Here is a 57,671-nt window from a genome sequence, read left to right as displayed (position 1 = left end):
TGCTTCTGGAAGTGTGAGTTCACTTAATTCGTTTTTGCCAAAATAGGTTTGAGCAGCTTCTGCAACTCCATATGCTCCTTCACCATAATAAATTTTATTCAAATACATTTCTAAGATTTTTTCCTTGGAATATTCTTGATCTAATTTAATAGCTAAATACTGTTCTTGAACTTTTCGCTTTAATGTCTTATCACTGGATAAAAAGGATCGTTTAACAACTTGTTGGGTAATGGTACTTGCTCCTTCGGCACCAAAACCTTGTTTGATATTAGCAAGAACTGCTGCACCAATTCGTCTAAAATCAATTCCAATATGCTCAAAAAAACGAACATCTTCAGTAGCTAATACCGCATCAATAAGTACGGGAGGGAGGTCATTATAACTAATCTTCGTCCGTCTTTGTTCACCGGCTAAATCTGTTATGAAATCGCCGTTTTGATCATAAAGCTTTGATGATACAGGATCAGATAATTGCGCTTCATTTAAGTCTGGGGCGGTCACAATATAGTAAGTAAATAAACCACCGACTGCGATCATAAGGACGATACCAATGGTTAAAAGAATCATGACGATTCGTTTGAAAGTTGGTTTTCGCTTTCCTTTTTTACCTGATTTCATTTGTTTACGTCTAGCTGTTCTTGATTGGCTTTCGTTGGCCATGTTGCTCTTCCTCCATTTCAAAAATAGAGCTTATCTAAAGCAGTTGCATAATCAATTCTTGCTTGATAATGAAAGGGAAGTAGTTCAGCTTCAGCTTTCATATAGTCATAAGGAATAGATTTGCGCCCGCCTTTAAATTGATCGTTCCAAAACAAAAAAAGTTTGGATGCAGGTAGTAGATATACTTCATCAAAAACGGCAAATTTGACAATAATAAAACATATCCCACCATGTTGTTGACAAGCATACATATGATCAATTTGGTGCTGATGGATGTTACTGAGAGGGAAGGAAGTTTTATTTTTGGTTTCCTTCGCTTCAAAATCAATGTAACGCCCTCGATAAACTCCATTAAAATCTGTCGTAGAAGCTTGTTTAAAATAAGCTTCTTTTATTACTGCAGCACTTCTTTTTGGATAGTCCACATTTACAATTTGGACAGGTGTTGGCTTCTTATGAACAATGGCAATGTTGGCATTTCGATAATAGTCATTGGATAATTCAATATCTTCTTCTAATGTCATTCCTCTATTACTAAAGGTTGTTTCTGCCTTATTTTGGCTTCTTAACTTCTGGGTACCGTTTTTCCTCCCATTGGGGTAATTCACAATACTTCCCTCCCTAATGCCATGAGGGTATCATACCAAAAAAAGACCACCAAGTGTAACAGAAATTCATCTAACCATTCCATATACTATTAAACGTTTAGCGAGGTGATAAAGTTTCACTTAATTATACGTTTTCCCGCAAATAACAACAAATAATCCGAAATTCTTACACGCCTGTTCCTGCACCAAATATAAATTCGAAAGGGAGAAGAGTTTTATGGGGAGGAGGAAGGATACATTCTATGAATGTATCCTTCCTATGTTTATTCAAGTGGAGGGACGATCTTCACCTGATAATTTTGGATTATCAGTTTTAGCGGGTGTAGGCTTTTTCTCTTTTGGTTTCTTTTTCTTTGGCATGGGGTAGCTCCCCCTTTCTTCATTGTCGAATGGATCACATAAGATAGGTTGTTTTGTAGCATTACTTCTAGTCTTGTCATGTATGAAGGACTTATGCAAAGGAAGAAGAAATGTAAACGTAGCAGATCAAGATGAGGAGGAACTAATTATGCATAAACAGCAACCAGCAGTTTCAATGGCTATGTATGAAGAGCAGCTGCAACTTTTAAAGGAAAAATTTACATTGATGGAAAAACGAATTTCACTTAAGGCTGATGAGGTCGTTTTTACAATGTCTGTTTCTCACCGTAAGGAAATTGATCAATTAAAAGATGAAGTGATTCTTTTGCGCGAACAGCTTAAGAAAGTGAATAAGGAACAACAAGAAATATATGTGAAGAAGTATGCAGGTGCAGCTAGACGTAGGTCTGTAGGTTAAGGTTTTGCTTCTAATGGCATCAGAATGGTATGGTTTTAAAAAAAGGTGTGTTGAATAGAAGATGGCACTTAGGCAGACGACATTGAAAATAAAACAAATGATTGATGATCTCCATGAACAGTTTCTTACCATGGAAGGCCCTGTAAATAAAAAAGATTTTGATTTTTTTTATAAAGTAAAGGAAGAAACAAGTCCTATGTTCAACCTGAATTATCAATGGTTAGAGGAAGCCGAAGAGTTTGTTAAGAATCGGGGCGTATCTGTGCATCCTAACCAAGTTAAATCAACTCATGAAAATATGGAGATGCTAATTTTGCACAGTTACTATATAGATGTAGAGAAGAAACGTTTTAAAGAACTGCACCAATCTTCTCATTACGTACTTGATATGATCTTAAATGACTTGAACAATGATGTATAAAACACCTCACTTTTTTTCCTTTGTACTTCATTGGAGGTACATCTCCTGGATGAAATCGCTTTACAAAAAGGATGCTTTCTTTTATAATAACCTTCCCAATATGAGGGAGGGAAGCCGAGTGGATAAAGGAAATTTAATTCAAGAAGCTAAAACAATTAGAGAACGAGCCTATGTACCCTATTCCAAATTTAAAGTAGGGGCGGCCTTATTAACGAACGATGGAACATTGTACACGGGATGCAATATTGAGAACGCAGCTTATCCTGTAACCTGTTGTGCGGAGCGTGTGGCGATTTTTAAAGCTATTACTGATGGTCATTATGAATTTAAAGAAATGGCTGTTGTTGCTGATACAGATCGACCTGTCCCCCCATGTGGTTCCTGCCGCCAGGTTATGAGTGAATTTTTCGCTCCGGACCTACTCGTGCATACAACTAATCTTCATGGGGTAACGAAGACGTTAACGACAGCTGAGCTGTTACCCTTCTCCTTTTCCTCAAATGATTTACCTGAAGAAACAAAGTAAAAAGTTGACGACAATCTCCTATCAAGAAAAGACTGTCTTAGGCAGTCTTTTTTTGATGGGAAATAATCAATATTGGGGTTCGCCTAGTACAATCTTTGTATTTGTGACATAGGCTGATAAGGAAAAGAAAAAGAGGGAGTGAGTTATAATGTACGATCAGCGTCATTGTCCACCGATGAGACATCGTCCGATCGTTTACCCTGTTCAACATTGCGTTCAGGATAATTATTTTGTTGAAAATATGGATCATATACACCCATCACATTTAACTATTCAAAACCATCATTTGCTAAATAACTATCACTATTTCCCACACACAGTTTCTTATACAAATGATTATAATGTTGAAAACCATTATATGCCGCAAGGAGTTGAACCTCAAGGGTACAATTGGATGGATCAACAAATGAATCAAATGCCTATGGAAATGCCTCAGGGGCAAATGAATCAAATGCAGCAATTCCCGATGCCATTTAATTGGCAAGATGAATAAATAAACAGCCACTAACCATTTAGTGGCTGTTCTTGTCGAGATAGGAAGGGTGTAATGTGTGGTCAAATATCATACAATGTAGAGGGGAGTGATGACATGAAAACAATTGTCGTAACGGGATATAAACCTATGGAGATGGGAATATTTAAGCATGATGATCCTAAAGTAGAATTTGTTAAAAAAACGATAAGAAAACGATTGGTCTCTCTCATTGAAGAAGGGCTTGAATGGATTATAATTTCTGGGCAGATGGGTGTTGAACTTTGGACAGCAGAAGTGGTATTAGATCTTAAGAATGACTATCCGATCCAGCTTGGTGTCATTCCTCCCTTTCAAAATCAGCAGACGAAGTGGCCAGATCAGCTTAAGCTTGTATATGAAGAAATAACTGAGTTTGCTGACTTCTATAAACCCATCTATGACAAAGAATATGAAGGCCCCTACCAATTTCGAGCAAAGGATCAATTTCTTATCGAACATTCGGATGGCTGTCTGTTGCTATTTGATGAAGATACTCCGGGAACTCCACAATATTTTTTAAAGCTTGTTAAAACCTTTCAGGAGCATCACACTTATGATATTTTATACATAACACCTAGTGATTTGGATGAAACCGTTGAAGAAATTCGAATGTCGCACCACGATTTTTGGGAAGAATAATCGGTTTATGGGGAACAGATTAAATTGACAATTAAGCCAGCTTTTGAAAAAATATAACTAATGTGCTGAACAGAGGTGAGAGTAATGAGCGAAGAGAAATTTCATTTAGATGGTAAGACAATTTTAGAAAAAGATTTTAAAACGTCCATGAGAGGGTATAATCAAGAAGAAGTGGACGAGTTCTTGGATTTAGTCATCCAGGATTATGAAGCGTTTAATAAAGAGATCGAAAGACTGGGACATGAAAATGATCGTTTAAGAAAAACTCCTTCCCGGGAAGCAGCTCCTGTCCAGCGGTCCAGGCAAACTCAGACGAACAATCATAATCATCAGGTGAATTACGATATTTTAAAAAGAGTTTCTAATTTAGAAAAAGCTGTATTTGGTAAAAAATATGCAGAAGAGTAAATGTTCCTGTATTTACCTGATGACATAACACGTTCTTTTTGCTATGATAATGGAACGTGACTATTAAGCGAGTTACGCTAAAATGAAACATTTGAATACTCGGGTAATCGCTGTATTGCATCTGTGATACAGAGGAAAGTCCATGCTCGCACAAGCTGAGATGCTTGTAGTGTTCGTGCCTGACGAAACCATAAGTCAGGGTAACTTTTTAAGTTAACGGCAGGGAAGATACCTACGTCCCTTAGTGGGATAGGGTATTGCTACCTTGAAAGTGCCACAGTGACGGAGCCAGAATAGAAATATTCTGGGTGGAACGAGGTAAACCCCGCGAGCGAGCAACCCAAATTAAGGTAGGGGCATTTTTTGAAGGGAATTCAACCTGATAAGAGGTCGCGTTATGCGGCAGATAGATGGTTACCACCGGAGTACGAGGTTGACCGCCGTTTGCAGTACAATGGAACAGAACATGGCTTACAGAGTATTCAAAGGTCATTGATTCAACAAGTTATAACACCCTTCTACTTAAGCCTGATCGCTTTGATGGAAGGGTGTTTTATTTTTATCGGTAATAGGAGGGTCATCATGCCACAAAATGTAACCTTGATTGCTACAGCTGCTATGGGATTAGAATCGATTGTTGCAAGGGAAGTCCGTGGACTAGGCTATGAAGATGTACAAGTTGAAAACGGAAGAGTCGTATTTACAGCTCCAGTGTCAGCCATTGCTCGCACTAACTTATGGCTGCGGACTGCTGATCGAGTGAAATTACTAGTCGGTAAGTTTAAAGCCTATAGCTTTGATGAACTATTTGAAAAAACAAAAGCATTGCCGTGGGAGACGTTTATCACTGAAGAAGGTGAGTTTCCTGTCACAGGAAAATCAGTAAAATCGAAGCTCTATAGTGTGCCTGATTGTCAATCCATCGTGAAGAAGGCGATTGTAGAACGACTGAAACAAAAATATGGAGTGGCGTCTATTTTGAAAGAAAGCGGTGATGATTTTTATCGAGTCGAAGTCGCTATACATAAAGATGAGGCATTGCTCACACTCGATACTTCAGGGAGCGGTTTGCACAAAAGAGGCTATCGCGTGGGACAAGGGGAGGCCCCATTAAAAGAAACCCTTGCTGCAGCCCTTATTCAAATTACCAATTGGCACCCAGATCAGCCGTTTGTTGATCCATTTTGCGGTTCAGGTACAATTGCCATTGAAGCAGCCTTGATAGGACAAAATATCGCTCCGGGTTTCAACCGTGAATTTGCTTCAGAAAATTGGGGTTTTATAGAGCAAAATCACTGGGACCAAGCTTTCGAAGAGGCTGAAGATTTTGCCAAGTATGATCAACCTTTAACGATTACGGGGTCTGACATCAGCCATGACATGATCAAAATTGCTGAAAACAATGCCATTGAAGCAGGGCTAGGTGATCTCGTTCAGTGGAAACAGATGCAAGTGAAGGATTTTCGTCCAAGGCAGGAGAATGGCTATCTCGTGTCAAATCCTCCTTATGGAGAGCGAATGGGGGAGCGTCCAGAAGTAGAGGAGATGTATCGTGACTTAGGTGTTATTATGAGGGATTATCCATCGTGGAGTACGTATATATTAACCTCTCATGAAAAATTTGAATCGCTTTATGGGGAAAAAGCTACCAAAAAACGGAAGCTCTTCAATGGTTTCATTAAAACGGATTACTACCAGTATTTTGGAAAACACGTAAAATAGGGGGATGCGAATTTGAGCCAATCAACTGAGCAGAAGTTTATGAATTTATTAAAGGAGCAATCATCATACGAGGAAGCAATCGGCCTAATGGCATGGGACATGAGAACAAAGGCGCCAAAAAAAGCAGTCGAAACAAGATCTGAAGTGCTAGGGGTGCTTTCGCAGAAAGTACATGAAATTCAGACGTCTGATGAAATGAAAACCTGTTTAGACGACCTTGAAGGGAAGGCAACAAACAGAATTGTCCAAAAAGCTGTTGAGGAAGCGAAAGAAACATACGAGCGAACAGCTAAAATTCCAACTTCTGAGTACAAAGCTTATGTAACTCTGCAATCGAAGGCGGAATCGATGTGGGCGGAGGCAAAGGAAAACAATGATTTTAAGAGTTTCCAACCTTACTTAGAAGAGCTGGTTGCTTATAATCGCAGCTTCGCAGAATACTGGGGTTATGACAAACATAAATATGATGCCCTGCTTCATAATTACGAACCAGGTGTTACAGTTGAGGTACTCGAACAAGTGTTTCCAAAAGTCCGTAAATCACTAACGGAACTGTTAGAGCAAATTAAACAGGCACCCGTGCAACCTGATCCCTCTTTGTTAGAAGGGCACTTCCCTAAGGGTATGCAAGAAGGATTCAGCTATGAAATTTTACATCGAATGGGCTACGATTTCAATGCGGGACGGTTGGACGAAACGGTTCATCCTTTTGCTATCGGTTTAAACCAAAACGATGTACGCGTAACAACGAAATATGATGAAAAGGATTTTCGTACAGCTGTTTTTGGGACGATTCATGAAGGTGGTCATGCTCTTTATGAACAGAATATTGATCCCAAACTAGCTTTTACGCCTCTAGCTACAGGCACGTCAATGGGGATTCATGAATCGCAATCATTATTCTGGGAGAATTTTGTTTCCAGAAGCAGACCTTTTTGGGAAAACCATTATGAGCTGTTTCAAAACCACGCGCCTGAACGGTTTGAAGCTCTAGCTCTCGACGATTTTTATAAAGCTGTTAATGAAGTGAAACCATCGATGATCCGTATTGAAGCGGATGAGCTAACGTATTGTCTTCATATTATGGTTCGTTATGAGCTTGAAAAAGCTTTAATTGGCGGAGAAATAGAAGTGAAGGATTTACCAAAGCTATGGAATGAGAAAATGGAGGACTATCTTGGTGTAACACCGGCGAACGATGCTGAGGGAGTTCTTCAGGATATTCACTGGTCCGGCGGTGACTTTGGTTACTTTCCATCTTACGCATTAGGATATATGTATGCAGCACAATTCCAGTATACTATGAAGCAAGAACTCGATTTTAATGAAGTGATTCAAAAAGGAAATTTTAAGCAAATACAGGGTTGGCTTACGGAACACATTCATCAGTTTGGCAAGATGAAAAAGCCGCTTGAAATTCTGAACGATGTTACAGGGGAAGGGTTGAATCCTGATTACCTAGTAACCTATTTAACAAATAAATATAAAGGTATTTACAAGTTTTAGGTCCCTGACACACCGCTATTTTATTGCTTTAAAAAAACCCAGCTGGTTAAATAGCTGGGCTTTCATTCATTAAGAGAATTCTTTCATTAGGTCTGTTGTAAGAAGACCCGCGTCTTCATAAACAGTGTCCATTATTGACTGGAACTCTTTAAACTTTTCATTAGCAGTTGAAAAATCGGCATTTTCGAGGTCGGCTTCAAGTGCTTTTCCTACTTCTTTATAGTATGATTGCAGAGATGGCAATGCTTCCTCATACTTTGTTGTAATTTCTTCAGGAAGGTCCGCCTTTATTTCATAGTTTGTAGCTTGTTCAGATGCTTTTTTCGCTGCAGTTTTAGCCTCTTCACCGGCAGTTTTAATCGCTTCCATATCTGGCTCTTCTTCACCTACAGCCGTTTGGTACGCAGCGATTTTAGAGTGATTGGGTCTGAACGTATTTGCCATGTTCATTTGTGCGTTAAGTATTTCTTTTTTTACTGCTTTCTCATCAGAGCCTTTTTCCTGGCTGCTCTTCTCTTCCCCGTTTGCTTTGCTTTCCCCTTCAGTTGATGAGCTTCCACAACCAGCTAGTGCAAGAACCGTAGTTAAACCGATTGCTAGTAACCATTTTTTCATCTTACATCCCCCTTTTGTAAAACTTTACAAAATCTAGTGTAATGGGAACGGTTGCAAATGTAAAGATTTTGGAGAAATGTTACAATATAATGAAAATTCAGTCTTAGGAGGTTGCTATGTATTTACCTAATTTCAGATTAGATAATCAATTAGCCGTAGTCACAGGAGCAACGAAAGGGATAGGGAGGGCTATTGCGTTATCTTATGCTCAATCAGGAGCAGACGTCGTCCTCATTGCAAGGAATAAGAAAGATCTAGAAAGGACAAAAACCGAAATTGAGTCTTACGGTCAGCGTGCTTGGTATGTACAAGCTGACGTAAAGGAATATCACTTAATCACAGAGCAGGTGGACAAGCTGCGTGCCGGACGACCTATTGATATTTGGGTAAACAATGCAGGGATGAATATCCGCAGTCTGGCGGAAAATGTAACAGAAGAAGAATGGGAGACAATCGTTTCAACCAATATGAAGAGCGCCTTTTTCCTAGCTCAATATGCTGCTAAAACAATGAAGCAAGTAAAAAGGGGGAAAATTATCAATATCTCTTCTGTAGGTGGTCATACCGCATTACGAACCGGAGTAGTTTATGCGATGACAAAAAGTTCTCTCATTCAAATGACAAAAAATCTGGCATTGGAGTGGGGGCCTTATCAAATTAATGTGAATGGCATTGGACCCTGGTATTTTGAAACGGCGTTAACAGAACAGTTGTTAAAAGATGAAGACTATGTAGCAGATATTTTAAATCGCACACCATTGAATCGGATAGGAAAACTCAAAGAAATTACTGGAGCAGCGGTGTTCTTAGCCTCAGATGCAGGTAACTACATGACGGGTCAAACCTTATTTGTAGATGGAGGAATGACCATTTACGGATTTTAAAAGTAAGAGGTTATCATAGTCTATTATAATTACAAATTGTTATGGGCATCCTATTATAAAAAGAGGTGGGACTATGTCTTACATATTATCTACGAGTACTCAAACAGCCGAAAATTGTTATACTCAGACAGAAATTCAAAATTTGGTCGATAAAGTATTTCCTTTAAAAGCACATGAGAAAAAGAGACTTATGCCAATTTTTGAGCATGCTAACATTAAAGAACGGCAATTTTCCAGCTGTCTTTCCTGGTATGAGCAAACACACTCACTAAAGGAACGTAATGATTTATATCAAACGTCCGCTGTCGATTACTGTGAGCAGGCGATAGGGAAGTGTTTAGGTAATTCCGCATTTCTCTCAAATTCTATACCGGCTCAATCCATCGATCACATAATCTTTATTTCTTCCACAGGAATTGCAACTCCTACACTTGATACTTATCTTATCGATAAATTGGGTTGTAAAGATACGGTCAAACGGACGCCTATCTTCGGGCTCGGTTGTGCAGGAGGAACCAGTGGGATAGCTAAGGCACACGAATATCTTAAAGGTGCACCTGAAAGTAATGTTCTTATTGTATGTGTGGAGCTATGCAGCTTAACGTTTCAACTGGATGACTCGAGCGTCAGCAATTTTGTTGGGACGGCATTATTTGGTGATGGGGCCTCCGCTGTCTTGATGGCAGGCGAAACATCTTCTTTATTAAAGCATCGAACTTCTGCCGTCCCTAAAGTAGAACATATAAGTACAAAGACAAAGCCGCATAGTCAATCGGTGATGGGGTGGAGAGTCGTTGATACAGGATTTGAAGTAGTATTTAATAAGAGCATCCCCAATTTAGTGCGCCGTTTCTGGAGTAGTCATATACAAGATTTTCTGTCGTCAAATGGCTGGACCGTTGAAGAGCTGCCATTTCTTGTTGCCCATCCAGGAGGTAAAAAAGTACTTGAGGCCTATGAAGAAGTGTTAAATGTACCTGAATCAGCTTTAACTTTCTCAAGGAATATTCTTAGGGATCACGGTAACATGTCATCACCGACGGTTCATTTTGTACTTGATCAAGCAATGAGGAGTAAACCTAAGCGGAAAACTCGATCCATTATGGCTTCTTTAGGTCCGGGGTTTACTTCAGAGCTTGTCAGTTTGGAGTGGTCCTAATATGCTTGGTTTGTTATTTAGTCTGATCGTTATGCAAAGATTAGCTGAATTAATCTTAGCTCGTTCTAATAAAAAGTGGATGCTTGCGAACGGTGGGGTAGAATATGAAACGGGTCACTATCCTTTATTTATTGTTCTGCACACGTTGTTCTTTTTAGCAATCATCTATGAGTGGCAAGTGTCAACTATTCATATTGAATGGATTTTTCCGGTTGCGCTAATTCTCTTTCTTTGCCTGCAAGTTATCAGAGTGTGGTGCATTGTAAGTTTGGGAAGGCGTTGGAATACTCGTATTATTGTCATTCCAAATGATACACTCGTTTCTAAAGGACCATATAAGTATGTGAAACACCCAAACTATCTCACAGTCCTGCTTGAGTTATTCATCATCCCCCTTATGTTTCATGCTTATATCACAGCTATAATCTTTCCCTTACTCCATCTCCTCGTTCTGGCTGTTAGAATACCTGCTGAAGAGCGAGCGCTTCACGGAAGTTCTGAAAATTACAGCTGACCTATTGATTCCTTGTTAACTCTTTGCTATACTCTAATTATTAATGAAAATCATTATCAATTAGGAGACGATCATATGATGATTTTGTTCATTCTGCTTGTAGTCGCTATCTATACAGGTTTGATGGTATGGATATTAGCTAAACTTGGGTTAACACCAGCGAAATCGGTACTAGATGTGCTTAAGCTCCGGACAAAGAAAAACGTGCTTCAAAACCAAACATCATATAAACAATCCATTTCGGTCAGGTGACATGAACCTGGCTTTTTTTGTTATACTAATGATAATCAAAATTTGTCGATAGATGTCGTTGAATGTGGCAGGGGAGTAATATAGTGACAAGGAGCGAATCATGAAGCAAAATGAGTCATTAGCTTATTATTTAGAAGATTTATGGTCAAAAGGCTTCAAGCTTTCTGATGAGGATGTACACTTCATTTATGTTGGAAGGAATTCAACAAATGTTGACGAATAGAAGGTGATGCTTGCCTTAAAAGAGACACTGAAGTTTCAGCAGACTTTCGATCCTAGCTTTTACATCAGTGTGCTTGAGCATTTATCATCTCCTACCATTACAACAAAGAAATCAGCTTATCGAGCTTTAGAGAAACGCGGTTTGGATTCTTCCATTAAAAAAACTAATCCAGCTGGGAATCTGGATTAGTTATCTTTTGAGTGCAGAGCGCGCTAAGCGGTCTGCATTTTTATTTGCCTTATCTGGAATCCATTTATAGAAAACGAACGAAAAGGAATCATGAAGGGTAAGAATTTGATTAAGAAGTGGCACAAAGACAGGATTGTTTGTGTAACTCTTATCAACAGTCGTTACGACGACCTGTGAATCAGACCGTATCGATAGAATTTCACCAGGGAATGTTTGTTTACATATTTCCAGCGCTCGGATCACAGCTAAGAATTCGGCCTCATGATTGCTATGTTCCCCAAGAAAGTAACTATATTCGTACTGTTGGTTTTTTTGTTTAATATAAATGCCGGCAGCGCTTGGCCCTGGGTTCCCTATAGTAGATGCATCCGTATATACTTCGATCAACTCTCTGACCTCCTAAACAGATTCATTACCTTCAATTTTTTTAGCCGCATACAAAAACGGGGTATCAAGCACGGCTACAATAAATTTAATAAGGTACGTCGTTAAAAATATTTCAAACCAAACGTCTAGAGGATACAATCCATAAAAAGCGATTCCGCAAAAAATAGCACTGTCTAACAATTGACTTATCATCGTACTTCCGTTATTTCTGACCCAGAGTGATCGGTCACTTGGAAAGATTCGTTTTATTTTGGAGTAAAGCCAGACATCAACATATTGACTGCAAATAAAAGCGGTTAAACTTCCTAATGCGATTTGAGGAGCGATCCCGAACAACGTTTCTAACGCAGGCTGGGCGATGTCACTCTGTCCAGGTGTAAAGTGAATCGCTGCTTGCATCATAATTGTCATGATAATTAACGTAGAAAATCCCATCCATACAGCTTTTTTAGCCACATGTTTCCCGTATTTTTCATTGAGAATATCTGTAGCGAGAAAAACGGTACCATAGATAATGTTACCGAGTGTGGCAGTCAGCCCAAACAACTCTATTGTTTTAACAACTTGTATGTTAGCGATGACAGTGGACATCCCAATCCAAACAAATAAACCAGGCTTCCCAAATAACCTGTAGATTCCTAATAATAAACTAAAATTAACAAGGGCAAATAGGATCCATAAAGATTCATTACTCACCTTATTTCCTCCAATACATCTACATAAATATAATTGCAGGTACAATGCAACAGCCATAAATTATACGACGAGTCTGCATCAAATTCAAGAACTAAAGTGCAAGTCTCCAATAACCACATTCAGCTTTTTATATAGTACGCTGGACAATAAAAAAGCACCAACCTTCTTAAGATTGGCACTTTGTGTATGTTTATTCCTTTACAACATTTGCAGCTTGAGGTCCACGATCGCCTTCGACAATTTCAAAAGTGACGGTTTGGCCTTCCTCAAGAGATTTAAAGCCTTCTTCTTGAATCGCAGAGAAGTGAACGAATACATCGTCTCCACCCTCAACTTGAATAAAGCCGTAACCTTTTTCTGCATTAAACCATTTTACTGTACCCTTTTCCATAGATCATATCCTCCTAAAATCTTGCACGTAAAACGTGGGAATTACAAATAAGATAGACAAAAAAACCACAGACCAGATGGAATAATAAAATCCAATGTAGGTCTATGGGAGTGTCATGTTCTTTATCATTCCGTTTATCTTATTTGCTTATAAAGTAATATATCGTATCTATTTTTTATAGTCAATATAAAACAAGATAATTGAAAGAAAATTAAAACTTTTGCTATTTTTGAATGATTCGATCAGTATTCCCAGCTTTAAGTTATACTATAATTAGTTAAGAAATGGGAAGGGGAATTGAATATGAAGACCGACATTGAAATTGCTTTAGAAGCTGACATGCAACCTATTGGTGACATTGCAGCACAACTATCGTTAACAGCCGAAGATTTTGAACCGTATGGCCATTATAAAGCGAAACTCTCGGACAATTTACTTGATAAACTCTCATCAAGGCCTGAGGGAAAGGTAATTTTAACGACTTCTATCAATCCAACACCAGCCGGCGAAGGGAAATCAACCGTCACTGTTGGCTTAGGTCAAGCTTTGAATCGCTTGAATAAACATGCCATTATCGCTCTAAGAGAACCTTCTCTTGGTCCTACAATGGGGATAAAGGGTGGCGCAGCAGGTGGAGGTTATTCACAAGTTGTTCCTATGCAGGAAATCAACCTTCATTTCACTGGCGATATCCATGCGATCACAACGGCTAACAACGCCTTATCAGCGTTTATTGATAACCACATCCATCATGGAAATGAACTCCAGATCGATCCGAGAAGAGTGGAATGGAAGCGGGTGCTAGATATTAATGATAGAGCACTCAGGCAAGTGAATGTTGGCCTTGGAGGACCTGCAAAAGGGGTTCCGCGTGAAGATGGGTTTACTATTACAGTGGCATCCGAAATCATGGCAGTTCTTTGTTTGGCGAATGAAATTCAGGACTTAAAAGCGAGACTAGCACGGATTGTCATCGGTTATACATATGATAAGAAGCCTGTTACGGTACATCAACTCGGGTTCGAAGGTGCGCTAACCCTCCTATTAAAAGATGCGTTTAAGCCAAATCTCGTACAGACATTGGAAAATACACCTGCCATTATCCATGGTGGTCCGTTTGCTAATATCGCCCATGGGTGTAATAGTGTTATGGCCACAAAGATCGCTGCCAAACTAGGTGATTATGTAGTTACTGAAGCAGGATTTGGAGCGGATCTTGGCGCTGAAAAGTTTTTGGACATCAAGACAAGGGCCGGACATTTCGAGCCGGATACAGTTGTCATCGTTGCTACGATCAGAGCCTTAAAGATGCATGGGGGAGTTAATAAGAATCAGCTCACGACAGAAGACCTTGAAGCATTAAAACAAGGAATGACTAATTTAAAAAAGCATATCGAAACAATTGAGCAGTTTAACTTACCTTACGTTGTTGCGATTAACAAGTTTCCGACCGATACAGAGCAGGAAATTAATTCTCTTACGGAATGGTGTAAACAAAAGAGAGTAGAAGTGGCTTTGGTTGATGTTTTCTCACAAGGTGGTGAAGGCGGAATAGAGCTAGCCCAGAAAGTGATCGAGAGTTCTGAGAGGAAAACAGGTGCGGTATCTTACACCTATGATCTTGATGATTCGATTGAGGAGAAAATCTATAAAATTGTGACAAAGGTATATGGCGGGGATCGTGTGGAATTCTCATCTACAGCTAAGAAACAGTTACAACAGTTAGAAAGAGAGGGCCATGATAAACTGCCCATTTGTATGGCTAAAACACAATATTCGTTATCTGATGACCCTATGTTAATAGGGCGTCCTGAAGGATTTACGATTACTGTTCGGGAATTACGTGCTTCTGTTGGTGCTGGTTTTATTGTGGCTTTGACAGGCGATGTCATGACAATGCCCGGGCTGCCCAAAAAGCCGGCTGCCTTAAATATGGATGTAACGGAAGATGGAATAATCACCGGATTATTTTAACCATCTTAAACCCATACCCCCTCGGACACATTTTATCGTCAGAGGGGCTATTTTTTGATACAATTTGTATAGAAAAGCGAAATGGTGTGAAGTCTGCCTTTTGCAGCTAGACAACAGAAAAGAGAAAGGAGGAAAACAATTGGGCATTCAAATCGGTTTGACAGGTTGGGGAGACCACCCTTCCCTGTACTCAGATCAAACAAAACCAGAGGATAAGCTGGCAAGCTATGCTTCACATTTCCCGGTCGTTGAAGTCGATACAGCTTTTTACGCGATTCAACCGATAAAACATTATCAGAAATGGTTGAGCCAGACACCTGACCGTTTCTCTTTTGTTATTAAAGCATTTCAGCAGTTGACGGGTCATGATCGTGAAACAAGAACAGTTCAAGAGGCTAAGGACCTTGTCAAGCGGTACGAAGAATCTATTCAGCCTGTGGTTGAAGCCGGTCAAGTGAATGCCTTACTCTTTCAATTTCCTCCCTGGTTTGATGTTCGTAAAGAGCACATTAAAAAATTACGATTGCTTAAAGAGTGGCTCGAACCTTATCCCGTTGCACTGGAGTTTAGAAATCGGACGTGGTTTGATCCGCCATACAAAGAGCAGACCTTAACTTTTATGCGTGATCACCAGTGGATCCATACGATCTGTGATGAACCACAGGCTGGAGAGGGCTCGGTTCCTTTAATAGCTGAACCAACCCACCCATCTAAAACACTAATACGTTTCCACGGCAGGAATCTACATGGTTGGAATAAAAATGGCCGGAAAGACTGGAGAAAGGTACGTTTTCTTTATCGTTATAACGAGCAGGAATTATCTGAATGGAAAGATAGAATCCTTGTTCTTGAAAAGAAAACACCTCAAATAACGGCTTTATTTAATAACAATTCTGGAGGAGATGCCGCCGAAAACGCCAAGCAGTTTCAAGAGTTGTTAAATATAAACTATACTGATTTAAACCCCAGACAAATGGATTTATTCCAGTTTTAGAGGTGTTTTATAAAAATGGATAGGTTACTAGCCGCCATACAAGGTTACGTTCGCGAGTATTTTGACAATGATTCAACAGGACATGATTATTACCATATGAAAAGGGTAGCATCCTGGGCGCGGTTTATTGCTGAACAGGAAGGGGCTGACCCGTTTATATGTGAAGTGTCCGGATGGCTGCACGATATGGGGGATGCCAAGCTATTTGCTAATCCAGAGGAAGCTAAGAAAAACGTCATGTGTTTTCTTAGTGAGCAAGGAATAGATGAAGCGTCCAGCAATGAAATTAAAATGGCGATGGAGGATGTCTCCTTTTCTAAAGGCGCCGTACCTAAGACGTTGGAGGGGAAGATTGTACAAGATGCTGACAGACTTGATGCCATTGGAGCCATTGGTATTGCTAGAACATTTGCTTACGGGGGAGCTCATGGCCAGCTCATTCATAGTGAACAATCAGAATCAGCCACATCTATTCAACATTTTCACGATAAGCTTTTAAAAATATCTGCCTTGATACATACGTCTAGTGCCAGAAAAGAAGCTGAAAAACGCCATCAATTTATCGTTGATTATTTGAAACGTTTTTCAAATGAGTGGAGCTTATAGAACAAGATTTACCATTACAGGGGGAACGAAAATGAGTCAGAGCGAAACAAGTTATTTGAATTTATGTAGATATGTCTTACGTAATGGCACGAAGAAAGAAGATCGGACAGGAACGGGGACGTATTCCACCTTCGGCTATCAAATGAGATTTAATTTACAGGAGGGATTTCCTTTACTAACAACAAAAAAAATTCCCTTTCGTCTAATAGTCAGTGAGTTACTTTGGTTTATTAACGGGGATACAAACATTCGCTATTTATTGCAGCATAATAATAATATTTGGAATGAATGGGCTTTTGAATCTTATGTAACAAGTGAAGAATATCAAGGGCCAGATATGACGGATTTCGGAAGACGCAGTCAAGTTGATCCTGAGTTTAAATCATTGTATGACAAAGAGATGAATGGTTTTAAACAACGCATTCTAGAAGATGATGATTTCAGTGAACGCTTCGGAAACCTAGGAGCTGTATATGGTAAGCAATGGCGTGATTGGCAAACTTCGAGAGGAGATACGATTGATCAGTTGGCTTATGTCATTGAAAGTATTAAGAAAAATCCCGATTCGAGGCGGCATATGGTAACAGCATGGAATCCTGAAGATGTTCCCTCAAATATGGCGCTGCCTCCATGTCATACGATGTTCCAATTTTACGTAGCCGAGGGTCGTTTGTCTTGCCAGCTTTATCAAAGAAGTGCGGATATCTTCCTAGGTGTACCTTTTAATATTGCAAGCTATGCATTGCTGACTCACTTAATTGCTCATGAATGCGATCTTGAGGTTGGGGAATTCATTCATACCTTGGGGGACGCTCATATTTATAGCAATCATATCGAACAAATTAATAAGCAGCTCACGCGTGAGCTGCTGCCACTACCAAACGTTCGCCTTACTAATGAAAAGAACAGTGTTTTTGACTTTGATATGGAGGATATTCAACTTCAAGGATATGATCCCCACCCAGGTATAAAAGCCCCTGTAGCTGTGTAATTTTAAAGGATAGGATTCTATCCTATAATTTGAGGAGTGGATATATGATTTCCTTTGTATTTGCAATGGATAAAAATCAATTAATTGGTAAAAATAACGACTTACCCTGGCATATCCCAAATGATTTTAAATTTTTCAAAGAAACGACATGGGAACATACGATCATTATGGGGAGAAAGACATTTGAATCTTTTGGGAAGCCTCTTCCTGAGAGAAAACATATTATATTGACGTCGGATGAGGAGTATGAAGTAGAGGGCTGTGAGATTATTCACTCTGTTGATGAGATTATTAAGCTGAACCAAACATACCCCGAAAAGGAATGGTTTGTGATTGGCGGGGGTGTTTTGTTTGAATCTATGCTCCCCTATGCAGATCGGATGTATATGACGTATATTGATCATGCTTTTGAAGGGGATGCGTATTTCCCTGTTTTTGAGGAAGCGGATTGGCGTCTGGTTGAGGAAACAAAGGGGATTAAAAATAAAAAAAACCCTTACGATTATTATTTTAGAATTTATGATCGCGTAAGAGCATAATGCATCCTGACGAACCAATTTGTGGTGCGATTCTTGCAGGCGGCGGTTCAACAAGAATGGGGACAGATAAAGCTGTTCTTCCTCTAGGCGAGCAGACTGTCCTGGAGTGTATTATAAATGTAATGGAGCAAGTATGTGGTCATGTTGTCGTCAATCGAAATAAACCGCTCACCTCCATCACATCAAAAATCGAATATATTCATGATGAATATTCAGATGCAGGGCCACTTGCTGGGTTGCACGCTGTTTTGAAAAATACGAAAGAACCTGCTGTCTTGCTGTCAGCTTGTGATACTCCTTTTATTCAAGAGGATGTTCTACGCTATCTCCTGGAGCAACGATCAAACCAGACAACAGCTATTGTTCCGGTGCATGAAGGGAGAATTCAGCCACTGTCAGCAATCTACCAGGGAGATCTTCTTCCTATTATCGAGCAGCTGCTAAGTGATGGGAAACGAAGTATGCGTTGTTTGTTGGATCAAATCGACGTCCAATATGTATCAATTTTTCCTTCTATACCGATGGATCGATTAAATGATCACTTTTTTAATATGAATACACAGGGTGAGTATGAGCAGGCCAACACTCTTTTTAGAAAATATCAGTAACTGGAGACATTTCGCATAGATCATGATATGATAGGTGCAAGTTCGCTAGTTTATAATGACCATAGCAGTGCTATCCAAACTGTTGATTTGATAGCATCATGCCATAGAAAAGTTTTACTTATTAAAGAAGGACGGTGAAGCTCATGCTTTCAAGTATAGGGATTCCTGGGTTAATACTTATATTACTCGTTGCTCTTGTCGTCTTTGGTCCGAAGAAACTTCCTGAGATTGGTAAAGCAACAGGACAAACATTAAAAGAATTTAAAAATTCAGCCCGTGATTTAACTGGAGATGCGAAAGAGGAATTTTCTGAAGCTAAAAATATGATCAGTGATAAGGATTCTAAGAAAAATGATTAATTGTTATACTGGGAGTGATATCCATGCTATCTAACATTGGTGTTCCAGGCCTTATTTTGATTTTGATTATTGCTTTAGTTATTTTTGGACCATCAAAACTTCCTGAAATCGGGAAGGCTTTTGGCAGCTCACTTAAAGAGTTTAAGAAAGCAACCGGGGACATGATGAATGACGACCAAGAGTCAAAAAAAGATAATAAAAAGTAAGTGTTCAAAAAGTAAATAAAACAGCAAGATGTAAGGGAGTAACACCCTTACATCTTATTTGTGTCAGGCAATAGACAGCCTGGAGGTGAAGAGATGTCCGAAGAATTTAATAGTAAAGACATAGAGATGAATGTCACCGACCATTTAAGTGAATTGAGAAAGCGAATTATATGGACATTGGCGACGTTTATCCTCTTCTTTATTTTAGGGTTTATTTATGTTAGAGAAATTTATAGCTTTTTTGAAAAAGATATTCCATTTGAACTTAATATGACAAGTCCTGGCGAAATTATTTGGATTTTTTTTACGATGGCCAGCCTAGTTGCACTTGTAGCCACACTGCCTATGTTAAGTCTTCAGCTCTGGTTATTTGTAAAGCCTGCCCTTACTCCTAAGGAGCGAAAAGTTTCTTTAGCTTACATACCTGCTGTTTTTTTACTTTTCGTAGCCGGATTAAGCTTTGGCTATACAGTATTTGTACAGCTTATCCTGCCGTTTCTGTTATCGTTAAATGATGGGATGTTTAATGAGCTATTTACAGTCGAACGCTATTTTAAATTCGTTTTTCGTGTAACCATTCCATTTGCCCTTCTTTTTGAAATTCCTATTATTGTAATGTTTCTTACAAGCTTAGGGATAGTCAATCCGGAATGGCTCGTTAAAGTTAGAAAGTATGCTTATTTTGTTCTGATTATTATTGGAACGATGATTTCTCCGCCTGACTTTGTATTGCAACTTGTCGTTGCTATTCCGCTAATTATTTTGTATGAAGTGAGTATAATTTTATCTAGAGTTGTTTACCGTAGAAAGCTTAAGGCTCACCAGGAGTTTATGGATGAATAATACAAAGATGGGAACTCTCTGTTATAGAGAGTTCTTTTTTAACAGAGAGTGTTCAGTCACCAAATGATAAACAGCGAATTTCTTCGTTGCTCGGTTTTTCCGGTCCTCAAAACTTTCGCGCCTCGAACTTCTTTCGACGCACAAGGAACGTGCTCATGTCGACTTGTCACAGGATGTGACGATCTTTGTCGACGTTCTCATTCTTCAACTTTTTGAACACACACTAACAGGTAATGTTTTGCTTAAATAGGACGAACGTGATAAAACATAATCAAAGGAATAATTAAAGAGGAGAGAGGGATATGAGATCATTTTATCATTATATGATGCGTTATCGGGGTAATAAACAGGCTGATGATGAAAAACAGCTGGCCGACTGGATGTTTGAGGATCACAGCTTTCCTAAGCAAGCTACCGCTTATCATGAATTAAGCAGCTATCTGGAATGGAATATCCCCTTTACAAATGCGTTAGCGGTATTTGACCGCTTATATGATGCTTATCAGATAGAAGAAGGCGATTAATTTTCTAAAAGATATCTCACTCATGGGGTATCTTTTATTTTTTCAAGCTTTTCATCATCTAGTATAATAATAGTATATAATCTATCAACCTATTTTAGAAAGTAGGGGTTTCCCGTGAAAATCTTACATACAGCAGATTGGCATTTAGGTAAAATCGTCAATAATGTATATATGACTGAAGATCAGGAGTATATTCTTGAACAATTCCTAACTATCGTTGAACAACAACAGCCGGATGTCATCATTATTGCGGGCGATTTATATGATCGTGCTATTCCTCCTAAGCAGGCTGTCGAATTGTTGAATGATACGTTCACTACACTTATTAATGATTTTAATATTCCGGTGCTGGCCATTTCAGGTAATCATGATAGTCCAGATAGACTGGAATTTGGATCGCAGTTATTTAGAAAGCAAGAGCTTTATCTTGATACAAAACTCTCGAAAGATTATCAAGCTGTGACCATCCATGATTACTACGGACCGATTCATTTTCACTTGATCCCGTATGTTGAACCGGCAGAAGTTGCCTATATGTTTGATGATCATGAGGTACGTTCCCACCAACAGGCAGCAGCAAAGCTTATTGCTCACATTAAAGAAAAATATAATATGAAGGAGCGTCATGTTTGGATTGGCCATGCCTTTTTAGCAGGGGGGATGGAATCTGAATCTGAAGAGCGATTGTCGATGATTGGAGGCAGCCCCTATATAGATGCGAATCTTTTTGAAGCGTTCACGTATGTTGCCTTAGGCCACTTGCATCAGTCCCAAAAAGTAGGTAAAGAAAACATTCGTTATAGTGGGTCTATTCTGAAATACTCTTTTTCAGAAGTGAATCATAACAAATCTGTCACCATTGTTGATGTCGATGAAAAAGGGGATACGGAAATAGATAAAGTCCCTTTACACCCTACGCGTGATTTCGAGCGAATCGAAGGCTATTTTGATGAATTATTACAGGGAAAGGCAGCAGACAATCACGAAAGCTATCTCCATGTTCGTTTACTAGATGATGGGCAGCTGATAGACCCGATGGGAAAACTAAGAAAGGTGTACCCTAATATATTACATCTTGAACGTGTGACTTCAGCTAACCCATCGAAACTTGAAGATGTTAGTAAAATGAAAGAACGTCAGCAGTTATCCCCTGACACTCTATTTGCATCTTTTTATCAAGATATTAAGGATAACTCTATGTCTGAGCATCGGACAAAACTAGTCAGAGAAGCAATTGAAACGTTGAAACAGAAAGAAAGGGGACAGTAACGATGAAAGCATTAACGCTTACAATGAACGCGTTTGGTCCCTATAAGAAAAAACAAGTCATCGATTTCACCGAGCTTGGGGAAGAATCTATTTTTTTGATTACGGGACCTACTGGGGCAGGGAAGACGACGATCTTTGATGCCATCTGTTTTGCTCTCTATGGCAGGGCTAGTGGAACAGATCGGGATCAGGATACATTGCGGAGTCACTTTTCCGAACCAAATGAAACAACTTATGTTCATTTCCATTTTCGTCTGCGTGGAAAAGAATACAGGGTTGTTCGGATGCCGAAACAAGTAAGGAAAAAAGAGCGAGGGGAAGGCTTTAAAGATGAACCAACCAGAGCTGAACTCTTTATGGAGCTTCCTGATGGTAACGAACAATTGCTTGCTTCGAAAGTTAAAGAGGTCAATGACAACATAGAGCAGCTGCTCAGTTTAGATTATGAGCAATTTCGCAAGATGATCATGATTCCTCAAGGAGAATTTAGAAAGTTGATCTCTGAAAATAGTAAGGAACGGGAAGAGATCTTACAACGTATCTTCAGGACTCACTTTTTTGCTCAGTTAACCGATTATTTCAAGGATTCGTCAAAGTCGCTAGAAAAAGAAATTGAACAGTTTCAATGGGAAATTGATCAGGTTGTAAACCGTATCGATTGGGGAGAAGAAGACGCGGTTGACTCGAAAAGTGAAGATCCGGATTATATCCTTGAGCGTTTACACACCCGACTGACCACACAGCAACAGGAAAAGGAAGAGCAGTCAGTACAAGTACAGGCCTTAGTGAAGCAAACTGATCAAGTCCAGGAACAGTACCATGAGGCGAAAGCCATGGAGGAATTATTTAAAGAACAAGAAATATTACAAAAAGAGAACAGCGAGCTGATCAGCCAAAAACAGTCTTTCCAAGCTTTGGCGCAAAAAGTGACAGCTGCTAAACAAGCACTTCAAGTTCTCCCTTATGAACGACAGCTCAAGGATCGTCAATCTGAATTAAAAAAACTTAGCGAAGATCAGCAGGAAAAAGAGAAAATAAAGGTTCAAATACAACAAAGTTTTAAAGAAACCGCTGCCAGTTACCAACAGGAGGCGGAGAACGAATCATACCGAGAACAGTTGAAGGAACAATGGAAACGGAAACAAGAGATGAGGGAAAAACTAGATGAACTTATCTGTTTAGAAGATGAAGTGGATAAATACGATAAACGGGTGGCTCAAGAGAAAAACAAACTTGATGAAATCAAAGGCCAGAAGGAAAAATTAGCAACACAAAAGCAGGAGCTGACAAAGAAGTCTGCTAGTGAAAGAGAAGTGACAGCTGACAAATACTTTCATAAAGAGAAAGTGGATGATCTTAAACGCCAGAAGAAGGATATAGTCACTCTAAAAAATGAATGGATTAAGCTGCACAACTTGCGGTCTCGTTACGCGACACTAGCCAGCTCCTTTAACGAAACAAAAGAAGAGCGAAGGCTTGCAAAAGACAATTACGATACAGCAGTTGATGAATTAAAGCAACACCATGCTTACCATTTAGCCGTTGGATTACATGAGGAAGAGGCCTGTCCTGTATGTGGGGCTCATAAGCATCCATCCTTAGCGACGAAGCCACCAGGTGTACAAAGTGCTGAAGCTATCGATCAACTTAAAAAGGCCTACGAATCAGCAGATCAGACCTTTCAAGAAAAACAAGAACAGCTATTGACCATAAAGGCAGAGGGAGAATCACAAAAGCAACTGGTTGAGACCCTTTTCAAACCTTTTGAGCAACAAATGGAAGCGCAGTCGAACCAAGCAATCGACAAAGTGTATGCTCATATAACTGAACAGCTGCAGAACCATGAACAAAAATTAACTGAGCTTGATCAGCGACTTGTATCTATACAAGAGGCTGCAAAACAGCTTGCTTCCCTTGAGGAACAAGTCAACCATGTGATGAAAGAAGAAGAGGAACACAATAAACAGTACAATACCTTACTGCAGGAGCGAGTTGGCTGCTCATCACAACGGGACCAAATGAAGCAGACCTATACGTTTGATACGGTGGATCGAAACGAAATGGATCTGCTTGTTACGAAAAGCGAAAAGCAATACAAGGAAGCTTTGGAAGAATGGGAAGCGATTCATAGGAATTACCAAAAAATTGAACAAATGCTGCAAGAATCAGTTACTGAAGAAAAACAGGTCGAACAATTTGTGCAAAAAGCGCAAAACTTACTAACCGACAAACAACAACAATTTAATCAAACGCTCGACCAATTTCATTTTCAATCCGTTGACGACTATAAAAACGCACTACTGCCTAAGGAAGAAGTCGATTCTCTCGATCAGAAACTCAATCACTATCATCAACGAGTAGCCATTGTTGAGCAGAGAATGAAGGAAGTGGCCAGCCGTCTTTCCGACCAGGAAAGGCCAAAGCTTGATGAGCTTTACCAAACATGGCAGTATAAAAAACAACACGTGCAAACAAGTCAACAAACCTTGAATGAAATGGAAATCAGCTACAAACAAAATAAGAATCTGCACGAGAATATGCAAGGGTTGCTTGAGGGTCAACGTGATAAAGCAAAACAATATTATGATCTAGCTGAACTTGCGAATCTTGCTAAAGGGAATAACCACCTAAGGCTTTCCTTGGAGCGTTATGTACTTGCATCGTATTTAGACGAAATTCTAATACAGGCGAATGTACGTTTAGATCAAATGAGTGACCATCGTTATCAGTTGATAAGGAGTGATGCAGTCGCTAAAAAAGGGGCCCAAAGCGGGTTAGATTTAGAAGTGATCGACCATCATACAGGCCAGCAGCGATCTGTCAAAACGTTATCAGGTGGGGAAGGGTTTAAGGCCAGTTTAAGTTTGGCATTAGGGATGGCCGATGTTGTCCAATCGCATGCCGGCGGGGTCCAGCTCGATACACTGTTTATTGATGAAGGTTTCGGCACGCTAGATGAACTGTCCCTTGAACAAGCCATCAACTGCCTAAGAGGATTACAAGATGGAAACCGGATACTCGGCATTATTTCCCATGTATCGCAATTGAAAGAAGAAATTCCTGCTAAGCTTCATATTCACACAGGTGTAGAAGGTTCAACGGTGCAGTTCAATTTTCAATAAAAAAGTTCTCAAGTTACGTGACAGGTCTGCTGCTTCAAGCTAGACTATGAATAAATGAAGAATAGGGGAGGGTACATTTTTATGTCTACACCTTTATCAATGGAATGGTCGTTAATTACAGAAGGACATGAGGAAAGGGTTCATTCAAATGATAATTTATTCCAAATTGTTTTTGATGGATATAAGTTATTTCCAATGAACGAAAAGGTTGACGTACGGAGAACTAGAAAATCTGATCAAATCGGAACAGGAATGATTGAGGAAATTGTGTTAAAAGACAATACAACCATTTGCAAATATCGATTAATTTCACTTTATTCTGTCAACTAGAATCCCTTGTAATACGCACTTTTGTCACTTCCTGCGCTTGCCCGGGAAATAATAGGGGAACTACAGTGGAAATAATGTAGGATGTTCAAAAAGTCATCAAATGATCAACGGCGAATGTCTTCGTTTTTGAACACACACTAGAAAGGAGATGGGGATGAGAATTTTTCAAAATGACTGGGAAGCAATCCTTGGTGATGAGTTAAATAAACCTTATTACTTACAATTAAGGGAAAGGTTAAAACAAGAATATCAATCGAATAGGGTGTTTCCTCACATGAATGATATTTATGCAGCCTTTCATGAAACTCCTTACCAAGATACAAAGGTTGTAATTATCGGCCAGGATCCCTACCATGGTGAAAATCAGGCTCATGGGTTTAGTTTCTCTGTGAAACAAGGTGTAGCCGTTCCGCCATCCCTGCGTAATATTTATAAAGAGTTAGAGAATGACTTAGCTATATCACCACCCAATCACGGAAATTTATTATCTTGGGCTCGGCAAGGAGTCTTGCTTCTGAATAATGTCTTAACAGTCAGAGCACATCAGGCTCATTCTCATAAAGGAATGGGGTGGGAGACGTTTACTGATCGTGTGATTGAAGCACTAAATGAACGAGAAAAGCCGGTCGTTTTTATTTTATGGGGCAATCAAGCCAAACAGAAGGCGGCATCTGTCGACCGAGACAAGCACGAGGTGATCCAATCGGTGCACCCTAGTCCTTTATCTGCCCACCGTGGCTTTTTTGGAAGCCGTCCGTTTTCTAAAGCGAACTCCTTTCTTGAATCAATCGGCGAAACACCTATTGATTGGGCTCTTCCGGACTCAACACGTCAATTATAATAGCCCACTCAGTATCATATCCCCCGCATAGGCTATGTTAAAACAAGTGACGGAGGAGTCCAGTATGTTTTATAGAAATCAACCACCATATGGTCCGATGGGAATGGGAAGAGGAATGTATCCAGGATATCAACAGCCGCAAGGAATGAGGAAGTTCTTAGCCCCTTTCTTAAACCGTGGCGGTGGTGCAGGTGCAAGATCCTTTGGTGGTCCATCATCATTTGGTGCTAGTCCTTTTACTAGCGCGTTTCCTCCCACTTCTGCAGCACAGACGGCTGCTAGCGGTGGAGCAAATTGGTTAGGGAACCTTCAAGGGGCTTTGAAGGCAGTGCAATCTGCTGCTCCAATGGTTCAACAATACGGGCCAATGGTCAAAAATATTCCGGCGATGATCAATATGATGAAGTTAATGAACGAATCAGATGAAGAAACGGAAGAAGAAAATGATAACGATGACCAATCATCCGAGAGTGTAAGTGAAGCTGTAAGTTCAAACCATGAACCTGAAGTTCAAAAAAAACAGCAAGGAACTTCCCAGCCTAAGTTATATATTTAGGCCGGGCAGGTTTCTTGATTTTTTTTATAAAATTAGAAAGAATAAAAGAGAACCAATGTTTTTCTATCGAGGAGGTTTATGATGAATCAACAATTACAAAAAGCGACCTTTGCTGGCGGATGCTTCTGGTGCATGGTTGAACCATTTGAGGAAAGACCAGGCATTGAATCTGTCACTTCAGGCTATACAGGCGGGCATACTGAAAATCCAACGTATATGAGTGTGATCACTGAATCTACCGGTCACCGCGAGGCAGTGCAAATCTTGTATAACCCCGAGATTTTTCCTTACGAAAGGCTAGTTGAAATCTTTTGGCAGCAAATAGACCCAACGGATGATCGTGGTCAGTTTGCCGATCGCGGCCACTCTTATACAACAGCCATTTATTACCATACAGACGAACAAAAACAGATTGCCGAGGCAAGCAAGGAGAAATTGCAAGCATCAGGCAAATTTAAGAGTTCAATTGTAACTGAGATTTTACCAGCAGATACCTTCTACCAGGCAGAGGACAAGCATCAAGAATATCATAAGAAGAATGCTTACCATTATAAGCGCTATAAAAAAGGTTCGGGTCGTGCCGATTTTATTAAAGATCATTGGAATTACAAAAAAGATCAACATGAACTAAAGTCACGGCTGACAGATATTCAGTATAAGGTCACACAGGAAAATGAAACCGAACGTCCTTTTCAGAATGAATACAACGATCACGAGGGTGAAGGGATCTATGTTGATATTGTATCTGGAGAACCTTTATTTAGTTCAAAGGATAAGTATGATGCCGGTTGTGGATGGCCAAGCTTTACGAAACCGATTGAGAAACAACAAGTGAACGAACATGTGGACCAGACCCACGGCATGATCCGGACAGAGGTTCGTAGCGATCGGGCTGATTCCCATTTGGGACATGTGTTTGAGGATGGTCCAACTGCAAAGGGCGGTTTACGCTATTGCATCAATTCCGCTGCCATGAAGTTTATTCCAGTAGAGGATATGAATCAGGAAGGCTATGGGTATTTGACTCACTTATTTAAATGATGAAACTCAGATAAAGTTGTTCGATAGATAACCGTCTCCAGAGGGTAGAAGGCGGTTGTCTATATTAAATTTACATATTTCTTATTGTCTAGTGTGTGTTCAGTTTTGAGAACCACAGCGTATGCCTTTCCCTACGTGAGGACCGAAGAAACTCGCCGTGGATCATTTGATGACTTTTTGAACATCCTCTTATAGACGATTCCTCTATCCTCAATAACCAATATGGGTCGCCAGGGCTAGTGTCTGTCCATAGAAAAGGGTGAAATTTGTTTTGCATAAAGATTACGTCATAACCTACTTCGCTGCTTTTGCCGGAGGGATGGCTTTTAATTATTTTTCCTTGCCGCTCCCATGGATATTAGGACCTGTGACCGCACTTATTCTGTACAAAATGAGTGGAGAACAAAAGACCAATTCAAGTTCACGTCTGCGAGATCTTGGTTTCTGGTTATTAGGTGTCCAAATCGGGCTAACCTTTCAAGCCGATACATGGACAACTGTTGGGCCATACTTGCTCCCATACAGTCTTTTTTCATTCACCATTATTGCGATCAGCTTATTGTTTGCTTGTATTTTATCGAAACAAGTTGATATCGATCCGACGACAACAATGATTGGAAGTGTCCCAGGCGGTTTATCTGCTATGATCGCTGTAAGTGAATCTTTGCAAGGTAATACGGTATTAGTGACCATTTTTCACACGATTCGTTTATTATCTGTATTATTTATTATTCCTTTTGCAGCAACGCATTGGTTAAACACTAGTGAAGCAAATCAATCAATCCCATCTGCCTCTGATGCAACCTCGGGCGATTACTGGACTATTTTCATTTATTTATTAAGTTTGGCGGCAGGCTATTTTCTTCGGCAGAAAATCCCTGCGTCGCTTATTATTCTGCCCATGTTGATCATTGGTGTGTGTCAAACTGCCGGTCTGTCACTCTACTCCTTACCTACAGTCTTTTTTATAGGGGCCCAGCTTACGATAGGGGTACATTTAGGAAATAAAATTGTGCTAAAAGATGTGATACGTGCCGGACGTTACTGCGGATTATTCTTTAGTCTCGCCTTGTTACTCATCACCTTTTCGTTCCTATTTGGCCTTTTTTTATCGAAGTGGACAGGTATGGAACTGATAACAGCTATTTTGAGTTTAGCGCCAGGTGGATTAGTAGAGATGGCACTTACTGCCCAGGATGCAGGGGCGAACCCCGCGATTGTAAGTTCGCTGCAAACGATAAGGCTGCTGACGATCGTCTTGTTTATGCCGCTGCTATTAAAATGGCTGCTTCAAAGACAGTCTAAACGTCCGCTTGTATGACAATAGGATTGATTTTTTCGGGACGGAGCCTTCATATGGAGAAGAATCGATTGAGCCGATAGACTAATCGTTGTATACTAAACACAAATAAAGGAGGCTAAGTATGATCCATAAAAATTGGGAAAACAATGAAACAATCAAGCAAATTGAATGTGTGCACAATGATGCTAAAAAATTTGTCGTCAATAATATGCTGACACCTGGTAAAACATATGATGTGAAAAACGAAAGTGAAGAATTTTATTTTATTATTGATAATTCGGGGCGAGTAGGCGGTTTTTATAAAGAATATTTTTAAGAATTAGTAAACAGCTGAGTTGGTTATACTCAGCTGTTTTTACAATATGGTGTAGAGGCTACTTCATGTAATATAATTTGAATTCTTAATATGCAAGTGCACGGGGAGCACATGAATAAATTAATATGAACATTGTCATGATTTCATATAAAAAAGAACAAATGGTCTACCTTTCCTTGTCAATATCTTTTACATCAGCGATAATGGGGGTAAGATAAGCAATAAGGGGGATGGTCCATCCATGGACAAACTTATTTTAGTGCGGCACAGTGAAACAGAAGGCCAGCATGAAGACTCACCTTTAACAAAGTTAGGAGTACGTCAAGCCCAAGTATTATCTACATTTCTGCAGCATTCAGGTTATAAAATTGATCGGATCATTTCGAGCCCGTTTTTGCGTGCGATCGAGACGATTAAACCGTTTGCTGAAAATAATGGCGTGACGATCGAAAGAGACGAGCGTTTAGAAGAACGCATCTTGAGTCACGATCCTCTTGATGACTGGGAAGAAGTGCTTCATGATACCTTCAGAGACCCTGAACTTAAAATGTCCGGCGGTGAATCCTCCACTGAAGCAAGAGAACGTGTACTATCGCTTATCGATGAACTTGAAAACGAGGAAGGCAATGTTCTGCTAGTGACCCATGGCAATTTGTTAGCGTTACTTCTACAAAAATATAACCGGGAAATTGGCTTTGCAGATTGGAAGCGACTCTCAAGGCCAGATATCTTTTTAATACAAAAACAGGGCGGAGAATATACTGTGGAGCGAATTTGGGAAGACTAGTCGTGAATGTAGATTTAAGGAATCCCTTGTCGGACAATTGCACTTTTTATCTATAACCGTTATCATAATATGTGGTGTTTATCATTTCCTTAGATTATGTCATAAAAATATAAGCACTCGTTTATTTATAAAAGAAGGAGGAGATACCCTTGGCATTTGTTATTACTTCACCTTGTAAAGATGAAAAAGCAGGGGAATGTGTAGACGTGTGTCCAGTCGATTGTATCGAAGAAGGAAAAGATATGTTCTATATCGATCCAGCCATTTGCATTGACTGTGGGGCATGTGAGGCGGTCTGCCCTGTTGAGGCCATTTACATTGAAGATGAGATTCCAGAAGAGGAAAATAAATACATCGAATTAAACCGCAAGTTTTTTGAAGAACAGTAAGGCACATACGGGAAGTCATCTCTGTAAAGGAGATGGCTTCTTTTTCATATCGATTCCTATATCCTACATTCTAGTTGGATCGGGTAAATAAGGGATGTAGTCATAAAGGAGGTTTAGAATGGGAAAATTAACGAACAAATCAGCTATTATCACCGGTGCAAGTAGCGGGATCGGTAAATCTATCGCTAACCATCTGGCGAAAGAAGGGCCAATGTAGTCTTAGCCGCCCGAAGGTCTGAACGTTTGCAGCAACTAGCAGACGACGTGGAAAAAGAATACAACGTTACAGCAAAAGTTATCGAAACAGATGTGACAAAGCGGGCAGATGTCGAAAACTTGGTCAAAGAAACGAAAGCTCATTTTGGCAGTATTGATATATATATAAATAACGCCGGCGTCATGCTTCTATCGTTCTTGAAAAATGACCACATTGACGAATGGGAGCAAATGGTCGATGTCAATATTAAGGGAGTTCTTTACGGTGTTCATGCCTCCCTACCCGAAATGATCGCGCAAGAAGAGGGACATGTTGTAAACGTGTCTTCCGTTGCCGGACATGAGGTCTTCCCATCCAGTACCGTGTATAGTGCAACGAAGTATGCTGTACGCGCCTTATCTATGGGAATGGAAAAAGAACTATCACGATCTGGTGTACGCGTAACCAACATATCGCCTGGTGCTGTCGATACAGAGTTAACCGAGCACATTACTGACGGAGACGTCCTGGATATGTTTAAACAACAAGAAATGACCCCACTTAACTCTGAAGATATCGCAAAAGCAGTCGCCTATTCCGTCACCCAGCCTTCCTACGTCAACGTAAATGAAGTCATCGTAAGACCCATGCACAAATAAGAAAAGCGGAAGCACCCTGGTAGACACGACTAGCATAAGCTGAGTTGATTTGTGAGAGAACGCAGGAAGGTGTTGAAGTAACATCGCCTAACAAGAAGACCGCAGAAATCAGCTTCTGCGGTCCATCTTAATGGATGATTTTAAAGTTACTGTAGCTGTTTTCATTTTCCAAATCTTTGATATCAAGTGCCTGAACCTTGGCAAAATTATTTGGTCCTGCTCTTACCACTTCTATAAAAGAAGAGAGTTCATTCTCGTATCCTTCCGCTTCGATTTCAACGGTTCCATCAGGTTTGTTTTTCACCCACCCTGTAAGACCATACTGCTTTGCTAACTGTTCAATAGTCGCACGGAAACCGACTCCTTGCACCCTGCCATGGACGATCATTTGTTTTCGTGGCATTTCAACACCTCCATAGATTAAGATTACCTTTTTTACTAAAATAAAAACATAAGCGTGTGTGTTCAAAATCGCCGTTTTTCATTTGGTGATTTTTAGAACACCCTCTAAGAGAAAGGATGAAGACTGTGAAAGAACTTCCTATCACATCGATCGCTGGGTTTGCTTTTGGCCATGCAGACGACGCAGAAGCAGGGACAGGCTGTACTATTGTCCTATGCGAACAAGGGGCACGGGCGGGTGTATCTGTACGGGGAGGGTCACCTGGAACCCGGGAAACGGATGCATTACAATCAGAAAATTTGATCGACCAAGTACATGGGGTGTTTTTATCAGGGGGGAGTGCATTCGGATTAGATGCAGGCTCAGGGGTGATGGATGAGCTTGAAAAGAGGGGGGTTGGCTTTGATGTAGAGGTTACTAAAGTGCCGATTGTTCCTGGTGCTATTTTATTTGACTTGATGGTTGGCGATGGTAAAGTTCGTCCTGATCAGCAAATGGGGAGAGACGCTACACAGAATGCTCTGCAAGGACTGCCTTTTCTACAAGGGAACGTGGGCGCCGGAACGGGGGCATCTGTCGGTAAACTACTTGGTCCCTCTTTTGTCATGAAAGGTGGGATAGGGCATTATGCGGTTGAAGTCGGTGAATTGAAAATGGGGGCAGTGATTGCAGTGAACAGTTTTGGAGATATTGTCGATCCCCTAACTGGTGAACGAATAGCGGGGGCTTATGATAGAGAAAAACAATGCTTCGTAGACAGTGAGCGTGCTCTCGTTGAACACATGAACAAGACTGAAACCAATCGATTTAGCGGAAATACTACCATTGGTATCATTACATGCAATGCAATGCTGTCGAAACCGCAAGCAAATAAACTAGCTTCCATTGCTCATGATGGTTTTGCACGAACGATAAAACCCTCTCATACGTTTGTAGATGGTGATACATTATTTGCAATGACTACAAATGAAGTAAGGGTAGACTTAAATGCTTTAAGCTCCCTGGCATGTTATGTAGTTGAACGAGCGGTTGTACAGGCCGTAAAATCTGCTGTTAGCGCTTATAACCTGTTATCCTATTTTGATATAAAAAGGGGGAGATAAGCGTGCGTGTTTTTGTTTATGGATCCCTATGTATGGGGGAAAGGAATCATGAGATGTTAGTTGACTCAATCTTGCTCTCAGAACAGGCCTGGGTTAACGGTACGTTGTTACAGAGCGACTCCTACTATCCTTATCTGAGGCCTTCGGAAACGGACATTACATATGGTGAAATCTACGATGTATCGGATGAGGTGCTTATACAGCTGGACACATTAGAGGGGTATAATGGTAATAAAGCCACATCACTATTTGATCGGCAAATGGTAAGCGTACATACAGATCAAGGGACTCTACGTGTTTTTGTGTATGTCGGTACAGAGAAAGTGAAGGGTGAGAAAATCGTGCCCCATGGAAACTGGAAGGTGTCACAATATCTAAAGCGAGCAGAGACTTACTATTTTGCCTATGGATCGTGCATGGATAATAGACGCTTTAAACGTGCTCATGTAGATACTCTTTTCCAGGAGGTATTAGGCGGTGCCGCCCTAGAAAAGTATCGCTTGCGATTTTCCTATCATGTCCCTGATGGGGGGAGGGCTGATATTGAAGAAGAACCGAATGCTTGTGTAGAAGGTCTTCTGTATAAGGTAAAACCACCGGCAATTGATTATTTGTATGAAAGAGAGGGAGTGTACGCTGGTGCTTATAGACCTGTGATTATCAACGTTTCCTGCCAGGGAATAGACTATAGAGCATTATCGTTTACTGTTACTGCTAAACAAGCAGATAAAATTCCCCCACTTCACTATGCTAAGGAAATTTACCTAGGTGCCGCACCTTATGTTTCAGAAGGTTATAGAATGCAGCTTACTGAAATGTTTACGACAAAACTGCCAGTGAAAGGAATTGACCTGTATTTACAGTCGAACGGGGAGAAATCCTATCATAATAGATAAATGACTTGAGACTTGCTATCAATGTTGAGTAAACTAGAACTAACTGACAAGTAAAAAGGAGACTTAATGATGTCTGTACCCACCGTAGAAGCGCATACGCAGACGCTCACTCGCCTTGAAAAGCTTTATAGTGAGCTTGCTAAGGATAATCAGTTACAAGCTAAAAAAATATTAGAACTTATTGAGAAGGTGAATAAGCAGGAAGTTATGCTTGGCTTTGCCGGCCATTTCTCAGCAGGAAAGTCGACGATGATTAACCATATCGTTGGTCAGCCCATCCTTCCTTCCAGTCCGATTCCAACGAGTGCAAACATAGTCAAATTATCAAATGGTTCTCCGGCAACAATAGCTGATTTTAGTGAAGATATTCCGGTTAAGTACGAAGGAGCGGTGGATATAGACACCATTCAAGCGATGTGTCGGGAAGGCGAGAAAATTACTGGGTTGGAAATCCATAGGCCCTTAGATGATCTCCCAGCACACGTAAAGATCTTAGATACACCAGGTGTGGATTCCACGAGAGATGCTGATCGTTTAATTACTGAATCTTCCTTGCATGTAATGGATTACATGTATTATGTAATGGATTACAATCACGTACAATCTGAAGTAAATTTGGGGTTTCTTCTTGAAATGCAACAACGTAAGATCCCTTTTTCAATTATTATTAACCAAGTCGATAAACATAATGAAGAAGAGTTAACTTTTGGACAGTTTAAGAGCAGTGTTATTTCTTCTTTAGGCGTGTGGGGGATTGAGCCTGAGAACATTTATTACACCTCGTTGAGGGATTTGACTCATCCAGCCAATCAAATAGAGGAAGTGGAGGCTAGTTTCCGCAAACAATTTGATACGACACCGATTGATCAAATGGCCTTGAACCATGCACAGGAGATTATAAAGGAAAGCATAAGGGATTATATCTCCAATTTTGAGGAACAAATTGATCTCCTAAACAATCAAATTGAGCAGGGAGAACGGACGATTGCTGAACAGGAATTCGAGGATTCACAGTCACTAATCGAAATCCAAAAGCAGAGAATCCCTAAGGCAAAGAGCCAATTTGATGAGCGGGTCTTAAAGTTTATATCAAATGCCTATTTAATGCCAAGTGAACTGCGCGAACAAGCGCGTTTGTATTTAGAAGCAATGCAGCCATCATTTAAAGTCGGAATGATTATGGCTAAGAAAAGAACAGAAGAAGAAAGAAACATTCGATTGGAAAGTTTCTATAGCAAGCTTAAGGAAACCATAGAAAAGAACGTTACGTGGCCTCTACGTGAACGGATGCTTCGATTAATGGAAGAGTTTGAAATAACAAATAGTTCCCTTATTCATGATGCGCAGTCTTTTGAAGTAACATACACATCTTCACGTTTGCACGAATTAATTGAATCAGGTGCCTCTGTGACAGGAGAGTATGTGCTTCGTTATACGGACCAACTGTCTAAAGATATTCAGCGGCAGATTAGAGGGCAATTATACGATTGGTGGGAAGAGGTTGAAGTCGTTTTACAAAACAGGAATGAGCAAGAATTGCATGCACATGAACAACTATTTGCCGCTTACCATAATAAGGCTGATGCGGAGGAAGAACTCAATAAGCTTAATATAAAGATACAACAGGTAAAGCGAAATCTTGAGGACACTTTTTCTAATGATGAGCTGCTTTCTGATGAAGTACATCAGCAGGTTACTCAAGCTTTGCAAAAACGCAGCTCGCAAATAAAGATTCAGTCCAGTCAGCGGCTGTCCTTTGTCGAGGAGCGACCGGGCGGATATGAAGAAAAACAGGATGAAGGGCAGTCGCTTACAGGGGAAAGCAGGACTAAAAGCGAACTGATCCAAAGAAAAGCTGCTGAAGCCCGGGACATCTTAAAGAATATAGACGGGTTTGAAAATCTCATTTCACAACTTCATAACAAACAGCTGAGACTTGATCAGCGACGGTATACGATAGCTTTGTTTGGAGCCTTCAGTGCTGGGAAATCTTCATTTGCCAATGCCTTATTAGGAGACCGAGTACTCCCTGTCTCTCCTAATCCAACGACAGCAACGATTAATAAAATTACAGCCCCTACAGAGCAGCACCCTCACCAAACGGTGACTGTTAAAGTAAAAGCTGAGCAGCAATTGTTAGAAGATATTGCGTTGGTTGGAAAAAAAGTGTTTGAGCGATATGATAGTTTGGCTTCAGCCTATCAAGGTATTGTTTCTTTACCGGAAGAACAACTACAAAAGCTTGATCACAAGAAGCGTTCTTTCCTGGACGCTTTTGTAGACGGATATGAAGAGATGAAACAACATGTTAACAAGGAAATAACGATCACCCTCGACGGTTTTGCTTCTTATGTATCTGAAGAGAGAAAATCGTGTTTCATTGAGTGGATGGAACTTTACTATGATTGTGAATGGACCCGTGCAGGCATTACGCTAGTCGATACACCTGGTGCAGACTCTGTCAACGCCAGACATACAAATGTGTCCTTCAATTATATAAAAGATGCAGATGCCATTTTATTTGTCACTTATTATAACCACCCTTTTTCAAAAGCAGATCAATCATTTTTAACCCAGTTGGGACGTGTAAAAGACGCATTTTCGATGGATAAAATGTTTTTTATTATCAATGCTGCGGATTTAGCTGAAAATGATGAAGAGAAGCATCAAGTGGAGAACTATTTGAGGAACCAGCTTTCTCAATTTCACATTCGTTATCCGCGCATTTTTTCATTGTCCAGCTTGCAAGGATTAAAAGAAAAACAAACAATGAAGTCAAATGACAGTGGATTACCATTATTTGAAGATCGTTTTGAGCAGTTTCTACAGGAAGAACTGACAGAAGTGCTTCATCATTCAATTGAACATGACCTTTCTGAAGCGGCCACTTCTTTAGAATCTGTGATCGAAAACGCTACGTTAAATGAGCGGGAAAGAGAAGAGAAGCTGAAGTCTGTTATTGGTGAGCAAGACCAGGCGAGGCAAATTCTAAAGACAAGATTTGAAACGCGCGGAGAAAAAGCGATTGCCCAGAAAGTGGAGAAACAGCTTCACTTTGTTCATCAACGAATGATGTTGAACTTTAACGACTATTTTAAAAATCATTTCAATCCTGCGTCGATCCATGGAGATAGGGCTGAAGCTAGGGAACAGTTACGGGAAGCTGCCGAGGAGTTGCTTCAAGAGGTAGAATTCGAAATGAACCAGGAGTTAAAAGCCGTTACCCTTAGAATTGAAACCTTCATTAAGGAATTGGTGCAGCAGTATAAAAAGGACTATGAAGCAGAGCTCAAGCGAGTCAAACATACACTTGCGCTTAGTGATTACGAGTGGACTAGTGTAGCACCGCCTATGATTGAGCAGCCCTTGCCTTTGTCTGAAGCTGATATTTCTGATGTTTTACGGTTATTTAAGGGAACGAAATCGTTTTTTGAACAAAATGCGAAACAACAAATGAAAGATCAGTTGAGTGAAAGAGTGGATGTTCCTCTCTATGAGCAGATTAATCAAGTAAAAGATGAGATAGCAGAGCACTACACAGATAAGTGGAGCCATGCTTTACATCAGGCTGTTGATGGGTGGATAGAGGAACTGGACTATAGCTTCAACAGGTTGAGATACAGCCTTGAACATCCAGTTGACGTTTCGCACTTACAAGAACAATATAACCATTTAAAGAGTATTCTTTAAAATCATAAAAAAGATCCTGGAAAACTTGTCCAGGATCTTTTTATTCTCTACTTACAATATGACTTTCACTTCTGCACCTTTACGAAGTTTTTCAATAAGCTGTGTCACTTGTTGATATTGCTTTTGTTTCAATAATCGCAGTGATCCATGTGTTCTTCATAAGAACTCTCCTTTTACTTGTTGAGACATTAAAAGGAATTTAGCACATCAAATAATTGCTGTGAATTATAATGGACATGTTTCAAGAGTCAGCAGCATATATTGGTATAAAAGGAGGAGAAGCCATGTATATGAACCAACCTTATCCATCCACAAGACCTACCCATCAGCCTGAACAGGCAAGAGTAAATTTCAAGGGGAGCCCGCTAGCTCCTGATCTTAGAGGGATCACACAATTTTATCAACGTCCATACGGGGTAGAAGTATTTGTCCAAGTGGAAGGATTACCCGACTTTCAAGTAAAAGACGGGGTTCAAATTGGTCCGCATGGATTTCATATTCATGAAGCGGGTGTATGTGAGATTGGAGATGGAAAGGATCCGTTTCAATCAGCTGGAGGGCATTGGAATCCTGATGATCAGCCCCATGGTAATCATGCAGGTGACTTCCCTGTTTTGTTTTCCAACCAAGGACGTGCACGCATGATCTTTTTTACAGATCGCTTTCAAGTAGAAGATATCATTGGAAAATCCGTCATCATTCACCAAGGGCCAGATGATTACCAGTCACAGCCTAGCGGTGATGCAGGAAAAAGGATTGCGTGCGGGGTTATAGAAAAAGTTTAAAATCTCAGCATAAAAATCTGATTGGATGTATAGAATGTAAAGAGCAGGTGTTTACACCCTTTGCTTGACTTCACCGGTGAATTATTGTATTCTAATATTTGTATATTAATTCGTGCCAAACAGATAATGAATCACCTATTATAAAGAGTGATCAATGGTTATTGGTACTTTTTATAATATGTGATTTTTTTCATTATTCATGGAACGCATATTAATTTTAAGGAACATTGGAGGACCCATTTTTATGAAAACTGGTACAGTAAAATGGTTTAACGCTGAAAAAGGTTTTGGATTTATCGAAGTAGAAGGCGAAGACGATGTATTTGTACATTTCAGCGCCATTCAAGAAGAAGGATTCAAATCCCTTGAAGAAGGTCAAACTGTAGAATTTGAGATTACTGAAGGCAACCGCGGACCACAGGCTGCTAATGTAACTAAATTATAAGGTGGAAAGAGACTGACTCAGATGCTAGTCAGTCTCTTTTACATAATTCTCATGTCCAGAGGAGGTTTCGAAATGGCATTCGGTAAAAAGAACCAGGCTGAAATAGTTGAAGAAGAAACAAAAATTTGGGTATGTAAATCTGAGGATTGCAGTTGCTGGATGAGAGATAATTTTAGAACGAATGAGGAAGCGATTTGTCCCATCTGCAAAAATGAGATGGAAGCAAGCACCAAAGTACTTCAAGTCGTTGAAAATAATAGCTTATATTATAAGTCATAAGGAAGAGAGGCTCTCATCATGAGAGTCTTTTTTGTTTCTATAAAATCGCGTTTTTTTTATTGTACATTGTTTCTTGCTAATTCAACTGGGGAATGCTACGTATAGTTTGATAAAGAAGGACGGGAATAACGATGAAAAAGAATATTAGGAATGACATTATAGAAACGAAGAAATATTTGAGAAAGCAGGTACTCGATACAATTCTTAATCAATTTGATGGCAAGCTGATGGGTTTATCAAAGGAACATAGGAAACAAAAGTATAATAAGATGAGAGAGAACCCGTACAGCTTTTTTAGGGGGAGTGCTTATTTATTTTATTATGATGTAACAGATCTTCCATTTACTTTTCATACACCTGAAGATCGTCCTACATGGCTGCTAGGGGATCTGCATTTTGATAATATCAGTGCTTTCCAAAATGAACATCAGGAAATCGTGTTTGATGTCGATGATTTTGATGAGGGTTACTTTGGTTCCTATTTGTATGATGTGATGCGTATGGTCGTAAGTATTCGTTTAATGAGCAGCCAACATGGCTATAATGAAGAGGATGCTGATACGTTTGTTGAAAGTTTTTTAACTCATTATATTAAGCAGCTTGAAGACTTTCAATCAGGAGCCAATGATCCTGTTCAACTTCAGTTTACCAAGGTAAACACGAAGGCATCAATTAAGAGGGTTCTTGATAATCTTGAACAACGTCAGACGGCACATAAGCTTGATGAATCCGTTAACAAGTATGATTCGATTCAATGGCTTATGGGGGACGATCACCTCCTATCCCTTTCAACTTCAGAAAGAAAGGAATTCACTAGTATTTGGGAGGATTACATCGATTCCATTCCAGCTTCTGTAAAGAAACGTAGAAATTACTATTCGGTTAAGGATGTCATGAAAAAAGAAGGAGCGGGGATTGGGTCAACAGGGTTAGAAAGATACTATATCTTAATTGAAGGGGAACATGGGCAAAACATCATTTTAGAAGCTAAAGAGGCAAGAGCGCCGATACCGGCCTACTTCTTTCCCTACGATGAAAAATTCTGGTATGACCATAAGCATCAAGGGCGACGGGTTGTCCATACTCAGCAATCGATGCATCACCTGGCGGACCCTTATTTGGGTTACTTTACATTACAGGGACATGACTTTTACGTAAGAGAGCGGTCCCCCTTAACCGGCGAACTGGAAGCTCAGGATTTACAAGATCCAAAGTCTATGTTGGAAACGATCAAAACGATGGCTAGAATTACTGCTAAAATCCACGCTCGTGCAGATGCCGATATCGAGAACGGTTTGATGGATTATCATAGTGAAGAAGCTATTCTAGATGCGATTCAGCGAAATCAGAAAGAATTCATTCAGCAAATAAATGTATGGTCGAAGCATTATCAGCAAGTGGTGGAAGAGGATTTTCTTCTGTTTAATGAATGGTTAGACGAAAATGCTGATTTTTCCGGTCAAAAATAAGGGAATACCTATTCGATTCCTATAATGAATGATATAATTTGAATGTTATAGACTCAAATACTGGAGGATTCGTAATGCTAAATGTAACTAATGTTAGTCTTCGTTTCGGGGATCAGAAGTTATTCGAGGACGTCAATATAAAATTCACCCCCGGTAATTGCTACGGTTTAATCGGTGCAAACGGGGCAGGAAAATCAACATTTTTAAAGATATTAAGCGGGGAATTAGAACCACAGACAGGTGACGTTTCCCTAAAGAATGACCAGCGTCTGGCTGTACTTAAACAGAACCACTTCGAGTATGATGAATACAAAGTGCTTGAGACTGTTATTATGGGTCATACAAGACTTTATGAAGTCATGCAGGAAAAGGACGCCATCTATATGAAGGGCGATTTTACAGAAGAGGACGGGATGAGAGCAGCTGAACTCGAAGGTGAATTTGCTGAGATGAACGGCTGGGAAGCTGATTCTGAAGCGGCGCGCCTACTAACGGGGCTCGGAATTAAAGAGAATTTGCACGACAAGCAAATGACAGAGTTAACTGGTTCTGAAAAGGTTAAAGTCTTGCTAGCTCAAGCACTTTTTGGCAATCCAGATGTTCTTCTTCTTGATGAGCCGACAAACCATTTGGATATAAAAGCTATTCAGTGGCTTGAAGATTTCTTAATTGATTTTGAAAATACCGTGATCGTTGTTTCCCACGACCGTCACTTCTTAAATAACGTCTGTACCCACATCGCTGACTTAGACTTTGGCAAAATTCAAATCTACGTAGGAAACTATGACTTCTGGTATGAATCCAGTCAGCTTGCTCAAAAAATGGCCGAAGAACAGAATAAGAAAAAAGAAGAAAAAATTAAGGATTTAAAAGAATTCGTTGCGCGCTTTAGTGCGAATGCTTCAAAGTCGAAACAAGCGACCTCGAGAAAGAAACTGCTTGAAAAGATTACTTTAGATGACATTCAACCTTCTTCAAGAAAATATCCTTACATTGCCTTTAAAGCAGATCGGGAAATTGGAAATGATTTACTGACTGTTGAGAACCTGTCAAAAACAGTTGATGGAATCAAAGTAATTAATAATGTAAGTTTTACAATGAATAAAGATGATAAAATTGCTTTTGTAGGAAGTAATGAAGTGGCAAAAACAACTCTCTTTCAAATTCTAATGGGTGAAGTCGAACCAGACGAAGGAACATTTAAATGGGGAGTAACGACATCACAGAGTTACTTTCCAAAAGATAACTCTGAATTCTTTGATCGTGCTGACTTGAACCTAGTAGAGTGGTTGCGCCAATACTCACCTGAAGATCAAACGGAAACATTCCTTAGAAGTTTCTTAGGACGGATGTTATTTTCAGGGGAAGAAGCATTGAAACAATCGAACGTACTTTCAGGAGGAGAGAAGGTGCGTTGCATGCTCTCTAAAATGATGTTGTCCGGGTCCAATGTTCTTTTGCTTGATGAACCAACGAACCACTTGGATCTTGAATCGATTACATCATTAAACAAAGGACTGATTAACTTTAAGGGATCAATCTTATTTGCCTCCCACGACCATGAATTCATCCAAACAATTGCTAACCGTATTATTGAGCTTACACCTCAGGGGATTGTTGACAAAGAGATGAGCTATGATGAATATCTACAAGACCCATCTGTTCAAAAGCAAGTTGCCGCTTTGTCAGAATAACAAGAATCAAGATTAATTAATAAAAACCTGTCCAATTAGGGCAGGTTTTTATTAATCATGAGACTCTTGATTTCTATATAATATTTAATTTTTCCTATTGAAAAAAGAAAAATAATACGCGTTATTCGACTTTTTAAGACTATTATATAAAAAATAATGTCGTTTATAGACCTTTATACCCACTTTGTAACTTGAGTGAAAAGTAAGTGTCATAGTTGCAAAGAAACTGTTAGCTTTTTGTTCTTAAAAAAATCTATATATCTGTTAGTATCTTAATTGTGGTTAAAACAACTCATCAATTAAGAGGAGGACACAAAACATATGAAAAAAACAGTTTTTTCTCTAGCTGCTACCGCTGCATTAACAGGAGCATTCGCAACATCTGTTAGTGCTGAAGAATATACAGTCAATAAAGGTGATACTCTTTGGGGTATTTCAAACAATAATAATGTAACAGTGGATCAGCTAAAAGCATGGAACAATCTAAATTCAAATTTAATTTATCCTAAACAAAAACTTACTGTAACAGGTGAAACTTCAACTGAAACGAGCACGACATACACAGTGAAATCTGGTGACACCCTATCTGGTATTTCTAAACAACATAACATATCAGTTGATCAGTTGATGGCATGGAACAACCTTTCTTCTACAGTGATTCACCCTGGAGATGAATTTGCATTGAAAGCTGGAGCAGCTTCTGCACCAGTTCCAGAGAAAGCAGAAAAAGAAGAGGCACCAGCACCAGCGCCTGAACCTAAAAAAGAAGAGGCACCTGAACCTGAGCCTAAAAAAGAAGAAGCACCAGCTCCAGAGCCAGTAAGTGCTGAGCAGGATCAATCTAGTGAACAGTCAACTAGTAATGATGTTGCAAAAGAGATCACTGCAGAAGCAACAGCTTATACTGCTAACTGCACAGGATGCAGTGGTGTAACAGCAACAGGTATTGATTTAAATGCAAACCCTAACCAAAAAGTTATTGCTGTAGATCCAGATGTTATCCCATTAGGATCTAAAGTATATGTTGAAGGTTATGGCGTAGCAATTGCTGGTGATACTGGCGGAGCTATTGACGGAAATCGTGTAGATCTATATATGCCAAACCGTCAAGATGCTTTAGACTTTGGTAGACAAAGTGTTACTGTACAAGTGTTAAGTGAATAGTAGACAAGTAGAACAAAAATAATAGTTTAACAGGAAAAGCGCACTATTGCCCCCACAATGGTGTGCTTTTTTTCTGGACAAAACACTTTTTTCATTATTATAGACGAACAAATTATGTTATAAGTTTCAAAAAAAGCGACATTTATTTAGTTATGAACAGGATATTGATAAACTATGAAAGATAGCATGTTTCTGTGCATGATAAAGGCAAACAATTTGAAATTTGAGATATCATTGTAAAGAAGTCAGGTAGTTACACCTGGCTTTTAAATATTGGAGGAAAACAGTATGAAAAGGGTTGTGGTCATTGGTTCAGCTGGTTCGGGAAAGTCGACTTTAGCCAAACAAATAGGACAAGTCTATCAATACGATGTTATACATATGGATCGATTATTCTGGAAACCTGGCTGGAAGGAATCCACTCAAGAAGAGTTAAGAGAGAAACAGGCTGCTTATTTACAAAAAAATAAATGGGTTATTGAGGGCAACTACAGTGGGGTCTGGAAAGAAAGGTTAGAAATGGCGGATACCATTATTTTTATCGATGTAAATCGATATGTTTGTCTGTACAGTGCCCTTAAAAGATGGGTGCAAAATATCGGTAAAACAAGGGAAGATATCGGTCCAGGGTGTCCGGAACGGATGGAACTCGCTTTTCTTAAATACATATGGGATTATCCTAAAACAAAAAGAAACAAAGCAATGACAGCCATTGAGCAGCATTGCCAACACGCACAAATATTTATTTTTCCTCATAGAAAAGCGGTAAACTTATTTATTAAAAAGATAAAGACTCTCTCTTAAAACTTAGTAGCAACTCCGAAAAGAATCCAAAAAATTATTTAAAAACTGAACGAATGTTCGTATAAGTAGACAACGCCACACCCTTTTAATGTAGAATAAACTTATAACAGGTAAGGGGTGAGGTTGCTTTGTCTCATAAAAATAATCCGAAAAAATTCGCTTTGAACATGAGTGCAGCACAATTCACTAAATTTTATATTATGCATCTATTACAAGTTCGTCAACCAATGATAAGTGAGCATTTCAAAGAAGAATTCCATAAGTTGACAAACAATTGGATTCCTGCGCCATCTACATTACTAGATACATTACATGACATGACAGAAGAGGGATTACTTAACCGGAAAGATGGCTATAAATCATATGAAAAGAAACGACAAAAAGTCTTCTGGTATTCTTTAACCGACCAGGGCAAGGAAGAATTTGATGTGCTCAAAAAGAAGTACAAAATTTTGTTTGAAGAGCAGTTAAACATATTAAATCAAATTATGAAAGATGTGTATCGTTAACGTCTAAATACGAGAATAATAAATGATACTTATGAGGTTTAGAAAGGAAAGTCAATATGAAACTAGGCGTGTTGGATCAAAGCCCTATATCCAAAGGACAATCAGCAGAACAAGCATTAAAGCAAACGATCGAATTGGCTCAATGGACAGAATCATTGGGCTTTAAACGATATTGGGTAGCTGAGCATCACAACACGAATGGCTTGGCTGGCAGTTCACCAGAGGTCTTAATATCACATGTCGCCTCACAAACTTCGAGAATACGCGTTGGTTCTGGCGGTGTGCTTTTACCTCAATATAGTCCGCTTAAGGTGGCGGAGTCGTTTAAAATTCTACAAGCTCTTTTTCCCGGTCGTATTGATTTAGGGTTAGGCCGATCGCCTGGAGGAGGTAAAAAAACGAGGGCTGCCTTAACAGATGGATTCGATAAACCATTAAGTTCTTTTTCAAGACAGGTAAAGGAATTACAGGATTTCTTATATGGAACTATTCCAAAGGAGCATGCCTACTATGGAGTGTCCGCCAAGCCACATACTTCCGACAACCCCGATATTTGGGTTTTAGGTCTTTCAGAGCGCGGAGCTAGACATGCCGCTATCAATGGTACAGGCTTCACCTTTGGTTATTTCATTAATCCCGAACATGCTACTGAAACATTGTATGCGTATAGAGAAAAGTTTAAGCCATCGGTAGGTTTGCAGGAGCCCAAAGTAAATGTATGTGTATTTGTTGTTTGTGCTGAGACTACTGAGAAAGCAGAAGAACTTGCCTTAAGCCAGGATATGTGGCTCCTGCAAGTGGAGAAGGGGTTAGAAACGAGAGTTCCCTCCATCAGTGAAGTGAAAGGACATACATTTACAGTAAAAGAGCTTGATAAAATTAAACGTAATCGCAAAAGGGCGATCATTGGTACCCCTGAAACGGTCTATAGAAAACTAAAGCAGTTAAGTGAAGCTTATCAAACAGATGAGTTCCTTCTCATTACTAACATTTTTGATTTTGAAGCAAAAAAACATTCCTATAAGTTGCTAGCCGATTATATTGCAAATAATTCAAATTAGTACAAAGCTTTTTCTTTGTCTAATGATTAGCTATAATAGAAGGCATTATGAGTGAAAGAGAGTAGGGATTTCATGGACCAAACTAAAATAAGTACGATTCAATCAATGGAGGTAATAAAAAGAACAGCAGAAGGGTTTCAACTATCAGATGGAGAAGATGAAATTCTTCTTCCCCATGACCAAGTTAATGGTGAAATCGAAGAGATTGGTGAACATGTCACCGTTTTTCTTTATAATGATCGCAAGAAAAATCCAGTAGCAACTATGTTGCTGCCAGAGGTTCGTTTAGACACTTATGGCTGGGCGGAAGTTGAGGAAGTCGTGAAGAATTTAGGTGTGTTTGTGAATATTGGTATTGACAAAGCATTCCTTGTGTCAAAGGATCATCTTCCAATCCTTAAAGAAGTCTGGCCTAAAGAAGGAGACTGGCTATTTGTCAGTTTAGAAAAAGATAAAAAAGGGAGGGTGTTTGCAGAGCCGATTTCAGAGGGGGAAGTTTTGGAGGATCTTGAAAAGGCTCCAGAAAACCTGCTAAATGAGACCATTGTCGGGCGAGTTTACAGGTCTACAAAAGCAGGATCATTTGTCTTAACCGAAGAAGGCTACCGAGGCTTTATTCATCCTTATGAACGGAAAACTGAACCAAGATTAGGTGAAACAATAGAAGGTCGTATTATCGATGTGAAAGAGGATGGCACACTAAACATCTCACTGCGCCCCTTAAAGCAGCATAGCATGGACCCAGATGCTGACCAAATTTACAATTATTTAGTTGACCATGATGGGGTTATGCCGTTAACAGACAAAAGTGATCCAGATGAAATTAGGGATATATTTAAAATTAGTAAATCCGCATTTAAGCGAGCTATAGGAAAGCTTATGAAAGAAGATAAAGTTATACAAAAACAGAATCAGACAGTAATGAAGCACAATGACTAAATAAGGGGGCATTTAGTGAATAAGCTTTATCCATTTATTGTAGTTGAAAACTGTAATGAAGCCGTGGAATATTACCACGATATTTTTGGTGGCGAAATAAAAGTGTTAAACAAGCAGGAAGGCAAACTTCTGCATGCTGAATTACATGTTAATGGAAGTACTCTCCATTTTTCTGACTCCTATGGAATACCTGTAACAAATGGGGAAAATGTAAAAGTAATGATGCAATTCGATAGTGAAGAAGAAATCACAAAAGTATTCAATTCCTTAAAAAAGGATGGAAAAGTGGCAGTTGATCTAGAAGACACTTTTTTTGGAGCACTTCATGGACAAATTATTGACCGAAATCAGGTTAACTGGGTTTTAAATTTTTTTAGAAAAAATGAAAAATTAAGAGGATAATTGTAGGGTAAAGAGGCTTAGTTGATTTTCAGCTAGCTTCTTTTTATTTTATCTGATCTACCTACAGTAAGATGTCAAAAATCTTTGGTTATGGAATCCGAATCTTGACAATCTGTAAGTACACATGATATATTTATCTCGAATTAAAGACAAATGAATTAAGGATATGATATTAATGGAACATCATAATCACATTGATCATGATTCATCATTAAAATCGTTTATCGTATTATCCCGTGCATATAGGTCCGTTGAAGAAAAGATTAGAGAAGACATTCGAACATATGGATTGAACCCGACTGAATTTGCGGTATTAGAGTTGCTCTACCATAAAGGTGAGCAGCCCATTCAACAAATTGGCAAGAAAATCTTGCTTGCTAGTGGCAGCATTACGTATGTTGTTGATAAATTAGAAGGAAAGAAACTGTTGCAACGGGTGAGATGTCCTAAAGACCGGCGGGTGATCTATGCTGATATCACAAATGGAGGAAAGAAATTAATGGATGAGATCTTCCCAAAACACCAGGCAGCCATCAAAGGTATTTTCGGAGAATTGAGTGAAAATGAACAAAAAACATTGATTATCTTGCTAAAAAGATTGGGCCTCTCATTAAAGGATTAGTAAATTTTTTACGCAAATATCCTGAATTAAAGATAATTGAGCTTAGAGTGTCTTGTCATGAGAGATTAATTATTTGGTTAACCTAACCATTAAGGAGAATAATGATGGAAAAAGCAACTGCAGGTATCCACCATATTACTGCTATCGTAGGCAATCCGCAGGAAAACGTGGATTTTTATAGTGGTGTGCTTGGTTTAAGACTAGTTAAGAAAACAGTAAATTTTGATGATCCGGGCACTTACCATTTGTATTTTGGTAACGAAGGAGAGCAGCCGGGAACGATTATCACCTTCTTTCCCTGGGACGACGCCCAAAAAGGACGGATTGGATCTGGTCAAGTTGATACTACTACATTCGTTGTCCCAGAAGAATCCCTTAATTTCTGGGAAAAACGACTAGCAAACTTTAATGTAAAGGTTAACAAAGAAACCCGTTTTAATGAAGAGTTTATTCAATTTAAAGATCCCCATGGTCTACACCTAGAAATTGTCGCTCGCAGGGAAGGGCAAAACAGTAAGTGGGGAGAAAGCAGCCTATCCTCAGACAAAGCCATTAAAGGATTTGGAGGGACCGTATTAAATACGGCTAAACCATATGAGACAGCAAATTTGCTTGAACATGTCATAGGGATGGAAAATATTGGTCAAGAAGGCGGCTATCTTCGGTTTCAATCCTATGGAAATTAAGGGAATATCGTGGACATAAAGTTAGCAGCTAGTCCGCGGGGAATAGTGGGGGTTGGCACCGTTCATCACATCGCCTTTCGTGCCAAAAACTTTGAGGATCATAAGGAATGGCAAACCTACCTCGGTGAAAATGGTTATCACCCTACAGGCGTAAAAGACCGTGATTACTTTGAAGCCATCTATTTCCGTGAACAGGGCGGATTATTGTTTGAAATTGCAACAGATCCTCCTGGCTTTACTCGCGATGAGTCCTTTGAGGAGTTAGGTGGAGAATTAAAGTTGCCAAAGTGGCTGGAATTCAAGCGTTCACAAATTGAAGACCTTCTTACCCCAATTACAGTTCGAAAAATAAGGGAGGACCAATAATGAAACACATTTTTCATAATGGTACAGACGAAAGTAAACCAACATTGCTTCTTTTACATGGAACTGGAGGGACGGAAACGGATTTATTACCTGTCGCAGGGATGATTGATGAGTCTGCGGATATTCTAGGAGTACGTGGTAATATAAGCGAAAATGGCATGCCGCGTTTTTTTAAACGTTTGGCTGAAGGAGTGTTTGATGAAGAAGATCTTATCACCCAAACCAAAAATCTAGAAGAATTTCTAGAGACTGCAGCAAACGATTATGGGTTTGACCGTAGTAATATGGTCGCGATTGGGTATTCTAATGGTGCGAATATTGCCGGAAGTCTTTTGTTCCATTTTGCAAATACATTAAAAGGTGCTGTTTTACTTCATCCAATGGTTCCAAGAAGAGGTATTGAACTGCCTGATTTGTCTGGCATCCCCGTTTTTATTGGGGCAGGTACTAATGACCCAATCTGTAAGCCGGAGGAGACAACAGAATTAGCTGAGATGCTTCAAAATGCTGGAGCAAGTGTAGAACTCCATTGGGAGAATAATGGTCATCAATTGACCCGTAATGAAATTGAAAAAGCTGCCCAATGGTATGCACACACGGTCAAATAAAAATGTCGTTCACATCAGATTTCATTAAGCTTGGATTGGTGGTGCACTAGATGGGGATATTAGATTTGTTTAAAAAAGATACCAAAAGGAGTGATTTATCAATGGAAAATGTAAAATTAGCAGTGATTTATTACAGTTCAACAGGTACCAATTATAAAATGGCAAAATGGGCAGAGGATGGAGCGAAACAAGCAGGTGCTGAAGTGAAATTAGTTAAGGTTCCTGAACTTGCCCCACAAGCAGCAATTGAACAAAACCCTGCTTGGAAAGCTCATATTGATGCAACAAAAGATGTACCTGAAGTCGCTTTAGAAGACCTTGAATGGGCAGATGCTTATATTTTCAGCATGCCAACTCGTTTTGGTAACTTACCGGCACAAATGAAGCAATTCCTTGATACGACCGGAGGACTTTGGTTTAATGGGAAACTGATTAACAAAGTAGTAAGTGGAATGTCTTCAGCGAATAACCCACACGGCGGCCAGGAAGCAACTATCCAAAATCTTTATACAACGATGATGCACTGGGGTGCGATCATCGCCGCTCCAGGTTATTCAGATCCTGTAACGTTCGCTGCAGGCGGTAACCCTTATGGAACGAGTGTCACCGTCGACCAGGAAGGAAACATGCAAGAAGATATTCAGGAAGCTGTTAAACATCAAGCCAAACGTACTGTGACCGTTGCTTCATGGGTGAAACAGGGGCAACAATAATAAATTGAAGAATTAACATCCAGCTTCTAACTATAGAGGCTGGATGTTTTGTTACACATATACGACATCACCTATTTACGTGTACACGTTCTAGATTATCAACTAACCTTTTTACAAATATCCCAATTAGCATATATCCAGAAAAAGAGTGCCAGAATTCCCACCAACTTAGGAGAATGACGCGTTGGGTGGCTCGGTTGAGGAGCAAATAGCAGGATTACTTCACGATGTATCACACACAGCGTTTTCTCATGTGATCGATTTTGCCCTGGGAAACGAGAAAGAGGATTATCATGAAAAAATTTATCAGAAAGTGGTTATGGGGTCAGAGATTCCAGGCATTTTAGAGAAATACGGCTATCATTATAAAGATATTCTTATAGATGACCCCAAGTGGACTTTGCTTGAGCAGCCAGCACCTCTGCTGTGTGCCGATAGAGTTGATTACACATTACGTGATATGTACAGGTATGATCAAATATCTTTAGAAGAAGCACGTGAATTCCTAAACGATCTCATCGTACACAATGGTAGAATGCATCTTGATAAGATTGTGGCTGCCGAGTGGTTTGTGGAAACCTACTACAAAGAAGTGATTGGTTTCTTTATGGATCCTTTAAATATTTATGGAAATCATGTGCTATCGAAAACATTAAAGCTAGCTATGGATAAACAAATACTTACTCTGGATGACTTTTTAAAAACGGATCAAGAGGTGATCTCTATTATAAAATCTTCAAAGGATCCTCGTCTTGAGAACTTGCTTAGTCAAATCCATGATCATGTTGGGGCGAAAGAAGATCAGACCAACTACGATATACACATTAAAAATAAAGTTAGACTTATTGATCCACCTATCTTACTTGGCGAAGGGACAGTAATGGCCTCCGAAGTATCACGAAAGGTAAAGGTTATGGGGGAAAATGCGCTTAAAAAATCCGTCAAAGGTATCTACGTAAAGGTTGTTTCTAATTAAATTTTGCAGAGAAAAAAGCTGTCACTAGGGATCAAGGATCATAATAATTCTGTATAGCTAGTTGAAAGAGCTCGTATATAGTAAGCTATAGATAGACCCTTATCAAATACAACAACATATGAACCATAAGGGATGAGGACCAAAAGAATTAGGGAGGCCGTTCAATGGATGTTTTAGAAGCGATTAAAACGAGAAGAAGTGTGGGACTTGTATCAGAGAAACCCGTTCCACAAGATTTATTAGAGCAAATATTAGAAGCTGGCACATGGGCCCCTTGTCATCACAGAACAGAGCCTTGGCGCTATTTTGTCTTGACTGGAGAGGGAAGAAAACCGCTCGGGGAAGCCCTTGCTAAGATTGCGGAAAGAGACATGGAGGATCCTTCAACCGAATCTAATCAGAAGAAACTTGCGAAGAGATTAAAAAAACCTTTTCGTGCTCCCACCGTGATTGTTGTAGCAGCAGAACCAACCGATGATCCAAAAGTTTTGGCTAAAGAAGAGTATGGGGCCGTGTATTCATCGATTCAAAATATGCTTTTAGCAGCACATGCATTAGGTTTAGGTGGATTTTGGAGAACTGGTAAACCAACCTATGATCCCTTAATGCAAGATTTGTTTGGATTATCTAAAGATGGTGAAGTATTAGGTTTTCTTTATATTGGTTTCCCCGAAAAAGATTTACCTGCCGGGGATAGAAAGCATATTAATGATGTAACAAAATGGATTTCAACTGCTGATGGATTAAAGAGCAATTAGGATGATACCTAAACATCGAAAGAGGCTATTCCTAAGTGAATAGCCTCTTTATACTAGTTTTACCTTCCCCTTCGTGACCAGTGCATTTCTCCAACTTCTGTTTCTGCAAGCTCAAAAGTAGTCCGATATGGTTTGAAATCTATATGTTTATTAACTGCGTAAATTTTTTGCGGAACACACAGAAATAAAGAGAGTGCTTTTCCAAATACATATCGGTCCACTTCTTTTGCTGCCGCGAGTAATTCTTCCCGATGAACTTGATTTGCCATCTTCTTGTACACCTGATCGAATCCGGGAAGCTCTGGCCCTGTCCGAAGGGCCCCATCAGAACCAAACATTTCTCGATGGAAAAATGCAAATGAATGATGTCATAATTTTTCTCATTCATAATTTGTTCATATCCATGTTCATATCCATATGAATGGTTTTCTTTTAGCAGACCTAAGATTAAGGGTGGAATCGATTAATCTCTTCTCGTAAAATTATGCTAATTTTGCTAACCGAAAGTAAAGGTATCTTGTGATTAAGCATTAAAGAAGAAATGTTAAACAATCGGGCGCGATTCATTAATAATGGATCGCGCTGATATCGCATGTAAGGGCCATTTAACGGAATAAAAAAGCGCCCCTCCTGGACAAAATCATCTCAAAATTTATTTCGAGGTAATAACCTCTCTGGCTAATTTTAAAAACGCCTTGATTGCAGGTGAAAGCCACTTGTCTTTATGCCACACCATTTGGGTAACAACCCGGAGATTGGGTATTTCCCAAGGAAGGGAAATCAGTTCTCCACGTTCCAGCTCAGCCTTAACGGCTATCGCAGGTAAAAATGCAATACCAATGCCGGCCATTGCGCACTGTTTGATTGTCTCGGCGCTACTAAATTCTAAATTCGTCATACTTTCGTGAATTCCTTGTTGCTTTATGGTTCGATCAAAAAGTGTACGATAGGGACATCCTTTTTCCGTAAGTAAAAACGGTTCTCCTTGGAAATCTTCTGTACGAAGGGATGCCCGTTGTACTAGTGGATGGTTTGGCGCAACGAGAAATAGAAAAGGTTCCTCAATTAAAGGTTCAATCATAAGGTTGTTTGAACCAACAGATTCATCCAACATAAAAACAATGTCCGTTTTTCCATCGTAAAGACTTTGTTTAAGTTGTTCATTAGTAAAAGGATGAAAGATTAGCCGAATGCTAGGGTAACGAGCGCGAAAAGACTGTAAAACGGTAGGTAAACGATAGGAGCTGGGTATTTCATTGGCACTGATGGAAAGGGTACCCGTTAACTCTTCATTTTCTCTCATAGCCAAACGTGCTTCATCCACACTGTTTAAAATTTTTTCTGCATGTAATAAGAATCTTTTCCCAGCGTCAGTAAGGGTAATTTGTTTTCCTAATCTGTCAATGAGTTGTGTACCAAGTTCTTTTTCCAAGGATTGTATTTGCATTGTAACATTTGATGGAACATAGTTGAGTGCTTCAGCAGCCCGGGTGAAATTTAACGTGAAAGCGACTGTTCTGAAGGTCATAAGTTGACGTATTTCCATATGATTTCATCCCCTATTCATTTTTTTTGAATGTCAAATTCAAAAATGTTTACTTTTATTGATTATACCATTCCTTTATACTGAAGACGCAGAAATGAATCAATGAAAGGGGTCAGTTATGATGGATTATGAAATCTTTGAACTTGGAAGTGTTACATTTCAATCGGGGGAGACGTTGCCTGACGCATTTCTCGCATTTAAGACTTACGGTACATTAAACCAAGACAAAAGCAATGTGGTTGTTTATCCTACAGCATTTGGAGACACACATAAAAACAACGAGTGGTTAATTGGCAAAGGGATGGTTCTGGATCCTGAAAAATACTTTATCATTGTTCCAAATCTGTTGGGTAACGGATTATCTTCGTCTCCCAGTAACACACCTTCCCCATTTGACAGGACAAATTTTCCGAAGGTAACAATTTATGATAACGTTAAATTACAACATAGGTTGGTAACTGAAAAATTCGGTATTCAAAAGATTGCTCTCGTAGTTGGGTGGTCAATGGGGGGCATTCAATCATTCCAATGGGGCGCCAGTTATCCAGATATGGTGGAACGAATTGCACCTTTCAATGGGGCAGCAAAGACTTGGCCACATACGTATGTAGTTCTTGACGGAATGAAAGCAGCACTCATGGCTGCAGTTAACTTTGATTCAAGCAAACTAAATCATTTGACTTCTGAAAATATGCGGGCTGTTGGACGTGTCTATGCGGGATGGGGCTTGTCTCAGGCGTTTTACAGAGAAGGACTTTATCGTGAGTTGAGATATGACTCATTGGAAGATTTTGTGGTTGGCATCTGGGAAAACAGCTTTATGAAGATGGATCCTCACAATGTCCTTGCCATGTTATGGACCGGACAGTTCGCTGATATTAGTGCAAATCCCGTCTATAACGGAGATTTTGATGAAGCACTCAAAAACATTAAAGCACTTGCCTGTATCATGCCGGGAAGTACGGATCTTTTTTGCACAGCGGACGATAACGAATACGAGGCCAACCTTATGTCTAATGCTGTTTTTAAACCAATAGAATCGATCTGGGGACATTTTGCTGGTCGAGGGATCAACAACGCCGATAATAAATTTATTGATGACAACCTAAAGCGCTTGTTGGCGAGTGATACAAACGGATAGATTAGGGGGCCCTTCAGGAATATCAAGAAAATTCAATGTCGTGATGTGAAAATACTGCCAGAGTCAGATTCTAACCAAAAAATCAATCCGCAAGAGGCTAGAAAAACGATGGATGAACCGGTATTACCGTTGGAAGAGCGTGTACAAGTCCATGCGGAAAATCTTCCGTCAGCACTCGTGATTACAGCAGAACATGATTCGATGCGGGATGAAGGAGAGTTATTTGCCAAAAATTGAAAAAAGTCGGTGTGAATGTGGAATTAAAGCAATATGAAGGAGCTGTTCACGAGTTCTTAGCGACGTGGACTCATCTGGATGAATAAAAAGATGTTTATCAGCATACGGCTAAATTTTTAAATGAAGAAATATAGTGATATTTTGGAAATAAAATAAGTGACTGAATAAAATGTCAATCACTTATTTTTAAAAATTACTCTTTTGAATGAATTCAGAGGGGGACAAGACATTCCCTGTGTGAATTTCTTTTTGTTAGTTTACATAATATATATTATAGGAAGTCATCGAGACAGGATTAAATTCCGTCTCACTAACCAAGTAAACTTATGATAGTGAGACGGAATAGGAATTTTCTATTCGCTTTTCTTATATTTAGCTGCCGGTCTAAAAATTGTATTGTTTCTAGACTGCTCCATAATGTGTGCTGACCATCCGACAATTCGACTGGAACAAAAAATTGGTGTAAATAAATCTGCAGGTATTTCAATTGCTTTCATCAATGCGGCTGCGTAGAACTCAACATTCGCATAAAGTTTACGACCAGGCTTTAATTCATCAAGCCAGTTAACTGTTTCACTTTCGACTTTTAATGTGAAATCGACCCAATTTGGCTTAGGTTCAATTTTCATTAGTTGTGCTTTTAACGCTTCAGCTCTAGGATCTTTAGCTTTATAAACACGATGTCCGAACCCCATCACTTTTTCATGATTAGTCAGCTTTTTTCTAATTACTTCTTCAACTGGTTGGTGTTTTACATCTTCTATATAATCCAATACTCCAGTCGGCGCGCCTCCATGTAACGGTCCTTTTAATGCCCCAATAGCCGCAATTACAGCCGAATATAAATCACTTCCAGTAGATATTACGACCCTGCTTGCAAACGTGGATGCATTCATTCCATGCTCAGCAGTAAGCACCATATATGCTTCAAGAGCCCGAACCTCCTCCCTCGTCTTTCTTGTTCCAAATAACATATAAAGGAAATTTTCAACGTGGTCCAACTCGTTAAGCGGTTCCACTGGCTTAAGATTCATTTTGCTGCGATAACTATATGCAACAACCGTTGGAAGTTTTGCTATCAGACGAATGGCTTCACTAGTTTGAATGGGCCACTGATCCTTAGATCTGTCTAAACAAGATATTGCTGAACGTATCGTTGCTACAATTGATTGTTTATTTGTTAATTGTTCAATCCATGCCTTCAATTCGTTATCAATTGAACGTTCCTTTACTAGCAACTCCTTCATCCATTGTAGTTCTCTTGAATCTGGGAACTCTCCTTCTAATAAAAAATAACATACTTCTTCGAAACCACGAGCACCCACTATCTCTTCTACAGACTGATGACGGTAATACAGCCTCCCCGTCTTCCCATCAATATCACTCAATTCTGTTTCAACAGCTGTAACTCCTTTTAGCCCCGGGTATAACATGCTTTCGCCTCCTTCCCTTTTATTGTAAGGTAGAAGAGTAATAATAAAAATTAAGTAATAATGATTAAATCAATAATAATTAATGATTGGTGGGCTATTGATGGAGATGAAGTGGCTTAGAACCTTTGTGTTGGCTGCTAGTGAATTAAATTATCGCAAGACAGCGGAACAATTATATATTACTCAGCCTGCTGTAAGTCTACATATTAAGCAGCTTGAAGAGGAATTACAGGAATCGTTGTTTATAAAAAAAGGTAGACACATCCAACTTACCGAATTTGGCAGAATGTTTCGTGGTGAGGCAATGGAGCTGCTGCAACATTATGATTCGGCTATTCAAAGAGTGTATAGTCTTAAACAAGGCTATCGAAAAACATTAACTATTGGAATAACTCCACTTCTGGTAGATAGTATTTTTCCCAGTGTTGTGCGAAGGTTTCAGGAGAAATACCAGGATATAGAATTGGCCATTCAGGTAGCTGAGTCGTCCCAATTACAAAATCTCGTCGAAAGTGATCGGATAGACATCGCTTTCTCGTGTTTACCTAGTTTTAATGGCAACCTATTTTGTGAAAAGCTGTTTGAAGATAGGATAAACCTAGTTACAGTCCATGATGGCTACGATTTTGAGTCAGCGCCAGCTTTTGATTCTCATGAGTTGCTTAATCAATCTATCATTTTCACTGACCACCATCCAAGTTATTGGGATCGATTAAAAAGGGAAATCCAGCGCCATGTCGCATCTCCAAACTTCTTGAAGGTGACACAATCCTATGCAACCAAAAGATTCATTTTAGAAGGGATGGGGATCTCCTTCCTCCCTGCCTTTGCTGTAAGTCGAGAAATAAAAGAAGGACGAATGCTTATGGTTGATACGCCCTTCTTCAATTTACCGCATTGTAGCATTCACACTTTATATAAATATGACCATTTTTATGAGGAGGAGTTTTTAAACTTTGTGAACCAATTTTTGTTTACAAACACGATTTAAACATCTTTTTTTCTATTAAGCACCAATGTCTAATGTAAATAACTGGTTACATAATCAAAGTTAAACATAATAAGAAGTAAAATACTAAAAGTAATAATTAAGCAGCCTATGACAATTCGCTTACCGTATTTATTCCTGTAAAATAAATGTACAAACGTAAAATACATAATTGTCGTGATACAAATGCAAACCACACCTTTTATATCTTATCGAAGGGGTAGCTGTTAAAATACATGATGAAGTAGATGAGCCATGAGCCTAAGGATATATATCCAACTAAGGAGAGAAACTTTTTTTCTTCCATCGAAAACCTCCACCTAATTATACCTAAATAATGTACGGTTAAAAATAGGAAAAGTTTCAGTATGCAGGTAGAAAAAGATTGGTTAGTTATCCAATTCGATAA

The 57,671-nt window shown here is 39.5% G+C and carries 66 protein-coding genes, 1 other RNA gene and 3 pseudogenes (1 of these 70 only partly in view); 60 read left to right on the top strand and 10 right to left on the bottom strand.

Features of this window, described 5'->3' with window-relative positions:
* On the bottom strand, positions 1-660 hold the 5' portion of the coding sequence (locus MUO14_RS00630) for a penicillin-binding protein 1A (protein ID WP_244753159.1). Its footprint begins 2,148 nt before the window's first position; the window shows 660 of its 2,808 coding nt (coding positions 1-660); its start codon is at positions 658-660; its stop codon lies off the left edge, out of view.
* 17 nt (positions 661-677) lie between these two features.
* On the bottom strand, positions 678-1,268 hold the full coding sequence (gene recU / locus MUO14_RS00625; RefSeq protein ID WP_244753157.1) for a Holliday junction resolvase RecU: 591 nt from the start codon (positions 1,266-1,268) through the stop codon (positions 678-680).
* 217 nt (positions 1,269-1,485) lie between these two features.
* On the opposite strand from recU, the gene MUO14_RS00620 reads away from it, so the two are divergent.
* From MUO14_RS00620 to MUO14_RS00575, 10 genes are all read left to right on the top strand, one after another.
* Positions 1,486-1,635: a hypothetical protein gene (locus MUO14_RS00620; RefSeq protein WP_244753156.1), complete on the top strand. Its 150-nt coding sequence runs from the start codon at positions 1,486-1,488 to the stop codon at positions 1,633-1,635.
* Positions 1,636-1,776: 141 nt separating this feature from the next.
* Positions 1,777-2,046, top strand: a complete 270-nt coding sequence (locus tag MUO14_RS00615) for a hypothetical protein (protein ID WP_244753154.1) — start codon at positions 1,777-1,779, stop codon at positions 2,044-2,046.
* 61 nt (positions 2,047-2,107) lie between these two features.
* Positions 2,108-2,467: a YppE family protein gene (locus MUO14_RS00610; RefSeq protein ID WP_244753153.1), complete on the top strand. Its 360-nt coding sequence runs from the start codon at positions 2,108-2,110 to the stop codon at positions 2,465-2,467.
* 118 nt (positions 2,468-2,585) lie between these two features.
* Positions 2,586-2,993, top strand: a complete 408-nt coding sequence (locus MUO14_RS00605; RefSeq protein ID WP_244753152.1) for a cytidine deaminase — start codon at positions 2,586-2,588, stop codon at positions 2,991-2,993.
* 148 nt (positions 2,994-3,141) lie between these two features.
* Positions 3,142-3,486, top strand: a complete 345-nt coding sequence (locus tag MUO14_RS00600) for a CotD family spore coat protein (RefSeq protein ID WP_244753151.1) — start codon at positions 3,142-3,144, stop codon at positions 3,484-3,486.
* A 96-nt stretch (positions 3,487-3,582) separates the two neighbouring features.
* Positions 3,583-4,146 (top strand): SLOG family protein, encoded by a 564-nt coding sequence (locus MUO14_RS00595; protein WP_244753150.1) that lies wholly within the window; start codon positions 3,583-3,585, stop codon positions 4,144-4,146.
* Between the two features lie 84 nt (positions 4,147-4,230).
* Positions 4,231-4,554, top strand: a complete 324-nt coding sequence (gene gpsB / locus MUO14_RS00590) for a cell division regulator GpsB (protein ID WP_244753149.1) — start codon at positions 4,231-4,233, stop codon at positions 4,552-4,554.
* A 95-nt stretch (positions 4,555-4,649) separates the two neighbouring features.
* Positions 4,650-5,033: RNase P RNA component class B (gene rnpB / locus MUO14_RS00585), an RNA gene on the top strand.
* A gap of 103 nt (positions 5,034-5,136) precedes the next feature.
* Positions 5,137-6,276: a THUMP domain-containing class I SAM-dependent RNA methyltransferase gene (locus tag MUO14_RS00580; RefSeq protein ID WP_244753147.1), complete on the top strand. Its 1,140-nt coding sequence runs from the start codon at positions 5,137-5,139 to the stop codon at positions 6,274-6,276.
* Between the two features lie 39 nt (positions 6,277-6,315).
* On the top strand, positions 6,316-7,782 hold the full coding sequence (locus MUO14_RS00575; protein ID WP_304654225.1) for a carboxypeptidase M32: 1,467 nt from the start codon (positions 6,316-6,318) through the stop codon (positions 7,780-7,782).
* Between the two features lie 69 nt (positions 7,783-7,851).
* On the opposite strand, the gene MUO14_RS00570 is transcribed toward MUO14_RS00575, so the two are convergent.
* Entirely contained in the window at positions 7,852-8,397 is a 546-nt protein-coding gene (locus MUO14_RS00570; RefSeq protein ID WP_244753145.1) for a hypothetical protein, read from the bottom strand.
* A 116-nt stretch (positions 8,398-8,513) separates the two neighbouring features.
* On the opposite strand from MUO14_RS00570, the gene MUO14_RS00565 reads away from it, so the two are divergent.
* The 6 genes from MUO14_RS00565 to MUO14_RS00540 all read left to right on the top strand — a co-directional run bounded on the left by MUO14_RS00565 (position 8,514) and on the right by MUO14_RS00540 (position 11,618).
* Positions 8,514-9,281: an SDR family NAD(P)-dependent oxidoreductase gene (locus MUO14_RS00565; protein ID WP_244753144.1), complete on the top strand. Its 768-nt coding sequence runs from the start codon at positions 8,514-8,516 to the stop codon at positions 9,279-9,281.
* Between the two features lie 73 nt (positions 9,282-9,354).
* Entirely contained in the window at positions 9,355-10,440 is a 1,086-nt protein-coding gene (locus MUO14_RS00560; RefSeq protein ID WP_244753142.1) for a type III polyketide synthase, read from the top strand.
* Position 10,441: 1 nt separating this feature from the next.
* On the top strand, positions 10,442-10,954 hold the full coding sequence (locus MUO14_RS00555) for an isoprenylcysteine carboxyl methyltransferase family protein (RefSeq protein WP_244753141.1): 513 nt from the start codon (positions 10,442-10,444) through the stop codon (positions 10,952-10,954).
* A 75-nt stretch (positions 10,955-11,029) separates the two neighbouring features.
* A complete protein-coding gene (locus tag MUO14_RS00550) occupies positions 11,030-11,206 on the top strand; it encodes a hypothetical protein (RefSeq protein ID WP_244753140.1) in 177 nt (58 codons plus the stop codon).
* Between the two features lie 100 nt (positions 11,207-11,306).
* Positions 11,307-11,429 carry a DUF6123 family protein gene (locus tag MUO14_RS00545; RefSeq protein ID WP_244753139.1) on the top strand — a complete coding sequence of 41 codons (123 nt, stop codon included), beginning with the start codon at positions 11,307-11,309 and terminating at the stop codon, positions 11,427-11,429.
* A 6-nt stretch (positions 11,430-11,435) separates the two neighbouring features.
* Positions 11,436-11,618 (top strand): DUF6123 family protein, encoded by a 183-nt coding sequence (locus tag MUO14_RS00540; protein WP_244753137.1) that lies wholly within the window; start codon positions 11,436-11,438, stop codon positions 11,616-11,618.
* Here the strand turns inward: MUO14_RS00540 and MUO14_RS00535 are convergent, their stop codons facing one another.
* The 3 genes from MUO14_RS00535 to MUO14_RS00525 form a co-directional block, all read right to left on the bottom strand.
* Positions 11,619-12,005, bottom strand: a complete 387-nt coding sequence (locus tag MUO14_RS00535) for a ribonuclease HI family protein (RefSeq protein ID WP_244753136.1) — start codon at positions 12,003-12,005, stop codon at positions 11,619-11,621.
* Between the two features lie 12 nt (positions 12,006-12,017).
* A complete protein-coding gene (locus tag MUO14_RS00530) occupies positions 12,018-12,701 on the bottom strand; it encodes a queuosine precursor transporter (protein ID WP_244753135.1) in 684 nt (227 codons plus the stop codon).
* A 190-nt stretch (positions 12,702-12,891) separates the two neighbouring features.
* Positions 12,892-13,092, bottom strand: coding sequence for a cold-shock protein (locus tag MUO14_RS00525; protein ID WP_244753134.1), 201 nt, complete (start codon positions 13,090-13,092; stop codon positions 12,892-12,894).
* 303 nt (positions 13,093-13,395) lie between these two features.
* On the opposite strand from MUO14_RS00525, the gene MUO14_RS00520 reads away from it, so the two are divergent.
* The 21 genes and pseudogenes from MUO14_RS00520 (at position 13,396) to MUO14_RS00420 (ending at position 31,545) form a co-directional block, all read left to right on the top strand.
* Positions 13,396-15,066, top strand: coding sequence for a formate--tetrahydrofolate ligase (locus MUO14_RS00520; protein ID WP_244753132.1), 1,671 nt, complete (start codon positions 13,396-13,398; stop codon positions 15,064-15,066).
* Positions 15,067-15,205: 139 nt separating this feature from the next.
* On the top strand, positions 15,206-16,060 hold the full coding sequence (locus MUO14_RS00515) for a DUF72 domain-containing protein (RefSeq protein WP_244753131.1): 855 nt from the start codon (positions 15,206-15,208) through the stop codon (positions 16,058-16,060).
* Positions 16,061-16,075: 15 nt separating this feature from the next.
* Entirely contained in the window at positions 16,076-16,666 is a 591-nt protein-coding gene (locus tag MUO14_RS00510; protein WP_244753130.1) for an HD domain-containing protein, read from the top strand.
* A 31-nt stretch (positions 16,667-16,697) separates the two neighbouring features.
* On the top strand, positions 16,698-17,657 hold the full coding sequence (locus MUO14_RS00505) for a thymidylate synthase (protein ID WP_244753128.1): 960 nt from the start codon (positions 16,698-16,700) through the stop codon (positions 17,655-17,657).
* 44 nt (positions 17,658-17,701) lie between these two features.
* Positions 17,702-18,196, top strand: coding sequence for a dihydrofolate reductase (locus MUO14_RS00500; protein WP_244753127.1), 495 nt, complete (start codon positions 17,702-17,704; stop codon positions 18,194-18,196).
* Positions 18,196-18,804, top strand: a complete 609-nt coding sequence (gene mobA, locus MUO14_RS00495; protein WP_244753126.1) for a molybdenum cofactor guanylyltransferase — start codon at positions 18,196-18,198, stop codon at positions 18,802-18,804. The genes MUO14_RS00500 and mobA overlap by 1 nt, the downstream gene beginning before the upstream one ends.
* 143 nt (positions 18,805-18,947) lie before the next feature.
* Positions 18,948-19,163: a twin-arginine translocase TatA/TatE family subunit gene (tatA, locus tag MUO14_RS00490; protein WP_244753125.1), complete on the top strand. Its 216-nt coding sequence runs from the start codon at positions 18,948-18,950 to the stop codon at positions 19,161-19,163.
* Positions 19,164-19,186: 23 nt separating this feature from the next.
* Complete coding sequence (gene tatA / locus MUO14_RS00485) at positions 19,187-19,369, top strand: twin-arginine translocase TatA/TatE family subunit (RefSeq protein ID WP_244753124.1); 183 nt, start codon at positions 19,187-19,189, stop codon at positions 19,367-19,369.
* Between the two features lie 93 nt (positions 19,370-19,462).
* Positions 19,463-20,212: a twin-arginine translocase subunit TatC gene (gene tatC / locus MUO14_RS00480; RefSeq protein ID WP_244753122.1), complete on the top strand. Its 750-nt coding sequence runs from the start codon at positions 19,463-19,465 to the stop codon at positions 20,210-20,212.
* A gap of 302 nt (positions 20,213-20,514) precedes the next feature.
* On the top strand, positions 20,515-20,736 hold the full coding sequence (locus tag MUO14_RS00475) for a YozE family protein (RefSeq protein WP_244753121.1): 222 nt from the start codon (positions 20,515-20,517) through the stop codon (positions 20,734-20,736).
* Between the two features lie 114 nt (positions 20,737-20,850).
* Positions 20,851-22,005 (top strand): exonuclease SbcCD subunit D, encoded by a 1,155-nt coding sequence (locus tag MUO14_RS00470; protein ID WP_244753120.1) that lies wholly within the window; start codon positions 20,851-20,853, stop codon positions 22,003-22,005.
* A 2-nt stretch (positions 22,006-22,007) separates the two neighbouring features.
* Entirely contained in the window at positions 22,008-25,127 is a 3,120-nt protein-coding gene (locus tag MUO14_RS00465; protein WP_244753119.1) for an AAA family ATPase, read from the top strand.
* A gap of 81 nt (positions 25,128-25,208) precedes the next feature.
* Positions 25,209-25,457, top strand: coding sequence for a DUF2584 family protein (locus MUO14_RS00460; protein WP_244753118.1), 249 nt, complete (start codon positions 25,209-25,211; stop codon positions 25,455-25,457).
* A gap of 154 nt (positions 25,458-25,611) precedes the next feature.
* Positions 25,612-26,298 (top strand): uracil-DNA glycosylase, encoded by a 687-nt coding sequence (locus MUO14_RS00455; RefSeq protein WP_244753117.1) that lies wholly within the window; start codon positions 25,612-25,614, stop codon positions 26,296-26,298.
* A gap of 64 nt (positions 26,299-26,362) precedes the next feature.
* Positions 26,363-26,854 (top strand): VrrA/YqfQ family protein, encoded by a 492-nt coding sequence (locus MUO14_RS00450; RefSeq protein ID WP_244753116.1) that lies wholly within the window; start codon positions 26,363-26,365, stop codon positions 26,852-26,854.
* Positions 26,855-26,935: 81 nt separating this feature from the next.
* Positions 26,936-27,895, top strand: coding sequence for a peptide-methionine (R)-S-oxide reductase MsrB (msrB, locus tag MUO14_RS00445; protein WP_244753115.1), 960 nt, complete (start codon positions 26,936-26,938; stop codon positions 27,893-27,895).
* Between the two features lie 271 nt (positions 27,896-28,166).
* Positions 28,167-29,216 carry an AbrB family transcriptional regulator gene (locus MUO14_RS00440; protein ID WP_244753114.1) on the top strand — a complete coding sequence of 350 codons (1,050 nt, stop codon included), beginning with the start codon at positions 28,167-28,169 and terminating at the stop codon, positions 29,214-29,216.
* Between the two features lie 103 nt (positions 29,217-29,319).
* Positions 29,320-29,514, top strand: a complete 195-nt coding sequence (locus MUO14_RS00435) for a DUF6501 family protein (protein WP_244753113.1) — start codon at positions 29,320-29,322, stop codon at positions 29,512-29,514.
* Positions 29,515-29,755: 241 nt separating this feature from the next.
* The gene (locus MUO14_RS00430; protein WP_244753112.1) at positions 29,756-30,301 is read left to right on the top strand and encodes a histidine phosphatase family protein; all 546 of its coding nucleotides are present in this window, start codon (positions 29,756-29,758) and stop codon (positions 30,299-30,301) included.
* A 149-nt stretch (positions 30,302-30,450) separates the two neighbouring features.
* A complete protein-coding gene (locus MUO14_RS00425) occupies positions 30,451-30,690 on the top strand; it encodes a ferredoxin family protein (RefSeq protein WP_244753111.1) in 240 nt (79 codons plus the stop codon).
* 118 nt (positions 30,691-30,808) lie between these two features.
* A pseudogene (locus MUO14_RS00420) lies at positions 30,809-31,545 on the top strand (SDR family oxidoreductase).
* 127 nt (positions 31,546-31,672) lie between these two features.
* On the opposite strand, the gene MUO14_RS00415 reads toward MUO14_RS00420, so the two are convergent.
* Positions 31,673-31,948 carry an acylphosphatase gene (locus MUO14_RS00415; protein WP_244753109.1) on the bottom strand — a complete coding sequence of 92 codons (276 nt, stop codon included), beginning with the start codon at positions 31,946-31,948 and terminating at the stop codon, positions 31,673-31,675.
* A 125-nt stretch (positions 31,949-32,073) separates the two neighbouring features.
* On the opposite strand from MUO14_RS00415, the gene MUO14_RS00410 reads away from it, so the two are divergent.
* From MUO14_RS00410 to MUO14_RS00315, 20 genes and pseudogenes are all read left to right on the top strand, one after another.
* A complete protein-coding gene (locus MUO14_RS00410; protein WP_244753108.1) occupies positions 32,074-33,051 on the top strand; it encodes a P1 family peptidase in 978 nt (325 codons plus the stop codon).
* A 2-nt stretch (positions 33,052-33,053) separates the two neighbouring features.
* Positions 33,054-33,947, top strand: a complete 894-nt coding sequence (locus MUO14_RS00405; RefSeq protein ID WP_244753106.1) for a gamma-glutamylcyclotransferase family protein — start codon at positions 33,054-33,056, stop codon at positions 33,945-33,947.
* 69 nt (positions 33,948-34,016) lie between these two features.
* Positions 34,017-37,637 carry a dynamin family protein gene (locus MUO14_RS00400; protein WP_244753105.1) on the top strand — a complete coding sequence of 1,207 codons (3,621 nt, stop codon included), beginning with the start codon at positions 34,017-34,019 and terminating at the stop codon, positions 37,635-37,637.
* 284 nt (positions 37,638-37,921) lie between these two features.
* Entirely contained in the window at positions 37,922-38,422 is a 501-nt protein-coding gene (locus MUO14_RS00395; RefSeq protein WP_244753104.1) for a superoxide dismutase family protein, read from the top strand.
* A 244-nt stretch (positions 38,423-38,666) separates the two neighbouring features.
* Positions 38,667-38,867 carry a cold-shock protein gene (locus tag MUO14_RS00390; RefSeq protein ID WP_244753103.1) on the top strand — a complete coding sequence of 67 codons (201 nt, stop codon included), beginning with the start codon at positions 38,667-38,669 and terminating at the stop codon, positions 38,865-38,867.
* Positions 38,868-38,939: 72 nt separating this feature from the next.
* Positions 38,940-39,146 (top strand): cold-shock protein, encoded by a 207-nt coding sequence (locus tag MUO14_RS00385; RefSeq protein WP_244753101.1) that lies wholly within the window; start codon positions 38,940-38,942, stop codon positions 39,144-39,146.
* Between the two features lie 131 nt (positions 39,147-39,277).
* Positions 39,278-40,615 carry a DUF2252 domain-containing protein gene (locus tag MUO14_RS00380; RefSeq protein ID WP_244753100.1) on the top strand — a complete coding sequence of 446 codons (1,338 nt, stop codon included), beginning with the start codon at positions 39,278-39,280 and terminating at the stop codon, positions 40,613-40,615.
* A gap of 74 nt (positions 40,616-40,689) precedes the next feature.
* Positions 40,690-42,309, top strand: a complete 1,620-nt coding sequence (locus MUO14_RS00375) for an ABC-F family ATP-binding cassette domain-containing protein (protein ID WP_244753099.1) — start codon at positions 40,690-40,692, stop codon at positions 42,307-42,309.
* A 321-nt stretch (positions 42,310-42,630) separates the two neighbouring features.
* Positions 42,631-43,473 (top strand): 3D domain-containing protein, encoded by an 843-nt coding sequence (locus MUO14_RS00370; protein WP_244753098.1) that lies wholly within the window; start codon positions 42,631-42,633, stop codon positions 43,471-43,473.
* Positions 43,474-43,761: 288 nt separating this feature from the next.
* Entirely contained in the window at positions 43,762-44,277 is a 516-nt protein-coding gene (locus tag MUO14_RS00365) for a P-loop NTPase family protein (protein WP_244753096.1), read from the top strand.
* Positions 44,278-44,405: 128 nt separating this feature from the next.
* The gene (locus MUO14_RS00360; RefSeq protein ID WP_244753095.1) at positions 44,406-44,786 is read left to right on the top strand and encodes a PadR family transcriptional regulator; all 381 of its coding nucleotides are present in this window, start codon (positions 44,406-44,408) and stop codon (positions 44,784-44,786) included.
* Between the two features lie 56 nt (positions 44,787-44,842).
* Entirely contained in the window at positions 44,843-45,847 is a 1,005-nt protein-coding gene (locus MUO14_RS00355) for an LLM class flavin-dependent oxidoreductase (RefSeq protein WP_244753094.1), read from the top strand.
* Between the two features lie 72 nt (positions 45,848-45,919).
* Entirely contained in the window at positions 45,920-46,786 is an 867-nt protein-coding gene (locus MUO14_RS00350) for a CvfB family protein (RefSeq protein WP_244753093.1), read from the top strand.
* A 15-nt stretch (positions 46,787-46,801) separates the two neighbouring features.
* Positions 46,802-47,188 carry a VOC family protein gene (locus MUO14_RS00345; protein WP_244753092.1) on the top strand — a complete coding sequence of 129 codons (387 nt, stop codon included), beginning with the start codon at positions 46,802-46,804 and terminating at the stop codon, positions 47,186-47,188.
* Between the two features lie 175 nt (positions 47,189-47,363).
* Positions 47,364-47,810, top strand: a complete 447-nt coding sequence (locus MUO14_RS00340) for a MarR family winged helix-turn-helix transcriptional regulator (RefSeq protein ID WP_244753091.1) — start codon at positions 47,364-47,366, stop codon at positions 47,808-47,810.
* Positions 47,811-47,914: 104 nt separating this feature from the next.
* Positions 47,915-48,862 (top strand): annotated as a pseudogene (locus MUO14_RS00335) (ring-cleaving dioxygenase).
* The gene (locus MUO14_RS00330) at positions 48,862-49,470 is read left to right on the top strand and encodes an alpha/beta hydrolase (RefSeq protein WP_244753090.1); all 609 of its coding nucleotides are present in this window, start codon (positions 48,862-48,864) and stop codon (positions 49,468-49,470) included. Before MUO14_RS00335 ends, MUO14_RS00330 begins: the two are co-directional and overlap by 1 nt.
* A 101-nt stretch (positions 49,471-49,571) precedes the next feature.
* Entirely contained in the window at positions 49,572-50,183 is a 612-nt protein-coding gene (wrbA, locus tag MUO14_RS00325) for an NAD(P)H:quinone oxidoreductase (protein ID WP_244753089.1), read from the top strand.
* A 184-nt stretch (positions 50,184-50,367) separates the two neighbouring features.
* Positions 50,368-51,159, top strand: a pseudogene (locus MUO14_RS00320) (HD domain-containing protein); the annotation flags it as partial.
* Between the two features lie 164 nt (positions 51,160-51,323).
* Positions 51,324-51,917 (top strand): nitroreductase family protein, encoded by a 594-nt coding sequence (locus MUO14_RS00315; protein WP_244753087.1) that lies wholly within the window; start codon positions 51,324-51,326, stop codon positions 51,915-51,917.
* 59 nt (positions 51,918-51,976) lie between these two features.
* Here MUO14_RS00315 and MUO14_RS00310 read toward each other — a convergent pair whose 3' ends face one another.
* Together MUO14_RS00310 and MUO14_RS00305 are read right to left on the bottom strand one after the other, a co-directional pair.
* Positions 51,977-52,186: a hypothetical protein gene (locus MUO14_RS00310; protein ID WP_244753086.1), complete on the bottom strand. Its 210-nt coding sequence runs from the start codon at positions 52,184-52,186 to the stop codon at positions 51,977-51,979.
* A gap of 383 nt (positions 52,187-52,569) precedes the next feature.
* Positions 52,570-53,463, bottom strand: coding sequence for a LysR family transcriptional regulator (locus MUO14_RS00305; protein WP_244753085.1), 894 nt, complete (start codon positions 53,461-53,463; stop codon positions 52,570-52,572).
* 121 nt (positions 53,464-53,584) lie between these two features.
* On the opposite strand from MUO14_RS00305, the gene MUO14_RS00300 reads away from it, so the two are divergent.
* Together MUO14_RS00300 and MUO14_RS00295 are read left to right on the top strand one after the other, a co-directional pair.
* On the top strand, positions 53,585-54,604 hold the full coding sequence (locus MUO14_RS00300) for an alpha/beta fold hydrolase (RefSeq protein WP_244755748.1): 1,020 nt from the start codon (positions 53,585-53,587) through the stop codon (positions 54,602-54,604).
* 108 nt (positions 54,605-54,712) lie between these two features.
* Positions 54,713-54,841: an alpha/beta hydrolase fold domain-containing protein gene (locus MUO14_RS00295; protein WP_244753084.1), complete on the top strand. Its 129-nt coding sequence runs from the start codon at positions 54,713-54,715 to the stop codon at positions 54,839-54,841.
* 353 nt (positions 54,842-55,194) lie between these two features.
* Here MUO14_RS00295 and MUO14_RS00290 read toward each other — a convergent pair whose 3' ends face one another.
* Complete coding sequence (locus MUO14_RS00290) at positions 55,195-56,274, bottom strand: citrate/2-methylcitrate synthase (protein WP_244753083.1); 1,080 nt, start codon at positions 56,272-56,274, stop codon at positions 55,195-55,197.
* Positions 56,275-56,374: 100 nt separating this feature from the next.
* On the opposite strand from MUO14_RS00290, the gene MUO14_RS00285 reads away from it, so the two are divergent.
* Positions 56,375-57,265 (top strand): LysR family transcriptional regulator, encoded by an 891-nt coding sequence (locus tag MUO14_RS00285; protein ID WP_244753082.1) that lies wholly within the window; start codon positions 56,375-56,377, stop codon positions 57,263-57,265.
* Positions 57,266-57,671: the final 406 nt, after the last annotated feature.

It is taken from the genome of Halobacillus shinanisalinarum, from assembly GCF_022919835.1.
Classification (GTDB): domain Bacteria; phylum Bacillota; class Bacilli; order Bacillales; family Halobacillaceae; genus Halobacillus_A; species Halobacillus_A shinanisalinarum.
The sequence above is the reverse complement of the archived record's forward strand: the minus strand, read 5'-3'. Positions and strand labels throughout refer to the sequence as shown.

Coding starts and splice junctions, on each gene's coding strand:
- MUO14_RS00620 (WP_244753156.1), top strand. CDS start 1,486: ATGGGGAGGAGGAAGGATACATTCTATGAATGTATCCTTCCTATGTTT.
- MUO14_RS00615 (WP_244753154.1), top strand. CDS start 1,777: ATGCATAAACAGCAACCAGCAGTTTCAATGGCTATGTATGAAGAGCAG.
- MUO14_RS00610 (WP_244753153.1), top strand. CDS start 2,108: ATGGCACTTAGGCAGACGACATTGAAAATAAAACAAATGATTGATGAT.
- MUO14_RS00600 (WP_244753151.1), top strand. CDS start 3,142: ATGTACGATCAGCGTCATTGTCCACCGATGAGACATCGTCCGATCGTT.
- MUO14_RS00595 (WP_244753150.1), top strand. CDS start 3,583: ATGAAAACAATTGTCGTAACGGGATATAAACCTATGGAGATGGGAATA.
- gpsB (WP_244753149.1), top strand. CDS start 4,231: ATGAGCGAAGAGAAATTTCATTTAGATGGTAAGACAATTTTAGAAAAA.
- MUO14_RS00580 (WP_244753147.1), top strand. CDS start 5,137: ATGCCACAAAATGTAACCTTGATTGCTACAGCTGCTATGGGATTAGAA.
- MUO14_RS00575 (WP_304654225.1), top strand. CDS start 6,316: ATGAATTTATTAAAGGAGCAATCATCATACGAGGAAGCAATCGGCCTA.
- MUO14_RS00570 (WP_244753145.1), bottom strand. CDS start 8,397: ATGAAAAAATGGTTACTAGCAATCGGTTTAACTACGGTTCTTGCACTA.
- MUO14_RS00565 (WP_244753144.1), top strand. CDS start 8,514: ATGTATTTACCTAATTTCAGATTAGATAATCAATTAGCCGTAGTCACA.
- MUO14_RS00560 (WP_244753142.1), top strand. CDS start 9,355: ATGTCTTACATATTATCTACGAGTACTCAAACAGCCGAAAATTGTTAT.
- MUO14_RS00555 (WP_244753141.1), top strand. CDS start 10,442: ATGCTTGGTTTGTTATTTAGTCTGATCGTTATGCAAAGATTAGCTGAA.
- MUO14_RS00550 (WP_244753140.1), top strand. CDS start 11,030: ATGATGATTTTGTTCATTCTGCTTGTAGTCGCTATCTATACAGGTTTG.
- MUO14_RS00545 (WP_244753139.1), top strand. CDS start 11,307: ATGAAGCAAAATGAGTCATTAGCTTATTATTTAGAAGATTTATGGTCA.
- MUO14_RS00540 (WP_244753137.1), top strand. CDS start 11,436: ATGCTTGCCTTAAAAGAGACACTGAAGTTTCAGCAGACTTTCGATCCT.
- MUO14_RS00525 (WP_244753134.1), bottom strand. CDS start 13,092: ATGGAAAAGGGTACAGTAAAATGGTTTAATGCAGAAAAAGGTTACGGC.
- MUO14_RS00520 (WP_244753132.1), top strand. CDS start 13,396: ATGAAGACCGACATTGAAATTGCTTTAGAAGCTGACATGCAACCTATT.
- MUO14_RS00510 (WP_244753130.1), top strand. CDS start 16,076: ATGGATAGGTTACTAGCCGCCATACAAGGTTACGTTCGCGAGTATTTT.
- MUO14_RS00505 (WP_244753128.1), top strand. CDS start 16,698: ATGAGTCAGAGCGAAACAAGTTATTTGAATTTATGTAGATATGTCTTA.
- MUO14_RS00500 (WP_244753127.1), top strand. CDS start 17,702: ATGATTTCCTTTGTATTTGCAATGGATAAAAATCAATTAATTGGTAAA.
- mobA (WP_244753126.1), top strand. CDS start 18,196: ATGCATCCTGACGAACCAATTTGTGGTGCGATTCTTGCAGGCGGCGGT.
- tatA (WP_244753125.1), top strand. CDS start 18,948: ATGCTTTCAAGTATAGGGATTCCTGGGTTAATACTTATATTACTCGTT.
- tatA (WP_244753124.1), top strand. CDS start 19,187: ATGCTATCTAACATTGGTGTTCCAGGCCTTATTTTGATTTTGATTATT.
- tatC (WP_244753122.1), top strand. CDS start 19,463: ATGTCCGAAGAATTTAATAGTAAAGACATAGAGATGAATGTCACCGAC.
- MUO14_RS00475 (WP_244753121.1), top strand. CDS start 20,515: ATGAGATCATTTTATCATTATATGATGCGTTATCGGGGTAATAAACAG.
- MUO14_RS00465 (WP_244753119.1), top strand. CDS start 22,008: ATGAAAGCATTAACGCTTACAATGAACGCGTTTGGTCCCTATAAGAAA.
- MUO14_RS00460 (WP_244753118.1), top strand. CDS start 25,209: ATGTCTACACCTTTATCAATGGAATGGTCGTTAATTACAGAAGGACAT.
- MUO14_RS00455 (WP_244753117.1), top strand. CDS start 25,612: ATGAGAATTTTTCAAAATGACTGGGAAGCAATCCTTGGTGATGAGTTA.
- MUO14_RS00450 (WP_244753116.1), top strand. CDS start 26,363: ATGTTTTATAGAAATCAACCACCATATGGTCCGATGGGAATGGGAAGA.
- msrB (WP_244753115.1), top strand. CDS start 26,936: ATGAATCAACAATTACAAAAAGCGACCTTTGCTGGCGGATGCTTCTGG.
- MUO14_RS00435 (WP_244753113.1), top strand. CDS start 29,320: ATGATCCATAAAAATTGGGAAAACAATGAAACAATCAAGCAAATTGAA.
- MUO14_RS00430 (WP_244753112.1), top strand. CDS start 29,756: ATGGACAAACTTATTTTAGTGCGGCACAGTGAAACAGAAGGCCAGCAT.
- MUO14_RS00415 (WP_244753109.1), bottom strand. CDS start 31,948: ATGCCACGAAAACAAATGATCGTCCATGGCAGGGTGCAAGGAGTCGGT.
- MUO14_RS00400 (WP_244753105.1), top strand. CDS start 34,017: ATGTCTGTACCCACCGTAGAAGCGCATACGCAGACGCTCACTCGCCTT.
- MUO14_RS00395 (WP_244753104.1), top strand. CDS start 37,922: ATGTATATGAACCAACCTTATCCATCCACAAGACCTACCCATCAGCCT.
- MUO14_RS00390 (WP_244753103.1), top strand. CDS start 38,667: ATGAAAACTGGTACAGTAAAATGGTTTAACGCTGAAAAAGGTTTTGGA.
- MUO14_RS00385 (WP_244753101.1), top strand. CDS start 38,940: ATGGCATTCGGTAAAAAGAACCAGGCTGAAATAGTTGAAGAAGAAACA.
- MUO14_RS00380 (WP_244753100.1), top strand. CDS start 39,278: ATGAAAAAGAATATTAGGAATGACATTATAGAAACGAAGAAATATTTG.
- MUO14_RS00375 (WP_244753099.1), top strand. CDS start 40,690: ATGCTAAATGTAACTAATGTTAGTCTTCGTTTCGGGGATCAGAAGTTA.
- MUO14_RS00370 (WP_244753098.1), top strand. CDS start 42,631: ATGAAAAAAACAGTTTTTTCTCTAGCTGCTACCGCTGCATTAACAGGA.
- MUO14_RS00365 (WP_244753096.1), top strand. CDS start 43,762: ATGAAAAGGGTTGTGGTCATTGGTTCAGCTGGTTCGGGAAAGTCGACT.
- MUO14_RS00355 (WP_244753094.1), top strand. CDS start 44,843: ATGAAACTAGGCGTGTTGGATCAAAGCCCTATATCCAAAGGACAATCA.
- MUO14_RS00350 (WP_244753093.1), top strand. CDS start 45,920: ATGGACCAAACTAAAATAAGTACGATTCAATCAATGGAGGTAATAAAA.
- MUO14_RS00340 (WP_244753091.1), top strand. CDS start 47,364: ATGGAACATCATAATCACATTGATCATGATTCATCATTAAAATCGTTT.
- MUO14_RS00330 (WP_244753090.1), top strand. CDS start 48,862: ATGAAACACATTTTTCATAATGGTACAGACGAAAGTAAACCAACATTG.
- wrbA (WP_244753089.1), top strand. CDS start 49,572: ATGGAAAATGTAAAATTAGCAGTGATTTATTACAGTTCAACAGGTACC.
- MUO14_RS00315 (WP_244753087.1), top strand. CDS start 51,324: ATGGATGTTTTAGAAGCGATTAAAACGAGAAGAAGTGTGGGACTTGTA.
- MUO14_RS00310 (WP_244753086.1), bottom strand. CDS start 52,186: ATGGCAAATCAAGTTCATCGGGAAGAATTACTCGCGGCAGCAAAAGAA.
- MUO14_RS00305 (WP_244753085.1), bottom strand. CDS start 53,463: ATGGAAATACGTCAACTTATGACCTTCAGAACAGTCGCTTTCACGTTA.
- MUO14_RS00300 (WP_244755748.1), top strand. CDS start 53,585: ATGGATTATGAAATCTTTGAACTTGGAAGTGTTACATTTCAATCGGGG.
- MUO14_RS00295 (WP_244753084.1), top strand. CDS start 54,713: ATGGATGAACCGGTATTACCGTTGGAAGAGCGTGTACAAGTCCATGCG.
- MUO14_RS00290 (WP_244753083.1), bottom strand. CDS start 56,274: ATGTTATACCCGGGGCTAAAAGGAGTTACAGCTGTTGAAACAGAATTG.
- MUO14_RS00285 (WP_244753082.1), top strand. CDS start 56,375: ATGGAGATGAAGTGGCTTAGAACCTTTGTGTTGGCTGCTAGTGAATTA.